The organism is Acidovorax sp. (assembly GCF_046339755.1).
In the GTDB taxonomy this organism is placed as follows: Bacteria; Pseudomonadota; Gammaproteobacteria; order Burkholderiales; family Burkholderiaceae_C; genus Acidovorax.
The window spans coordinates 1-46,492 of the sequence record NZ_JBKDTZ010000012.1; the positions used below are offsets into that span (position 1 = coordinate 1).

At 62.7% G+C, this 46,492-nt stretch carries 42 protein-coding genes and 3 pseudogenes; 19 read left to right on the forward strand and 26 right to left on the reverse strand.

Features of this window, described 5'->3' with window-relative positions; genetic code table 11:
* Positions 1-133: 133 nt before the first annotated feature.
* Positions 134-340, reverse strand: a pseudogene (locus ACK59X_RS00995) (MBL fold metallo-hydrolase); the annotation flags it as partial.
* A 124-nt stretch (positions 341-464) separates the two neighbouring features.
* Between ACK59X_RS00995 and ACK59X_RS01000 the strand changes: the two are divergent.
* The 4 genes from ACK59X_RS01000 to ACK59X_RS01015 are packed head-to-tail and all read left to right on the forward strand — an operon-like array spanning position 465 to position 2,373.
* Positions 465-806, forward strand: coding sequence for an ArsR/SmtB family transcription factor (locus tag ACK59X_RS01000; RefSeq protein WP_409954588.1), 342 nt, complete (start codon positions 465-467; stop codon positions 804-806).
* Positions 796-1,239 (forward strand): YeeE/YedE family protein, encoded by a 444-nt coding sequence (locus tag ACK59X_RS01005; protein ID WP_409954589.1) that lies wholly within the window; start codon positions 796-798, stop codon positions 1,237-1,239. The genes ACK59X_RS01000 and ACK59X_RS01005 overlap by 11 nt, the downstream gene beginning before the upstream one ends.
* Before the next feature lie 18 nt (positions 1,240-1,257).
* Positions 1,258-1,704 carry a DUF6691 family protein gene (locus tag ACK59X_RS01010; protein WP_409954590.1) on the forward strand — a complete coding sequence of 149 codons (447 nt, stop codon included), beginning with the start codon at positions 1,258-1,260 and terminating at the stop codon, positions 1,702-1,704.
* A gap of 15 nt (positions 1,705-1,719) precedes the next feature.
* Positions 1,720-2,373: a DUF599 domain-containing protein gene (locus tag ACK59X_RS01015; protein ID WP_409954591.1), complete on the forward strand. Its 654-nt coding sequence runs from the start codon at positions 1,720-1,722 to the stop codon at positions 2,371-2,373.
* Positions 2,374-2,783: 410 nt separating this feature from the next.
* Here ACK59X_RS01015 and ACK59X_RS01020 read toward each other — a convergent pair whose 3' ends face one another.
* Positions 2,784-3,398, reverse strand: coding sequence for a cation transporter (locus ACK59X_RS01020; protein ID WP_409954592.1), 615 nt, complete (start codon positions 3,396-3,398; stop codon positions 2,784-2,786).
* A 33-nt stretch (positions 3,399-3,431) separates the two neighbouring features.
* Entirely contained in the window at positions 3,432-5,603 is a 2,172-nt protein-coding gene (locus ACK59X_RS01025; RefSeq protein WP_409954593.1) for a protein-disulfide reductase DsbD family protein, read from the reverse strand.
* A gap of 212 nt (positions 5,604-5,815) precedes the next feature.
* Between ACK59X_RS01025 and ACK59X_RS01030 the strand changes: the two genes are divergently transcribed.
* On the forward strand, positions 5,816-7,051 hold the full coding sequence (locus ACK59X_RS01030; protein WP_409954594.1) for a sterol desaturase family protein: 1,236 nt from the start codon (positions 5,816-5,818) through the stop codon (positions 7,049-7,051).
* Positions 7,048-7,896, forward strand: coding sequence for an ammonia-dependent NAD(+) synthetase (gene nadE, locus ACK59X_RS01035; RefSeq protein ID WP_409954617.1), 849 nt, complete (start codon positions 7,048-7,050; stop codon positions 7,894-7,896). The genes ACK59X_RS01030 and nadE overlap by 4 nt, the downstream gene beginning before the upstream one ends.
* 2 nt (positions 7,897-7,898) lie before the next feature.
* Here the strand turns inward: nadE and cadR (ACK59X_RS01040) are convergent, their stop codons facing one another.
* Positions 7,899-8,297, reverse strand: a complete 399-nt coding sequence (gene cadR, locus ACK59X_RS01040; protein ID WP_116005329.1) for a Cd(II)/Pb(II)-responsive transcriptional regulator — start codon at positions 8,295-8,297, stop codon at positions 7,899-7,901.
* Positions 8,298-8,391: 94 nt separating this feature from the next.
* Here cadR (ACK59X_RS01040) and ACK59X_RS01045 point away from each other — a divergent pair.
* From ACK59X_RS01045 to ACK59X_RS01065, 5 genes and pseudogenes are all read left to right on the forward strand, one after another.
* Positions 8,392-11,304 (forward strand): annotated as a pseudogene (locus ACK59X_RS01045) (heavy metal translocating P-type ATPase).
* 6 nt (positions 11,305-11,310) lie between these two features.
* Positions 11,311-11,934, forward strand: coding sequence for a phosphatase PAP2 family protein (locus ACK59X_RS01050; protein WP_409954595.1), 624 nt, complete (start codon positions 11,311-11,313; stop codon positions 11,932-11,934).
* A gap of 175 nt (positions 11,935-12,109) precedes the next feature.
* A complete protein-coding gene (gene lspA / locus ACK59X_RS01055) occupies positions 12,110-12,607 on the forward strand; it encodes a signal peptidase II (RefSeq protein ID WP_116005326.1) in 498 nt (165 codons plus the stop codon).
* A gap of 223 nt (positions 12,608-12,830) precedes the next feature.
* Positions 12,831-13,202: a hypothetical protein gene (locus ACK59X_RS01060; RefSeq protein ID WP_409954596.1), complete on the forward strand. Its 372-nt coding sequence runs from the start codon at positions 12,831-12,833 to the stop codon at positions 13,200-13,202.
* Positions 13,203-13,300: 98 nt separating this feature from the next.
* Positions 13,301-13,828, forward strand: a complete 528-nt coding sequence (locus ACK59X_RS01065; protein ID WP_409954597.1) for a DUF4148 domain-containing protein — start codon at positions 13,301-13,303, stop codon at positions 13,826-13,828.
* Between the two features lie 139 nt (positions 13,829-13,967).
* Here the strand turns inward: ACK59X_RS01065 and ACK59X_RS01070 are convergent, their stop codons facing one another.
* The 8 genes from ACK59X_RS01070 to ACK59X_RS01105 form a co-directional block, all read right to left on the reverse strand.
* Complete coding sequence (locus ACK59X_RS01070) at positions 13,968-14,282, reverse strand: hypothetical protein (RefSeq protein WP_116701318.1); 315 nt, start codon at positions 14,280-14,282, stop codon at positions 13,968-13,970.
* Positions 14,283-14,362: 80 nt separating this feature from the next.
* Complete coding sequence (locus ACK59X_RS01075; protein ID WP_116005322.1) at positions 14,363-15,295, reverse strand: cation diffusion facilitator family transporter; 933 nt, start codon at positions 15,293-15,295, stop codon at positions 14,363-14,365.
* Positions 15,296-15,724: 429 nt separating this feature from the next.
* Positions 15,725-16,105: a hypothetical protein gene (locus ACK59X_RS01080; RefSeq protein WP_116005321.1), complete on the reverse strand. Its 381-nt coding sequence runs from the start codon at positions 16,103-16,105 to the stop codon at positions 15,725-15,727.
* Between the two features lie 60 nt (positions 16,106-16,165).
* A complete protein-coding gene (locus ACK59X_RS01085; protein ID WP_409954598.1) occupies positions 16,166-19,351 on the reverse strand; it encodes a CusA/CzcA family heavy metal efflux RND transporter in 3,186 nt (1,061 codons plus the stop codon).
* Between the two features lie 15 nt (positions 19,352-19,366).
* Positions 19,367-20,977, reverse strand: coding sequence for an efflux RND transporter periplasmic adaptor subunit (locus tag ACK59X_RS01090; protein ID WP_184856135.1), 1,611 nt, complete (start codon positions 20,975-20,977; stop codon positions 19,367-19,369).
* Between the two features lie 2 nt (positions 20,978-20,979).
* Complete coding sequence (locus ACK59X_RS01095) at positions 20,980-22,335, reverse strand: TolC family protein (RefSeq protein ID WP_409954599.1); 1,356 nt, start codon at positions 22,333-22,335, stop codon at positions 20,980-20,982.
* Positions 22,336-22,492: 157 nt separating this feature from the next.
* A complete protein-coding gene (gene czcI / locus ACK59X_RS01100; RefSeq protein ID WP_184856137.1) occupies positions 22,493-22,852 on the reverse strand; it encodes a cation efflux protein, CzcI family in 360 nt (119 codons plus the stop codon).
* 42 nt (positions 22,853-22,894) lie between these two features.
* A complete protein-coding gene (locus ACK59X_RS01105) occupies positions 22,895-23,233 on the reverse strand; it encodes a DUF4148 domain-containing protein (RefSeq protein WP_184856138.1) in 339 nt (112 codons plus the stop codon).
* Positions 23,234-23,389: 156 nt separating this feature from the next.
* Between ACK59X_RS01105 and ACK59X_RS01110 the strand changes: the two genes are divergently transcribed.
* Together ACK59X_RS01110 and ACK59X_RS01115 are read left to right on the forward strand one after the other, a co-directional pair.
* Positions 23,390-24,076, forward strand: coding sequence for a heavy metal response regulator transcription factor (locus ACK59X_RS01110; RefSeq protein ID WP_409954600.1), 687 nt, complete (start codon positions 23,390-23,392; stop codon positions 24,074-24,076).
* Complete coding sequence (locus tag ACK59X_RS01115; protein ID WP_409954601.1) at positions 24,073-25,410, forward strand: heavy metal sensor histidine kinase; 1,338 nt, start codon at positions 24,073-24,075, stop codon at positions 25,408-25,410. The genes ACK59X_RS01110 and ACK59X_RS01115 overlap by 4 nt, the downstream gene beginning before the upstream one ends.
* Positions 25,411-25,413: 3 nt before the next feature.
* Here ACK59X_RS01115 and cadR (ACK59X_RS01120) read toward each other — a convergent pair.
* Positions 25,414-25,905, reverse strand: a pseudogene (gene cadR, locus ACK59X_RS01120) (Cd(II)/Pb(II)-responsive transcriptional regulator).
* Between the two features lie 97 nt (positions 25,906-26,002).
* Here cadR (ACK59X_RS01120) and ACK59X_RS01125 point away from each other — a divergent pair.
* The gene (locus ACK59X_RS01125) at positions 26,003-28,519 is read left to right on the forward strand and encodes a heavy metal translocating P-type ATPase (protein WP_409954602.1); all 2,517 of its coding nucleotides are present in this window, start codon (positions 26,003-26,005) and stop codon (positions 28,517-28,519) included.
* A 23-nt stretch (positions 28,520-28,542) separates the two neighbouring features.
* Here the strand turns inward: ACK59X_RS01125 and ACK59X_RS01130 are convergent, their stop codons facing one another.
* Entirely contained in the window at positions 28,543-29,199 is a 657-nt protein-coding gene (locus tag ACK59X_RS01130; RefSeq protein WP_409954603.1) for a DsbA family protein, read from the reverse strand.
* Entirely contained in the window at positions 29,196-29,612 is a 417-nt protein-coding gene (locus ACK59X_RS01135) for a disulfide bond formation protein B (protein ID WP_184856143.1), read from the reverse strand. The genes ACK59X_RS01130 and ACK59X_RS01135 overlap by 4 nt, the downstream gene beginning before the upstream one ends.
* 796 nt (positions 29,613-30,408) lie before the next feature.
* Here ACK59X_RS01135 and ACK59X_RS01140 point away from each other — a divergent pair.
* The 3 genes from ACK59X_RS01140 (at position 30,409) to ACK59X_RS01150 (ending at position 31,718) form a co-directional block, all read left to right on the forward strand.
* Positions 30,409-30,750, forward strand: coding sequence for a DUF4148 domain-containing protein (locus tag ACK59X_RS01140; RefSeq protein ID WP_409954604.1), 342 nt, complete (start codon positions 30,409-30,411; stop codon positions 30,748-30,750).
* Between the two features lie 158 nt (positions 30,751-30,908).
* Positions 30,909-31,178: a flagellar biosynthesis protein FliQ gene (fliQ, locus tag ACK59X_RS01145; RefSeq protein ID WP_184856145.1), complete on the forward strand. Its 270-nt coding sequence runs from the start codon at positions 30,909-30,911 to the stop codon at positions 31,176-31,178.
* Positions 31,179-31,226: 48 nt separating this feature from the next.
* On the forward strand, positions 31,227-31,718 hold the full coding sequence (locus tag ACK59X_RS01150) for an IS5 family transposase (protein WP_184856146.1): 492 nt from the start codon (positions 31,227-31,229) through the stop codon (positions 31,716-31,718).
* A gap of 81 nt (positions 31,719-31,799) precedes the next feature.
* Here ACK59X_RS01150 and ACK59X_RS01155 read toward each other — a convergent pair whose 3' ends face one another.
* From ACK59X_RS01155 to ACK59X_RS01190, 8 genes are all read right to left on the reverse strand, one after another.
* Positions 31,800-34,949 carry an efflux RND transporter permease subunit gene (locus ACK59X_RS01155; RefSeq protein WP_409954605.1) on the reverse strand — a complete coding sequence of 1,050 codons (3,150 nt, stop codon included), beginning with the start codon at positions 34,947-34,949 and terminating at the stop codon, positions 31,800-31,802.
* The gene (locus ACK59X_RS01160) at positions 34,946-36,466 is read right to left on the reverse strand and encodes an efflux RND transporter periplasmic adaptor subunit (protein WP_409954606.1); all 1,521 of its coding nucleotides are present in this window, start codon (positions 36,464-36,466) and stop codon (positions 34,946-34,948) included. The genes ACK59X_RS01155 and ACK59X_RS01160 overlap by 4 nt, the downstream gene beginning before the upstream one ends.
* Before the next feature lie 12 nt (positions 36,467-36,478).
* A complete protein-coding gene (locus tag ACK59X_RS01165) occupies positions 36,479-37,795 on the reverse strand; it encodes a TolC family protein (RefSeq protein WP_409954607.1) in 1,317 nt (438 codons plus the stop codon).
* Between the two features lie 76 nt (positions 37,796-37,871).
* On the reverse strand, positions 37,872-38,327 hold the full coding sequence (locus tag ACK59X_RS01170; RefSeq protein WP_409954608.1) for a hypothetical protein: 456 nt from the start codon (positions 38,325-38,327) through the stop codon (positions 37,872-37,874).
* 66 nt (positions 38,328-38,393) lie between these two features.
* On the reverse strand, positions 38,394-40,646 hold the full coding sequence (locus ACK59X_RS01175; protein WP_409954618.1) for a heavy metal translocating P-type ATPase: 2,253 nt from the start codon (positions 40,644-40,646) through the stop codon (positions 38,394-38,396).
* Positions 40,647-40,817: 171 nt separating this feature from the next.
* A complete protein-coding gene (locus tag ACK59X_RS01180) occupies positions 40,818-41,060 on the reverse strand; it encodes a DUF2933 domain-containing protein (RefSeq protein WP_409954609.1) in 243 nt (80 codons plus the stop codon).
* Positions 41,061-41,280: 220 nt separating this feature from the next.
* Positions 41,281-41,697, reverse strand: a complete 417-nt coding sequence (locus tag ACK59X_RS01185; protein ID WP_409954610.1) for a DUF305 domain-containing protein — start codon at positions 41,695-41,697, stop codon at positions 41,281-41,283.
* A gap of 30 nt (positions 41,698-41,727) precedes the next feature.
* Complete coding sequence (locus tag ACK59X_RS01190) at positions 41,728-42,144, reverse strand: four-helix bundle copper-binding protein (protein WP_409954611.1); 417 nt, start codon at positions 42,142-42,144, stop codon at positions 41,728-41,730.
* Positions 42,145-42,522: 378 nt separating this feature from the next.
* Here ACK59X_RS01190 and ACK59X_RS01195 point away from each other — a divergent pair, with 378 nt between their 5' ends.
* Both ACK59X_RS01195 and ACK59X_RS01200 read left to right on the forward strand, forming a co-directional pair.
* Positions 42,523-42,894: a hypothetical protein gene (locus ACK59X_RS01195; RefSeq protein ID WP_409954612.1), complete on the forward strand. Its 372-nt coding sequence runs from the start codon at positions 42,523-42,525 to the stop codon at positions 42,892-42,894.
* 91 nt (positions 42,895-42,985) lie between these two features.
* On the forward strand, positions 42,986-43,510 hold the full coding sequence (locus tag ACK59X_RS01200) for a DUF4148 domain-containing protein (protein ID WP_409954613.1): 525 nt from the start codon (positions 42,986-42,988) through the stop codon (positions 43,508-43,510).
* 173 nt (positions 43,511-43,683) lie between these two features.
* On the opposite strand, the gene fliE is transcribed toward ACK59X_RS01200, so the two are convergent.
* The 3 genes from fliE to ACK59X_RS01215 all read right to left on the reverse strand — a co-directional run.
* Positions 43,684-43,992 carry a flagellar hook-basal body complex protein FliE gene (gene fliE, locus ACK59X_RS01205; protein WP_409954614.1) on the reverse strand — a complete coding sequence of 103 codons (309 nt, stop codon included), beginning with the start codon at positions 43,990-43,992 and terminating at the stop codon, positions 43,684-43,686.
* A gap of 190 nt (positions 43,993-44,182) precedes the next feature.
* A complete protein-coding gene (locus ACK59X_RS01210) occupies positions 44,183-45,445 on the reverse strand; it encodes a type II restriction endonuclease (protein WP_409954615.1) in 1,263 nt (420 codons plus the stop codon).
* On the reverse strand, positions 45,438-46,492 hold a 1,055-nt coding region (locus ACK59X_RS01215; RefSeq protein ID WP_409954616.1), incomplete at its 5' end, for a heavy metal sensor histidine kinase. The genes ACK59X_RS01215 and ACK59X_RS01210, both read right to left, overlap by 8 nt.

Below are 46,492 nucleotides of genomic sequence, written 5' to 3' on the forward strand. Positions count from 1 at the left end.
GACCACGGTTTGACGCCACGAATCGCAGATTTGAAAGTGAACAGGAAAGTCAATGAAATCAACGATCTACCAACACCACCTCCGCGCCAGTGCTAGCTTTTCGTACCGTCACTTATTGCACTGAAAACGAGGAGACCCCGAGTTGCTGCGCGCGCACGAAGTCGGCCACCTTGCCGGCCGAAGCGGTGCGCGTGCGGCCGGCCTTGGGGTCGTAGTCGAGCACCGGGTCGACGATGGCGCAATGCCCGCCCGGATGGTCAAACACCACGTAGGTCACCGTCCAGGTGGCGGGGTCGAAGAAGGCTTGAACCTGGGGTTGTGCGGTGGCTGGCGGTTGCATGGGGCGTGTCCTCGCGTCATCACTTAATATTCTTATAGTTTATTGACAGATATTTTGTCCGTCAATAAACTATCGACCAGGACATTGATCCACCTCACCGCAACCCGCAACCAATGGAGCCCCCATGCAGGCCGAAGCCACGACCCCCATGGACCTGGAAAGCCTGCGCCGCTCAGCGGATAGCGCTTGCCGGCTGATGAAGGCGCTCTCCAACCCCGACCGGCTGCTGCTGCTGTGCCAGCTCACCGAAGGAGAAAAGCGCGTGGGCGAGCTGGAGGCGCTGGTGGGCATCGCCCAGCCCACGCTGTCGCAGCAACTGGGCGTGCTGCGTGACGAAGGGCTGGTGACCACCCGCCGCGACGGCAAGCACATCTACTACCAGATCGCCAGCCCCCAGGCGCTGGCCGTCATGCAGACCCTGTTCGAACAATTCTGTGCACCCAAGGAGGCACCCCATGCAGTTTGACTGGAACCATTTCACCCCCTGGGCCGCGCTGGCAGGCGGCCTCATCCTGGGCCTAGCGGCTGCCGCCTTCGTGCTGCTGCATGGCCGCATCCTGGGCATCAGCGGCATCCTGGGCGGTCTACTGCACCCAAAGCAGGGAAAGGACGGCAAGGATGTTGCGTGGCGCGTCGCCTTCGTGCTGGGCATGCTGGCCGCCCCTCTGCTCTACCGCATGGCGGTGGGCGCGAGCGAAGTGCGAATCGACGCCACCTGGGGCATGGTGGTGCTGGCCGGGCTGCTGGTGGGCTTGGGCACGCGCTATGGCTCGGGCTGCACCAGCGGCCACGGGGTGTGCGGCCTGTCGCGCATGTCGCCGCGCTCGCTGGTGGCCACGCTGGCCTTCATGGGCGCGGGCTTTGCCACCGTCTACCTCATCCGCCACGTACTGGCCTGATTACAGAAGGACCGATCCATGAAGCTGCAACGCATTTCTGAATTCGGCATCGGCCTGGTCTTTGGTCTGGGCCTCATCATCTCGGGCATGACTGATCCGGCCAAGGTGCTCGGCTTTCTCGACCTGGCCGGCCTTTGGGACCCGTCGCTCGCCTTCGTGATGGGTGGTGCCATCCTGGTGGCCGTGTTCGCCTTCGCCGTGGCGCGCAAGCGCAGCACCAGCGTGCTGGGCGGTGCCATGCAGTTGCCCACCGCACGCCACATCGACCGGCGCCTGGTGCTGGGCAGCCTGCTGTTCGGTGTGGGCTGGGGCATGGCAGGCTTCTGCCCCGGGCCGGCCATCGTCTCGCTGGGCGCAGGCGAGCCTAAGGCCGTGGTGTTCGTGCTGGCCATGCTGGCGGGCATGGGCGCCTTTGAATGGCTGGAGACGCGCAAGCGGGCGCGCAGCGCACCCCAGGCGGCTTGAACGAGCGTGGACGCCGTGACCACCAGCCCCTGGCTCGCCGCCATTGCCACCCTGGGCACCATTGCCGCATACGAGGGCTGGCTGGTCTTGGCCCAGCCGCGCACCCCGGGGCGGCTGGCACGCACGGCCCACGCCTCGTTGCGTGAGGACTGGTTTGCCGCCGTTTCGGCGCAGCCAGGCTCCGAGATCCTGGCCGTGCAGACGCTGCGCAACTCGCTGATGTCGGCAACCATGACGGCGTCCACCGCGGTGCTGGGCCTCATGGGAGCGCTGTCGCTCACCGCCCCCACGCTGCACGCCACGCTGGGCGAGGCCTCCGCGGGCACGGCCGACTGGCCGCATGTCACGCCCCGGCTGGCCATGGAGCTGGTGCTGCTGTGCCTGTTGTTTGCGTCGCTCGTGGCATCGGTGATGGCCGTGCGCTATTACAACCATGCGGGCTTCATCGGCGGCATGCCTGTGGGCGCTCCCCAGCGCCAGCGCTGGGCCGCCGCCGGCAGCGCCTATGTGCGCAAGGCCGGCCTACTCTACAGCTGGGGCCTGCGGCAGCTGATGCTGCTGGTGCCGGTGGTGGCATTTTTGCTGCACCCGCTGGCGGGCGTGGCGGGGGCGCAGCTGGTGGTCATCGCTCTCATTCAGTTTGATCGATATACGATTGAGGACAAGTAGGCGCCTGTAGCCTCTGGGGTTGGTGACGATCCGAGTCCCTCGCACCTGGTAGTCCAGGCTGTTATGGATGTGTCCATGGATCCACGTGCTGGCTTTTCCCATCAGCGCTCCCAGGTCGCTGGAGTAGCAAGGTGACAGCGGGTGGCCTTCAAACTCCAGCGGGATGGATCGCGGATGCGGTGCATGGTGGGTGACTACCACCGTGTTTTCCGTATCGCCCAGGCCCAGTTGCTCCTTCAGCCACTGCCGGCTCGCATCGTGCCGGCGCGCAGCCATCGCCGGAGACAGTCGGTGTTTGCGTTGCTGCCAGTACATCTTGCGGCCAGTCCTAGGGGCGCTCTGGCTACCCTTGGTCGCCTTCGACACGGAAACAGGCGCTTCACCGTGTTAGTGCGCCAGGAAAGCCGTAACTACTGCTGCTCGGCTTCCGATGCTTCACGCAGTATTTCGCGCCCCCCGTTTGCTGCAATGGCAGCTACGACAACGCCCAGCAGCAAGTCCGGAATATTCGATCCCAGCCACATGACGAGCGCCCCGGAAAGCACAATGGCGCCGTTGACGATGGAGTCGTTGTTCGTGAAGATCGCCGACGCCTTGAAGTTCACGTCCTCACCGCGATGGCGGCCTAGCAGCCTCAAGCACACCAAATTCAAAGCCGCGTTCAGCGCAGCTATCGCCATCATTGCTGGCCCCACAGGTTCCTCCCCCCCAGCGAAGCGGCGAAGAACCTCCACCAACAACAGCACGGCGAGGCCAATGAGCAAGTAGCCCGATAAGCGCGCTGCGCGCACTTTGACCATGGCCGCCCGCCCGACGGCGTACAAGCTGACCGCATAGACCGACGCGTCGGCCAAGTTGTCCAGTCCGGCGCCCATCAGTGCGGTGGAGGCAGCCCATATGCCAAGACCGATGCCAGCGGCGGACTGCCCCAGGTTTATCATCAACACGGCCCGCAAGATTTTGCGATCGGCCGCGTTGGTCGCGTCCAAACCACCGAGTTCGTCGCCTTCGAGGTGTTCAGCCATGCTTGTCCCTTTAAAGTCCGCACATCTTGAAGTCTATAGTGGCTGGAGGGTCAAGCACTGGCGCCACATAGCTAGTGCGACACTCGCGGGACTTTCGGCGAGGACGCAAAGGGCAACATCTGAGAGCGCCGCACGCAGGTCGTACGCGCTCAATATCTCGGAGAGAACTAGCGCAGGGGCGTTGCTGGTGTAAAGCACGTACAGGGGTACGCCGCTGCGCCCGAGTTCGCCCAGCGAAGCTGTAATCGCCGGGTCGCGCAGCGTCCAGTCGGCGCGCAACAGTGCCACGTCCTTGGCTGCGAAGTCGGCCAGCGCCTCCGGGTTCTGCAGCACGGTCTTTTTGTTGTACTGGCATGTGACGCACCATGCCGCAGTGAAGTCGACAAACACCGGACGGCCGCTGGCCAGTAACTGCTCCACCCGGTCAGGCGCCCAAGTCTGCCAGGCGCCATCGTTCACTGCCGCGGCCTGCTGCGGTCGCACTGTGCCAATCTGGCCTGCGAGCAGCCAGGCGAATCCGGCCGTCCACGCGACGGCGATCAAACCAACGATCACGCGCGTGCGACCCGTCAAACTCAGGCTCCAGGCAAGCATGCTGGTGGCAACCAAGACTGCCAGCAGGGCGCTGGTCGCATCGATCCCGCTTTGCTGCCCCAACACCCATAACAGCCATACCACTGCCGCGAACATCGGGAAGGCCATCAGTTTGCGGAAGGCCAACATCCACTCACCGGGGCAAGGCAGCAATTTTGCAAAGGCCGGGATCCAGCTGGCGACAAGATACGGCAGCGCCATGCCGGCGCCGAGCATCGCAAAGAACAAGAGGGCTTGAACGGCGGGCAATCCAACAGCGAACCCCAGCGCGGCACCCATAAAAGGTGCCGTGCAGGGGGACGCCACCACAACTGCCAGCACGCCAGACAGATAGGCGTTCACCGCCGGATGGCGGCTGCGCAGCGAAGCTGACCGGGTCGGGATGAACTGGCGGACCTCGAACACGCCAGCCAAGTTCAGCCCGATCAGTGTGAACAACACGGCTAGCGCGGCGACCACGCCGGGTACCTGTAACGGGAACCCCCAGCCGAGCTGCTGTCCCGCTCCGCGCAGCGCGACGATGATCAGTCCCAGCGCCACAAACGACACCACGACCCCGGCAGAGTACGCCACTCCGTCGATGCGCCTGGCCCGCTGGTTCTCGGCATGCGTGAAGCCGACCATCTTCATCGCCAGGACCGGGAAGACGCAAGGCATCAGGTTCAGGATCAGCCCGCCGAAAAATGCGCCCAGCACGGCGGCCAGGAATGTCAGCCCGGCGTCCGACTCGGCCGCGGCCATGTTGCTGCGCAGCGCTTCTTGCAGGGCCGGCGAAACAGCGACCGGCGCGGCGGACGCAGGCCAAGCACCTTGCACCCTAGCGCCAATGCTCAAGCCCTCGTTTCCCTGTGTCAGCACGATCGGCATCACGTCGGGACTCTGGATGCGGTGCGGCGAAAGCGGAACCTGCGCGGTCCATGTCCCGCCGTCCCAAGCTTGACTCCATTGTGCGGAAGTTTCGATCACTTCCGGTGTCTCGGGAAAGAACTCCAATGATTTGCCCCGCAGGTGCGAGGGCAAACCGATGACACGACGGAGCAAGGTCTCTCCATCGACCGTGGCGGTAGCGTGCCCCTCCAACGCTTGGGGTTGGCTTGCCCAGCTCGCCTGGAAGACGGATCCATGAAGGGCCATCGCACTCTTGGCGGGAATCTCCAGCAAAAACTCACCTTCCTCAGGGATGCACTCCCTTCGGCACACCAACCATTGCGCCTTTAGCTTCACTTCAAGCGCGTTGCCCAGAAGCGAGGGCTTGAATTCCGACGAGATGTTCAAGGGTACCGGCAACAGCACGGCGTGCTCGTAGCCGTAGTTGATCAACGTGCCGACCGGATACTTGCGAGGGATTGGCCACCTGATCTCATCTGCCAGCACCCCTGCGGGTAGTTTCCATTCGAGCTTGGTAGGAAGTCCGGAGTCACCGGGGTTTTTCCAGTAGGAGTGCCACTCCGGCTGATGCGTGAGTTGCAGGCCGACCCAAACCGGCTTGCCCGGCTCCAGGCCCTCGGGTGCATGGGCCAGCAACTCGGCGCGCGTGCGCTCTGTCACCACTACGCTATTGCCGCCATGCTGCGCCGACGCCGTGCCGCCCCACAGAAGGGACAGCAGCATGAGGTAAGCAGCGAGGCTCGTAGGTGGCTTTAACATGTAGCGGCAATGCATTTGTAGAGCGCACGATGCACGCCATCGGACGGGACTATAGGTGCATAGTTGGCGCGGATCGGCGCCGGCCCGGGTCTGCCGGGGGTTTCTGATCGGGCTGCTTGACTCTACTGCAGCTAGAGGGTTTCCAATTCTTTCCTGACCCTTTGTGAGGAGAGATGATGAGTACGAAAGAAATCCACTTCCTGGCGGCGGTCATCCGGTATGGCAGCTATCCGTTGATCTTGGGCGCCACCGCGCTGGTGCTCTTCGGCGGGCTCGCTGGCGGCTGGCCGTATTTCCCCACGGTGCCGCTGACGGTGGCTGCCGCCCTCGCTTGCGTCGCGCTGCTGGAGCGGCGGCTGCCCTTTCACACGGCATGGGCTCGCGACCACCGGGACACCATTTGCGACGCGATCCACGCTGGGGTCAACCTCGTCGTGCTCCTCGCCGTCCACGGCGTTATTGCTGCGCTGGCGCCGCTGTGGTCAGCAGGCATGTGGTGGCCGGATCAGTGGCCGCTGTGGGCGCAAGCCGTTGCCGTCGGTGCAGTACTCGATTTCAGCCTTTACAGCATCCATTGGCTGAGCCACCGCGTAGCTTGGCTCTGGCGGTTTCACGCGATCCATCACAGCTCGGAACGCCTTTACTGGCTCAACGGCGAGCGCCGGCACCCCCTGCATGCGGGGATGATGGCTGCACCCGGCTTGCTCGCCGTGGTGGTGATGGGAGCACCAGCATTGGCTGTCGGAGCATGGCTCGGCCTGCTGGCCGTACACCTGGCCTTTCAGCACTCCAATTTGGACTATCGGGTCGGGGCGCTGCGCTTAGTGATCGGTGCCGCCGAGGTCCACCGCTGGCACCACAAACGAGGGTACGAGGACGCCCAAGTCAATTATGGCGAGTTCTGGATGCTCTGGGACCACCTCTTCGGCACATTCTTGCTCCCCAAGCACAAGTTGGGCGCAACTGAAGTGGGCCTGAAGGAAACGGACTTCCCGATGAATTACGGCGCTCAACTGGTCTACCCTTTTCGCGGCAGGCCAATTGCGCAAGGCACCTGCACTAGGGACTATGGGCTCGCCCGCGCCGCGTTCCTGCGTGAAAAGGCTCTCTCATCTACGCGCGAAGCAGCCGGCGACCGGCTCGCGGCATGGCGTGCGCTTGAGTTGGGCCATATCATTTCCCAGCCGTATCTTGGCCTGCACCTTCGTAGTCATGCAGCAATGCTCGGTCTGGCCTGGAGGACTCACTTTTGTTCGGAGGTACTGGCCCAAGTCGTTCGTCTCGCACTGGCGCCTTTGGGCCATGCCCTCGGCCAAACCCCACCGCAGAACGTCGGCACCGGGCGATTTGGCGTGATGGACTGTGGCACATGGCCAGCAGAGCTTGATCCCGTTACCTTCAAGCGTCGATAGGAGCGCCGGCCATGACGGAAGATCAAAATCGCATTGCTGCCGAACTGCGCATTGATCCGCGCTTCGATGTGTCTGCAGAGATCACCAGGCGCACGCAGTTCCTCATGGACTACGCGCGCCGCGCCGGCGCAGGATCTTTTGTGCTGGGGATTAGCGGGGGGGTGGACTCGAGCGTCGCCGGGCGCCTGTGCCAGCTCGCGGCGGAGCAGTTACGCTCCTCGGGGATGCCAGTCCGCTTCATCGCGATGCGGCTGCCATATGGTGTGCAGGCCGACCATGCAGACGCCCAGCGCGCGTTGACCTTCATCGATCCGGATGAGACGCTAGCGATAGATATCAAGCCGGCAGCTGACGCAATGCTCGCGCAGCTGAAGGTCGGAGGCCTAACATTCAATGACCAGTGGCAGGCAGATTTCGTACTCGGCAACATCAAGGCGCGCCAGCGCATGATCGCCCAGTACGCTGTTGCAGGCGCTACTGGCGGGCTGGTGGTCGGTACTGACCACGCCGCTGAAGCGGTGATGGGCTTCTTCACCAAGTTTGGCGACGGGGGGTTCGACCTGAGTCCGTTGGGCGGTCTCACAAAGCGTCGCGTTCGATCAATGGCCTTGGCACTTGGAGGAGACGAGAAGCTAGCGTACAAAGTTCCCACTGCCGATTTAGAAACCATGCGGCCACTTCGCTCCGATGAGGCAGTGCTGGGCGTTAGTTACGACGCGATTGACGACTTTCTGGAATGCAGGGAGATCGCCCCGGCCAGTGCTGAGGCTATCCTGCAAACCTACCGCCGCACGGCCCACAAACGGGCGCTACCTGCCGTCCCGGCTTACCAGCGCGCGGCTTGAGTTCAGGCTGGTTCGGCCAAGCCGTTGAGAATGCCGCACTCGCGCGCCGTGCGGGCGGTGCAACAGGAGCGCCGCAGATCCGTCAGCTCGCGCTCAAGCTCCCTCAACTCCTTGATCTTGGCCCGCACCTGGGCGATATGGGAGTCCACCAGCGAATTCACCTCACTGCAATCGAGCTCAGGCCGATCCCGAAAACTCAACAATTGCCGGATCTCCCCCAAAGTCATGTCCTTGGCACGGCAGCGGCGGATGAAAAGCAAGCGTCGCAAATGGGCATCGTCATACAACCTGAAATTGCCTTCGCTGCGCGCAGGCTCTAGCAGCAAGCCCTCGGATTCGTAAAAGCGCACCGTCTGCACCAGGCAGTCCGCCCTTTTGGCCAGTTCACCGATCCGTAGCATGGTTGTCCTCCGTAAAGCTTGACTCTATACCAACTAGAGATTTTTTAATTAAGGCATGCGGGGAAATCCTCTGCCAACGAACAGTGAACTATTTATGAACAATGATATTTCCAATTCATGTGGATGCTCGGGCGGCAGTGGCCAACCGGCGAACTGCGCCGGAGAACAAGCCAGCACTGAGAGCACTGTTTTCCATGTAAGCAACATGGACTGCCGCAACGAGGAAGCGCTGGTGCGGCGTACGTTGGAGGGCATGACCGGCGTCGAGCGGCTGGAATTCGATCTCCCACAGCGCAAGCTGACCGTTTCGCACAGGTTGGTCACGGTCGAGAATCTGGAGCAAGCGCTGCACTCCGTGGGAATGAAGGCTAAGGCTCTCCGAGATGCCTCGGTGCTGACCACCTACCGCATCGAAAACATGGACTGTCCGAACGAGGAGAAACTCATCCGCTCGCACCTGGGCACGGTTGAGGGGGTCCAGGACCTGGGTTTTAACTTGGCTGAACGCACCTTGTCGGTGAAGCACCTCGCCGAGGCACGCGCGCAAATGGAGCAGGTCCTGGATTCCATTGGCATGCGTGCGCAAGAAAAGCCCGCCAGTCTCGCGAGGCCGGCGGCAACCGAGCCAATGGTCGAGTCCTCGATACAAAAGCCACTGCCGACCGTCCCGATTTCGGAGACGCCTGCCGGAGAGCGCGTGACGTACCGGATTGAGAACATGGATTGCCCAACGGAGGAAGCGTTGATCCGCAACCGCCTGAGCAAGGAGCCAGGCGTGACTGCCCTGGACTTCAACCTGATGCAACGGGTGCTGGGTGTGCAGCATACGCTGACCTCCACGCAGTCGATCGAGAAGGCGCTCGTTTCCATAGGCATGAAGGCCGAGCGGCAGGACCTGCAAACAGTCACTACACGGCTGCGCATCGCCAAGATGGACTGCCCGACGGAGGAAAGCCTGATCCGCGGCAAGCTGCAAGGCCTGCCGGGTGTGCAAGGCCTGGATTTCAACCTGATGCAGCGTACGCTCACAGTCCAGCACTCGCCTGACGCGATCCAGCCAGCCATCGAAGCCATCGAGTCCCTGGGCATGGAAACCGAGGTGCAGAAGACCGACGAGCCGCGCGATCCCCTGGTTCCAGCGCACAAGACTAGCTGGTTGCCGATGGCCGTATCCGGCATTGCGGCAGTGCTCGCTGAAGGCGTCTACTGGGTCAACGATGGGAACCATTGGGCCGTGATCGTGCTGGCCCTGGTCTCGATCTTCACTGGCGGCCTAAGCACCTACAAGAAGGGGTGGATCGCCCTGAAAAACCACAACCTGAACATGAACGCCCTGATGTCAATTGCGGTCACGGGCGGCATGGTGATCGGCCACTGGCCCGAGGCGGCCATGGTCATGTTCCTCTTTGCGCTGGCCGAGGTAATCGAGGCAAAGTCGCTGGACCGCGCGCGCAATGCGATTCGCTGACTGATGGACCTGGCACCAGAGACAGCAATCGTGAGGCAGGCTGACGGCTCGTGGGCAGAACTGCCAGCCAAGCAGATCGCCAAGGGCACGGTGGTCCGGGTGCGTCCAGGCGAGCGCATTGCGCTGGATGGTCTCATCACCTCAGGCCGCTCGGCCATCAATCAGGCCCCCATCACGGGTGAGAGCCTCCCCGTCGAGAAGGCGGAAGGCGACCAGGTGTTCGCGGGCACCATCAACGAGACCGGCTCCTTCGAGTACCAAGTGACCGCTGGCGCAAGCGACTCGACGCTTGCGCGCATCATCCATGCGGTTGAGTCGGCGCAGGGCAGCCGCGCGCCCACGCAGCGCTTCGTCGACCAATTCGCGCGGATCTACACCCCGGCAGTGTTCGTGGTGGCCGTGCTTGTCGCGGTCGTTCCACCGCTAGGCTTTGGCGGCGAGTGGTTCGACTGGATCTACAAGGCGCTGGTGCTGCTGGTGATCGCGTGCCCCTGCGCGCTGGTGATCTCAACCCCCGTCACGATCGTCAGCGGTCTCGCCGCAGCCGCCAGGCGCGGCATCCTTATCAAGGGTGGCGTGTATCTGGAGGGCGGGCGCAAACTCAAGGCCTTGGCGCTGGACAAGACCGGCACGCTCACCCATGGCAAGCCCGAGCAGACCGACTTCCTGCCGCTGATCGGCGATGCCCAGCAGGTAGCCGCCTGGGCTGCTAGCCTTGCTACGCGTTCAGACCATCCGGTGTCCCAAGCCATTGCCCGCAAGGCAAACCGGGACGGCGTCTCGCTGCACGAAGTCGACGACTTCTCGGCCCTGCCGGGGCGCGGCGTGCGTGGACGCATTGACGGCCGAATGCTGCAGATGGGCAATCACCGTCTCGCAAATGAGCTCGGCCTCAGCGAGGTTGCTTTGCAATCGCAGCTTCAAGGCCTTGAGCGCCAAGGCAAGACAGCCATCCTGCTGATGAATGAGAGCACCGTGCTCGGCATCTTCGCTGTCGCCGACACGGTGAAGGAAACCAGCCGTGAAGCCGTGGCCGACCTGCAAGCGCTCGGCGTGCGCACGCTGATGCTAACCGGGGACAATCAGTACACAGCTGACGCCATCGCGGCCCAGGTCGGGATCTCTGAAGCCCGTGGCGACCAATTGCCCGAAGACAAGCTCAAGACCATCGAGAGCCTTATCGGCGGTGAGGGCCAAGTCGGGATGGTGGGCGACGGCATCAACGATTCGCCGGCGCTCGCGCGTTCCGACATTGGCTTCGCCATGGGTGCGGCCGGTACCGACACTGCCATAGAAACGGCAGACGTCGCTCTGATGGACGACGACCTGCGCAAGATCCCGACGTTCATCCGCCTGTCGCGCACGACCGCCTCGATACTGACGCAGAACATCGTGCTGGCGTTGGGCATCAAGGCGGTCTTCCTCGCGCTGACGTTCACGGGCCATGCAACGATGTGGATGGCAGTGTTCGCGGACATGGGAGCCAGCATGCTCGTCGTCTTCAACGGCCTGCGCCTGCTCAAACTCAAGACGGCCTGACGCCTCATGCTGGCGCCTGACGACTTGACGCAGTGGACAAGACACTGGCTGTATGAATGGGGCGGCGCCAACATGGATCTCTTCCTGTCCATCCAACGTGCCCTGCCAAACGACTGGATCTTGTTGCCCGAGATCTTGAGCGTAGTCGGCAGCTTCTGGGGCGCGCCGGGCGTAGTGGCACTGATGCTGGTTTGGCAGCGAATGCGTGGCCGGGAAGGATCAATTCCATTCGACGTGACGTTGTACAGATTTGCGCTTGGACTGGCGCTTGGATTCATTGGCGCAGCCATTTTCAAGGCGGTCTTCGCGCTGCCGCGTCCGTTCGTGCTCTTGGGCGATGCAGTCTACCGGGCCCACTCTGCACCTGACAGCCGATACACCATGCCCAGCGGCCACTCGGTCTACGCCGGGGTCCTAGCGGCAGCACTTTGGCCTGCGCTGGGCTTGGCGGGCAGGATTGGCTTGCTGTTGTTCGCAGCCGCAGTCGGGTGGTCGCGTATCGTACTGGGCGCGCATTTTCCGATGGACGTGATCGCAGGCCTTGTGTTGGGCGGGGCGTGCGCTGCGGCTGCGCACCCTTGGGCTCGGCGCTTGGCACGAAGTCTGCCGATCACAGGACCGAGATGGTAGATGACGCTTTTACTGGGCGCCGTCGGAGTCTGGCAGTGCTGCGCAAATGTGGCCGATCTGGTTCGCTTCGAACTTATCCTCCCTTTGGCGCTACCAGCACCAGCGAAGATAGCATCAGCCCCCCTCTCGCTCCTGCGATAGCTGTGCGTGAAGCCTTCAACCCAAGTTAACTTATATGAATCTCCCGCCGAAAAGAATGCAGTGGTATGCACTCGCAATCATTGTGTTTCTCGCCGATCAGGCTGCCAAGAGCTATATCGACGCGAGGACCCCATCAGGATGGTCGCATGAGGTCACTTCATTCTTCAATTTGGTTCATGTCCTCAATCCCGGCGCGGCGTTCAGTTTCCTCGCCGGCGCTGGTGGCTGGCAGCGGTGGTTCTTTCTCGCGATTGCCCTCGCGGTGTCAGCTTGGCTAGCGTTGCAGCTGTACAGCCCACTGCGGAAACTGGAAGGGCTTTCTTACAGTCTCATCCTTGGCGGCGCAGTGGGCAACGCATTCGACCGGGCGGTGCGGGGTCAAGTCATTGACTATCTGGACTTTCACCTGCGCGGATGGCACTGGCCTGCCTTCAATATCGCAGACATGGCCATCGTGGGGGGAGCAATGGCTCTGGTGCTTCTCTCGCTGATGAGCGGGGAACGTCCTGCCGCAGCGAAAGAGCCACGGTAAACCACGCGCGCCATGGATGGTTTATTCATGCTTGCCTCGGTCCCTCCACCAAGAAGGGGGCGCGAATCAAACCTCTCCCCAATTTTTTAAGTGTGTCCTTTCAAAACTGTAATGCTGCGGTCAGCGCCACGCGGGCGGCAGATTTCTAACCTTGTCTCCGTGGTGCAAAAAAGGTTGCATCTCCTGAATTCCCAAACGGGAGTTCAGTGCTCAAGGAGACCCCATGAAAGTTCGTTTCGCCCTCATCGCACTCGGCTTGGCGACCGCCGCTACGGCCTCCCTCGCTTCGACCGTGTATCACACCAGCCCTACCCAGGAAGAAGGTGTCACTTTCGTGCCATCCCACCTGGGCAACGCTGTCAGCCGAGAAGACGTACAAAAGAACGTGCTCGTTGCCCAGCAAGATGGCTCATTGCACTGGATCAGCCGTGGCTACCCCGCCACCTATCCGCTGGTCAAAGCGCCCGTGTCAACGAAGAGCCGGCAGCAAGTTCTCGATGAACTGCAAGCGGCTCAAAAGCGCCCCGCCACTGCGAATGGGGTGCGCGACCTGGGCGGCGAGATCGGCTGGGTCGAAGCCCACCAAGCTCCATGAGTTGCTGAGGGCCTTCGGGCCTGGCACACGCCGTTCATTCCACCCTGCCTATCCAAGGCACCATTTTTCGCTTCCAAGCATTGACCTCAAGGACCAATATGAAACTCAAGACCACCCTCATCATTTTCGCGCTGAGCGCAGCCCCTGCATTCGCTTTCGATGCCAGCCATGGTGTCCAGTCCAAGACCCGCGAGGAGGTCAAAGCCGAGCTATCGCAAGCCCTGCGCAGCGGCGACATCATGGCCGGCGGGGAAATCGGCGCCAAAGTCAGTGAGCTCAGCGCCGGTGGCTACCAGTTGAAGACCCCGGTGCTGGGCAAGACCCGGGACCAGGTGCGGGCGGAACTGGAGCAGGCCGTTCGCAGCGGTGACATGCTTGCCGCCGGGGAATCCGGATCACGGCTCAATGAACTGCAGCCCAACCTGTATCCGTCCAAGATGGCGCAAGCCGGCAAGACACGCGAGCAGGTCAAGGAGGAACTGGCAGAGGCCATCCACACCGGGGACCTGATGGCCGCTGGCGAGGACGGCCGCAAGCTCAATGAAATCTACCCTGGCCAATACCACCAGCACCACGCGGGCTCGACGGCCGCGCACTCGGGCCACTCCAATGGTCGCGATCTCTGAACATCAGATCCTGAGCCCAGTCGCGCTGGGCTGGCCCACCCTCACGCTCCTTGCTGGTGGGCCCCAGCGCCGTTCACTCGTGCACGCCGGGCGCGACCGGTTAGGTATCTGAATCGACCCACTGGAGCTGGCCTGCGCTCTAATTCATCTCGCGTTTGACGAGGGCCGCCGAGCAATCCCAAACCTTGACGTAGACCGGCTCTCCAGCAACCACGGCTACATCTGCAGGCAGACGCGCAACGGTCCAGCGCGACCGACCCACCTCTCTCCACTGGACAATGGCGAACCGCTCTTGCGCACGATCTAACTGATCGGTCTTGCACCGGCGCTTGTAGAACGCCAGGTCCTGAGCAGTGGCTTCAATCCTGCTGATTTTTCCCACGCGCCAACCCTCCGCCCACGGCAGCGAGTTTTCATACACGGGGGTGGCGCAGCCGGCGGCGAGCAAGGCCACGACACACAGCGCTGGCAGGCGCAACCTGTTTGCGCAGCCCTGTGCAAAGCAGGAACCGAGGGTGGTCGTCCGAGCGGGATTCACACGGGTGCTTTCCAGTGATCCGCACCAGCATTCGAAGCGCTGGCCGCAGCCGTACCGCAGGCTTGGGTTTCCAACTGGATGGTGGTGTGGGTGATCTCGAATTGCTTCGCCAGCATCTGGTTGACGGCGTGCAGCATGGTGGCAGGGTCTGCCGCTTGCGGGTTGTAGACGACGTGAGCGCTCAGACTGGTCTTGGCGCTGCTGACCGCCCAGACATGCAGCTCATGCACAGACGCCACCCCTGGCAGGTCCAGAAGCGCACGCTTGAGCTGAGGCAGATCGATGCCTTCGGGGACGCCTTCGAGCAGGATGTTGAGCGTCTCTTTCAGGAGGATCCAGGTGCGCGGCAGCACCCACAAGCCGATGGCCACGGCAATGACGGTGTCGACCCAGTTCCACCCTGTGAACAGAATGACCAGCGCTCCCACGATGACACCAATCGAGCCGAGCAGGTCGCTCCAGACTTCAAGGTAGGCTCCTTTGACATTGAGGCTGGAATCCTTGCCTGAGGACAGAAGGCGCATGCTCACGAGGTTGACGATCGTGCCCAGTACAGCGATCACCAGCACCCCTGTGGTCTGAACTGCCGGCGGGTTGCTCCAGCGTTGCCACGCCTCATAGAGGATGTACGCCGCAACACCGAACAGGAGCAAGGCATTGAACGCGGCGGCCAGGATCTCAAATCGGTGGTAGCCAAAGGTGCGCCGGTCGTCGACAGCCCGGCGCCCGACCCGAATGGCCGCCAGCGCAATGGCCAACGCCGCCACGTCGGTGAACATGTGTGCGGCATCGGACAGCAGAGCCAGGCTGTTGAGCATGACGCCACCAATGACCTCTGCCAGCATGAAGCCGCCGGTGAGCATCAGCGCGTAGCGCAATGCGTTTTCGTTTCCCGCCGCTGGCAAGGCGTGGTCGGAACCTTTTCCCATGGTCTGTCTCCTCAGATTCAGTCTGGTGATGTCATCGACCGCGTTCAGTCCGCGGTCCTCGTCCGGCCTTGGCGCTCAATGACGTCGCCGATGCCGAGGCTTGCCCGTGGTTCGGCACTTCAAGCGCGTTATTTGCCGGTCCCTCAGTCTCTTGGCCAGTCTCCGGCTGTACTTGGTTCGAACGTCCATCGGGGGATGACGCTTGAGCCACATGTGCCGCAGCCGCCAGAACACAAACACAGAGACCAACAAGCTGATCCAGATCCAGAACAGCTTGGCGAAAAGCCCACCCTGGGCCGCCTGCATTGACATGGATCGCTCCTGTTTGCCTCTAAGGGCAAGGACATGCACAGCGCCGAGGGGCGGTCCGGACCCGCCACTGCGGGGTCGTTCGCATGGACTTGAGCGATGCTTCGGGCGGCGTTGGTGTTACTTCAGCGTGAAGCGGACCGAGGCGACCGACTTGCCGGCCTTCGAGACGGCGACCACGGCTTTGGTACCAGCGGGGACCTTGAAGCTACCCGCGGCTTCCAACTTGCCCTCACCGGCTTGGAGTTGAACCTCCTGCTTCTCGCTGCCGGCCAGCAGGGTGACCTTGGCGGTCATCCCCGCCACGGCAACGGGTTTTCCGTGGTCGCGCATGTAGAGCTGCAGCTTGTCGGCACTGGCGACGAATTCGTACTCGACGTCCTTGGCTTCCGCCACAGCACCACCGTGCATCGGTTTGACGTCGTGGCCGTGGTTGTCAGCCGCGATGGCTGCGCCAGAGATCGATACCGTGAGGGCGAGAATGAGGTGGGAGAGTTTCATGGCAGTTCCTTTGGGGTTGGAGAAAAGGGAAGGTCCCGCGATCAGCGGGACCGTCTTCGACTACACAGGCTTCGGTGCGTCCGGGTGGGAGGGCTCGGCAGACACGTCCTCGGCTTCTTCATCGGTCCTGTGGGCCAGCCGGTAAAGAATCGGCAGCACGAGCAGCGTGAGCAGCGTGGATGAAAGAATTCCACCGATCACCACAGTGGCCAGAGGACGCTGGACTTCCGCGCCGGTGCCTGTGGCGATGGCCATGGGAATGAAGCCCAGCGAGGCCACCAGGGCGGTCATCAGTACCGGGCGTAACCGAGTCAGGGCGCCATCCCGGATCGCTTCATCCAGGCCGACGCCGCCTTCCCTCAGGCTGCGGATGTAGGAAATCATCACCAGTCCGTTGAGCACCGCCACCCCGGACAGCGCAATAAAGCCAACGGCTGCGGAGATGGACATCGGGATGTCCCGAAGCCACAGGGCCAGAATGCCCCCTGTCAATGCGAATGGGATGCCGGTGAAGACCAGCAGACCATCCTTGGCATTGCCGAACATCGCGAACAGCAGCACGAAGACCAGCAGCAAGGAGACCGGCACAACGATCTGCAGGCGCTTGGTAGCCGACTGCAGGTTCTCAAAGGTGCCACCCCAGCTCGTCCAGTAGCCGGTGGGGATCTTGATCTGCGCCAGACCTTGCTCCGCCTCTGCCACGAAGGAGCCCACATCGCGCCCGCGCACGTTCGTGCTCACGACGATGCGGCGCTTGCCGTTTTCTCGGCTGACCTGGTTGGGGCCGGGTGCCAGCTCGAACGTTGCGACCTCACCCAGCGGGATGAAGTTCGTCTTGGCTTCCGTTGCACCGGCAGAGCGCGGCAGCGGTATGGGTAGCCGCTTCATGCCTTCCAGGTCGTTGCGAAGCGTCTCAGGCAGGCGAACGAGGATATCGAACCGGCGGTCTCCCTCGAACATGGTGCCGGCCTCACGACCACCAATGGCTGTGGCCACGGTGTCCTGGATGTCGGCAACGTTCAACCCGTAGCGCGCTGCCTTCTGGCGGTCAATGTTCACCGTGAGCATCGGAAGGCCCGTCGTCTGCTCGACCTTCACCTCAGAGGAGCCCTGGATCTTTTGCAGCATGGCGGAGACTTCTCCCGCGGACTTGTTCAACACGTCCATGTCGTCACCGAAGATCTTTACGGCCACGTCGCTGCGCACCCCTGAGATCAGCTCGTTGAAGCGCAGCTGAATGGGCTGGGAGAACTCGTAGTTGTTGCCGGGGATCTTGCCAATGACTTCCTGGATCGCCGCGAGCAACTCATCACGGGTCTTTCGAGGCTCGGGCCATTCATCCATCGGCTTGAGCATGATGTACCCGTCTGAAATGTTCGGCGGCATGGGGTCCGAAGCAATCTCCGCAGTACCGGTTCTGGCGAAGATGCGCTCGATTTCGGGGAACTTCGCTTTCAGCGTCTTTTCGATCTGCTGCTGCATCGCCACCGACTGGGAAAGGCTGGTGCCCGGAATGCGCAGTGCCTGGATCGCGAAGTCGCCTTCATTGAGGTTGGGTACAAACTCGCTGCCCATGCGGGTCGCGATCAATCCGCACAGGACCACGGCAACCGCGGCAATGGTGAGAACCAGCGTTTTGGCGCCCATCACGCGATCAAGCATGGGGCCGTACAGGCGCTTGGCATGGCCCAGCAAAAAGTTCTCCTTCTCGCTGACCCGATTGCCGATGAAGAGGGCCACAGCTGCCGGGATGAAGGTCACCGACAGGATCATCGCGCCCACCAAAGCGGCAACCACCGTGAAGGCCATGGGGTGGAACATCTTCCCTTCCACGCCCGTCAGCGCGAAGATGGGCAGGTACACCACCATGATGATGAGCTGTCCGAACAGCAATGGGCGGCGTGACTCCTGAGATGCCAGGAACACTTCATGAAAGCGCTCGGCCCGCGTCAACGGCCGGCCGTGGTGCGCCTGCGCATGGGCGAGCCGCCGCACGCAGTTCTCCACGATCACCACAGCGCCGTCAATGATGATGCCGAAGTCCAGGGCCCCCAGGCTCATCAGGTTGGCACTCACCTTGTAGTGGACCATCCCGGTGAACGTGAAGAGCATCGACAAGGGGATGACCATTGCCGTGATGACTGCGGCCCGGATATTGCCCAGAAAGAGGAACAGGATCACGATCACCAGTACCGCGCCTTCCAGCAGGTTCTTCTTGACGGTATTGATGGCCTTGTCGACAAGCACGGTGCGGTCATAGACCGTCACCGCGTGCACGCCCTCTGGGAGGCTCTTGTTGACCTCCAGCATCTTCTTGTCCACTGCCTGCGAGACGGTCCGGCTGTTTTCTCCGATCAGCATGAACACCGTGCCAAGAACCACCTCGCGCCCGTTGTCGGTTGCGGCACCCGTTCGCAGTTCCCGGCCAATGCCCACCTCGGCCACGTCACGCACGCGCACAGGAACACCGTTGGCACTGCTGAGGATCACGTTGCCGATGTCCTCCAGCGACTTGACCTGTCCAGGGGCGCGAATCAGGTACTGCTCGCCGCGCTTTTCGATATAGCCCGCGCCCACATTGCCGTTGTTGCGGTCCAGTGCCGTGACGACGTCTTGCAGCGTCACGCCCAGCGAGGCCAGTCGTTCCGGGATGGGGGCGATCTGGTACTCCTTGGCAAAGCCGCCAATGGAGTTGATTTCGGTCACGCCAGGAACGTTTCGCAGCTGCGGCTTGATGATCCAGTCCTGGATCTCGCGCAGGTCGGTCGGGGTGTAGGGACTGCCATCGGGCTTCTTGGCCCCATCCTTGGTTTCGACGGTCCACAGATAGATCTCGCCCAAGCCGGTCGAGATGGGCCCCAGGGCTGGCGTGATGCCGGCGGGCAGCCGGTCTCTGGCTTCCTGGATGCGCTCATTGACCAACTGGCGCGCGAAATAGATGTCGGTTCCGTCTTTGAAGATGACGGTCACTTGCGACAGTCCGTACCGTGACAGCGACCTGGTCTGCTCCAGGTTCGGCAGGCCGGCCATGACTGTCTCGATGGGATACGTGACCCGCTGCTCGGTCTCCAGAGGCGAATAGCCGGCGGCCTGGGTGTTGATCTGAACCTGGACGTTGGTGATGTCGGGGACCGCGTCGATGGGCAGCTTCTGGTAGCTGAAGACGCCCAGCGCCGCCATGCCCAGGGCCGCCAGCAGCACCAGCCATCGCTGCTCGATCGAGAATCGGATGAGTTTTTCAAACATGTATGCGCTCCGGGATCAGTGCGTGTGTTCGGCAGATCCCTTGCCGAGTTCGGACTTCACGACGAAGCTGCCTGTCGAGGCGTAGGGCATGCCGGGCTTGAGGCCCGACAGGACCTCGATGCGCTTGCCATCGCTTCGACCCAGCTTCACAGGTTGGGCGATGAACCCACCGTTGACCTTGAGGAAGACCACGGGCTTTTCTCCGACGTTCTGGACTGCGTCGGCCGAGATGGTCACAGGCGCTGCCGTTTCTTCGGACACCACCTCGACGTTGACGAACAGGCCGGGGCGCCAGGCGCCCTTGGGGTTATCAAGAACGACGCGGGCCTTGGCGGTACGGGTCTGCTCACCGATCAACGCGCCCACGAAAGCGACAGTGCCCGTGGCGGAGGCATCGAAGGCGGTGGCCTTGATGGTGACCTTCTCGCCCAACCGCACCGACGGCAGATCCTTTGCAGGAACATTGATCTCAGCCCACACCTTGGAAAGGTCCGAGATGGTGAACACCGCCGCATCTTCCTTGACGGCCTCGCCAAGACTCAGGTGCTTTTCGATGACGATGCCGTCGAAGGGCGCGCGCAGTTCGATACGGTTCAGTCCGGACACGGACGAGGTGGACAGGCCCAGCGCACTGAGCTTCTGATTGGCGTTGGCGACAGCGACCTCCGCTTCGCTCAACGCCTGCCTGGCCTGCAGGTAGTCCTGTTCGGCAGAGACCTTTTGCTCCCACAGCTTCTTTTCCCGCTCGTAGGTGGTCTTGGCCAGCGCCAGGCGCTTTTGCGCCGTCTGCAGCTCGCTGCGCTGCTCCGAAGCAGTCGGGCTCGCGATGGCGGCAAGAATCTGCCCCTTTTTGACGACCTGGCCCAGGCTGGCGCTGACACTCTCCACCACACCCGCCAGACGGGGAACCACGTGCGAAGTCCGGTCCTCGTTCAGCCGGATCTCGCCGGGCAAAAGCAGCGCCGTCTTGATGTTGGCTGCCGAGGCGGAGTCCACCGTAATGGAGGCGGCCTTGATCTGGGCATCGGTCAGTTCGATCTTTCCCTCTTCCTTGCTCATCACGAACATGAAAGGTTCGGTGGCCGTCTGCGCAATGATCTCGATGTCGAACGCGTGGGGTTCGGCGACGATCTCGCGGCTGACCAAGCTGTCCTTTTCTGCGGCAAACGTCAGCTTCTGCTTTTCGTCGGTGGGGCGGGTCACTGTTGCCGTGACCGTTACCGTGTTCAGGGGGAGCGGCTTATCCTTGTCGGACAACCAGACCCGCAGCCGAGGCTCGCCACCATCTTCGGACAGCAACGCCTCCAGGCTGAAGTCGCCTTCCTTGAACACGGTACCGCCGTGGGGGCCCTTAGCCTGGCTCTTTTCATGGTGTTCGCCATCGGCGTGGCCTTTGTCGTCGTCGTGGCCTTTTTCACCGCCCTTGCCATGGTGCTCTCCATCACCGTGCCCCTTAGCCTCGGTATGGCTGCCATGGCCGTGGCCATCGCCCTCGGCAGCGACTGCTTTGGGCTTGCCGCCGCCCTGCAGGATGAAGGCTCCTGCCCCGACCCCTAGCGCGAGGACAACGGCAATAGCGATGAGATGCTTTTTGCTGATGGTGGATGTGCTGGTGTTCATGGTCATGCTCAGTTGTGCGTTGCGATCAAGCCGGAAACCGTGCTGGCCCCGAGCAGGCGGTCGACATCGGCCGCCGCGCGGTGTGCCTCGCCCAGGGCTTTGAGGTACTGGGATTTGGCGGTGAAGTAGGTGCGCTGGGCATCGAGCACCTCCAGGAAGTTGAACTTTCCGTTCTCGAAGCCAATGGTGGCCGCGTCGTAGGCCGACTTCGCGCCGGGCCGGACGTCCTGCTGCAGCGACTGGATCTCCGCAGTGATCGTCGAAAGGCGTTCGCGCGCCTGCGCCACTTCGCTGTGCAGGCGCACCGTGGCCCCTTGCAACTCGTCACGGGCCTTGTCCTCAAGTTTGAGCGCTTCCAGCAGGTTGCCCTGGTTGCGGTCAAACACAGGCAGAGGCACGGAGACACCAAACAGAAGGACGTTGCGTTGGGTCTCGTTGCTGCGCTGCATGCCGACGCTGACGGTGACATCGGGCACGCGCTTGCTTTGCTCCAGTTCAGTCAGGGCCTGGCGCCGATCAACCTCGATTCGTGCAAGGACAACGCCTGGCGAAGAAGAAATCAAGGGCTGAAGATCGGCGAGGGGTGGTACCGCTGGAAGGTTTTCGGCTTTGCCCTCAAGGACGGTGAACGGCGCATTGATCTGTCCCAACAGCGCAAACAAGCGAGACAGTGCATTGCGTTGTTCGCTGGCTGCCTGGGCGAGCTCGACGCGAACGCCGGCTTCCGCAACGCGGGCCTTGGACTCTTCCACAGGTGACACCTTGCCAGCGGCTACGCGCTTGGCCACGGTATCCGTCGACGACTTGGCCAATGCGACGCTGTCTTTGGCGAGTGCCAATCGCTCCTGCGCCGTCAGGACATCGAAGTAGGCTGCGGCCACATTGGCCCGCACGGTCCCCTTCAGCTCAGCGAGCTGGGCCGCCGCCTGCTCGCGTGACTTTTCGGCCGCCTTGGTACGCGCTGCACGCTTTCCCCCCAATTCCACGGGAAGGTTGAGCTGCCAGCTTTGCGTACGTGTTTTGGACCGTGCGTCTTCCAGCGAATAGGCAAGCTCGGGATTGGGGCGTGAGCGCCCTTGAAGAATCTGCCCCTCTGTTGCCTCCAACTGGCGCGTAGCGGCAGCCACCTCTGGATTCCCTTCCAGGGCCAACTCGATGGCCTTGGCCAGCGACAGGGGCCCAGCGGGAGACACCGCGACAGTCTGGGGTTCCTGTGCTCCAACGACTGGACCTTGCGACGTGCCCTGAGAAAAGGCCCCGCCCGAGAAGGTCAGCAATATGGCCGCGGCACCTGCCGCGAGCCTGAATTTAGTGCGGCCGCGCCATGCGTGCGGCTTTCCTTGAAGGTAAATACCCTTGAACATCCGATTCTCCAGTGATTTCAAAACACGAGGGAATCGGCGGGGTGGCAACCGTGCAGCTGCCTGGCAAATCGTCAGTCAATGCAGCCGCGAAAAGCGCAACTGCATCCGCCAGGAGGCGGACACGAAGGACTGAAAGAAGGAGAGATGCCCCCGCCGATCAGGCGAGGACGGGCCACTGTGGGCGGTCGGGGGGGGTGGGCGTTACAGCCGCCAAGCGCTCACCTGAGGGTGAGTCCACACGGCTGTCATGGCAGATGCGATGTTTTGCACAAGACCAGTTGAGGGCCCCGATGCCGGCACCATGGCAAACCGAGCAGTCGACATCGGACATGTCTGCGCCTTGGCCGGTCTTGTCGGCTTGGGCGATCCCGCTTTTGGCTTCGTGCTTGTGTTCGTGATGCCCCAGATGCTGCGCCTGGGCGGTCGAGTTCTCGTGCATGCAATAAGCAGCCACCGCGGACCAGCTGAACTGGAACGGGAGCAATGCAAGCATAAAAACGACGATCAGGCGGCGCATTTTTTGAGTCTAGCACGCGGTCCAGAAAACTTCGTGTGACTATCAGCCGCCCGAGCCGTACAGTTCCTGGATGCGCTGTTTTTCAGCGGCTGACATGTTCAGGTATTCCTGCTGCACCTGCTCACGCGTCTTGGAGCCGCCCGTTGCCTTGACAGGCAGTGCACCACCCCGTGACAGGATCGCCAGCGTACCGTCCTTGCGCGCGACGTCGACCGACCGGAGCACGTCGCCACGGGACATGTTGCTTTGCACGTGGTCGGGATGGGTGGTCATTCCCACTTCACCGCCGGCGGGATGGTAGAGCGCCGAAGCAGATGCCAGGCCTGGGGCCGCAATGGCAAGGGCAATCAGGGAGAGTGCGAGGGGTTTGCGAACGGTCATGGTGTGGTCCCTTGATTCGGATGAGCCAGCGGCGACTTGCCCGGGCTATGCCTTTCGACACGGTGGGACTGTAGAAATCGGCGCGCGACAAGGCGCCAACAGCCAGATGACAAATTCGTAATCTACGAACAGGCGGCATTCTTCGAGAATGGCACCATGAAAATTCTGCTCATCGAAGACGAAGTCAAGCTGGCCGAGTACCTGCGCAAGGGCCTCGGAGAGGTCGGCTATGTGGTGGACGTCGCCCACAACGGCGTGGACGGCCTGCACATGGCCCTTGAAGGCGGCCACGATCTGCTGGTGTTGGACGCGATGCTCCCAGGGATCGACGGCTTCAGCCTGCTGACGGCCTTTCGCAAGACCAGGCAGACCCCCGTCTTGATGCTCACAGCCAGGGTCAGTGTCGAGGATCGGGTGCTCGGACTTCAGACGGGTGCCGATGACTATCTGGTCAAGCCCTTTGCGTTTTCCGAGTTGAGCGCCCGCATCCAGGTTCTGCTCAGGCGTAGCCACGGAGCACGGGACACGGCAGAGCCCACGCAACTGCGTTTGGCCGACCTGGAGGTCGACCTGGTGCGGCGCAAGGCGTCACGAGGCGGTCAGCGCTTGGAGTTGACTGCCAAAGAGTTCCTGCTGCTGACCCTTTTTCTGAGAAGGAAGGGAGAAGTGCTGTCTCGCACGGAGATCGCCGAGCAGGTCTGGGACATGAACTTCGACAGCGATACCAACGTGGTGGAGGTCGCCATACGGCGCCTGCGTACCAAGATCGATGTGCCCTTTGACACCGCGCTTCTGCACACCATCCGAGGTATGGGGTACGTCATGGAAGAGCGCAACGGATGAAGGCTCTGGTCCAACATCGCTCATTGCGCCAGCGGTTGTCGTGGTGGCTGGCACTTCAGAGCTTTGCCGGGCTCGGGCTGGTCTGTCTGGCCGTCTACCTGGTGACCGAATTCAACTTCCGAGATCGACAGGAGGAAACGCTGGCGCAAAAGGAAAACGTCATCCGGCACTTGCTGGCGGACGACAAGGAGCACGGGGATTCGGAAGACCTTGCTCACAAGCTCGATGATTTCCTGGTGGGGCACGGAGATCTTTCGCTTGAAGTAGCGCAGGCCGATGGGGCCGTCCTCTACGCCCATACCCGCAACCAGAATGAGAAGACGGTCTGGCGCCAGCGGCAGTTCGAAGTGGCGCAGTCTGCAGGCCAGACACCCTCAAAGAGTCTGCGCGTCCAGCTGTCGCTGGACATCCAGACCGACAACCAGTTGCTGCACCGGCTTGCAGTCACATTGCTGGTGGCAGCCATTGGCGGGGCCGTCGTGGTTTCGCTAGGCGGCTTCTCCCTGGTCAACCTGGGCTTGGCGCCCGTTCGAAGACTGGCCAGCCAGACGCGCGCCGTTTCGGCGGACAACCTCCACCAGCGGCTCGATGGCGCGGAGCAGCCCCTTGAACTCGTGCCGCTGATCGACCAGTTCAATGCACTCCTGGCTCGCATTGAAAAGGCCTACTCCCCGAGGGAGGGCGTCAAGGCGGACGTGGAGCACGCGTGGTGCACGCCTTTGGCCACGCTGATTTCCACCCAAGAGGTGGCGCTGCGGCGCCCCGAGCAGGCGGATATTCGCGAGGTGCTGGCGTCCAATCTGGAGGAGCTGCATCGCCTGACCGGTATCGTCAACGATATGCTGTTCCTGTCCCAGGCGGATCGAGGCGTGGGAGCGCGTCGCGCGCCCGTGGCAAGCCTGGCATCGGTGGCGGCCGACGTGCTGGACTACCACGAGGCGGCGCTGGCCGAGGCGGGTCTCACCGCGAAAGTGGTCGGCGATGCGCATGGCACCTTCGACGTGCCGTTGTTGCGCCGGGCTTTGTCCAACCTGCTGGGAAACGCCACCCGCTACGCGAGCACTGGCTCCATCGTCCAGATCAACCTGAGAACTGTTGACGAGGACCGCGTGCTGATCAGTGTCACCAATTACGGCAACACCATCGATCCCGAAATACTTCCCCAGCTGTTTGACCGGTTCTTCCGGGCAGATCCTGCTCGCAGCCATGGGCAGAGCAACCATGGCCTGGGCCTGGCCATCGTGGGCGCGATTGCCCGCATGCACCAGGGCAAGCCGGTGGCCAGGTCAGAGAATGGGGTGACAAGTGTCGGGATAGAAATTCGCGCTCACTGAAAATCAGCGTCGTTTGTTGGCCCGCTGCCTCGGAGCCACGCCAATATCATGATGAGCACCTGGCGGGTGGGCTTCGCTGGGCTGCATGTGATTGTGTTGAAGTGCCGCATTGGCCAAGCCGCCCAAGATGCCGCACTCACTGGCGAGATGGCCTGGTGAGCACTGTTGTTGCAAGCTGCGCAATTCCGACTCCAGTGCCTGGAGTTCCCGGATGCGAGAAACCACGTGCCCGATGTGCTCCCGAAGAAGCGCGTCCACTGCGCCGCAGTTTTCATCCGGAGCGTCCTTGAAATGCAACAGCACCCGGATCTCATCGAGCGTCATGTCCAGGCAGCGGCAATGGCGGATGAAGGCCAGGCGCTCGACGTGGCTGCTGTCGTAGACCCTGTAGTTGCTTTCTGTGCGCATCGCGATCGGCAGCAGGTTCTCGCGCTAGTAGTAGCGGATGGTCTCTGTCTGCGTGCCTGTGGCCTTGGCAAGTTCGCCGATTTTCATGAAGCGTCCTCTGCAAAATCTGGTTTACGTAGGACAATGCGGCGACATCTGGGAAGTCGCTTGACTTTAAGGTCACTACAGGGTTTCCAATTAGGCCATGAAACCAGAAACCAGCACTTCCTCCAGCGTTGTTGACACCTGCTGCTCCTCGGGCTGCTCGAGTACCGTTGCCTCGGCTCCTGCCGCCGCAAGCAGCCCAGGCCAGGGCACGCTGTTCCGAATCGCCACTATGGACTGCAGCGCCGAGGAGTCGGAGATCCGGCGGGCGCTGGAACCTCTGGAGGGAATCAGGTCCTTGGGTTTTCAGCTCGGCGCGCGCACGCTGAAGATCGATGCGGACGATCGCGCCTTGCCCCTGGCGCTGGATGCTATCCGCAAGGCGGGCTTCGATCCACAGCCGGTCGCCACTGCGGCAAGCACCCAGGGTGGCCAGGGCCGGGTGTTTCGCATTGCGACCATGGACTGCAGTGCCGAGGAGGCGGAGATTCGCCGGGCGCTGGAGCCTCTGGATGGAATCCGCTCTCTGGGTTTTCAGCTCGGCGCACGGACGCTCAAGATCGACGCAGAGGAAAGCACCTACCCGTTGGCACTCGACGCCATCCGGAAAGCGGGCTTCGATCCGCAGCCTGTGGCCGGTTCTGACGGCGGACAGGCGGGTGCATCAGCCGACGACCACGACCAAGGACATGGTTTTGCAGGCGGCATTTCCCGGTTGGTGGCTGCGCTGGTGTTCGCGACTGGGGCTGAGGTCCTTTCCTTCTTTGCACCCGACCAGATGGCCTGGAAGGTGGCCGGCATGGCCATCGCCGCCGTGGCCATCTGGCTGGCGGGTATCGACACCTACAAAAAAGGCATTGCGGCACTGCTGCGCGGCAAGCTCAACATCAATGCGCTGATGTCGGTGGCCGTCACGGGCGCATTCCTCATCGGTCAGTGGCCTGAGGCTGCCATGGTGATGGCCCTGTACGCGATTGCTGAACTCATCGAGGCCAAAGCCGTGGACCGGGCCCGCAACGCCATCAAGGGCTTGCTGGAACTGGCCCCAGAAGAGGCACTGGTTCTGGGAGCAAATGGGTCGTGGTCTGCTACACCGGTGGCTTCGGTGGCCATTGGAGCAACCGTGCGCATCAAGCCAGGCGAACGGGTGCCGCTGGACGGCAAGGTGACCAAGGGCAACGGGGCCATCAACCAGGCGCCGGTGACTGGCGAGAGCATTCCCGTGGACAAGGCGCCTGGCGACCAGGTGTTCGCGGGGACCATCAACGAGACTGGTGAACTGGAGTTTGAGGTTACTGCCTTGTCCAGCAACACCACCCTGGCCAGGATCATCCAGGCCGTGGAGCAGGCGCAGGGCACGCGTGCACCGACGCAGCGCTTCGTCGACCGCTTCGCCTCGATCTACACCCCTGCTGTCTTCGCCATTGCCGTGGCGGTAGCGGTGCTGACCCCTTTCCTGATGGGCCTGACTTGGCTGGAGGCGCTATATAAGGCCTTGGTGCTGCTAGTGATCGCCTGTCCGTGTGCTCTGGTCATTTCCACGCCCGTCACAGTGGTCAGCGGATTGGCCGCGGGAGCGCGCCGCGGGATCCTGATCAAGGGCGGAACCTACCTGGAAGACGCCCGGCTCCTGAAAGCCGTTGCGCTGGACAAGACGGGCACCATCACCGAGGGCAAACCCAAGCTGGTGAAGTGGCAGGTATGGGGCGCTGGCGATGAGGGCGCTATCCAGCAGATGGCCGCCAGCCTGGCGGCCCGTTCCGATCACCCCGTTTCCAAGGCGATTGTTCAGGGACTGGAGGCACAAGGCCCCGAGGCTGAGAACTTCAAGGCCTTGCCCGGGCGCGGTGTCGAGGGCGTGGTCAATGGTGCGCGCCTGGTGCTGGGCAATCACCGGCTTATTCACGAGCAGGGGTTGTGCGGACCGGACCTGGAGGCGGAGCTGGCCATCCACGAAAAGCAAGGCCGCACGGTCACCCTCCTGGCAGACGACTCGCGGGTTCTGGCGCTCTTCGCGGTAGCGGACACCATCCGCGAGACCTCAAAGCAGGCCATCGTCGATCTCAAGGCACTGGGAGTGACCTCGGTGATGCTGACCGGCGACAACACGGCCACTGCAAAGGCCATCGCAGCACAGGCCGGCATTGATGATGCCCGCGGGGATCTGCTGCCCGAAGCCAAGCTTGATGCCATCAAGGAGATGCAAAAGCGCTATGGCGCCACCGGTATGACCGGCGATGGCATCAATGACGCGCCGGCGCTGGCGCAGGCCGACATCGGCTTTGCCATGGGCGGTGCGGGGACTGACACGGCGATGGAAGCGGCCGACGTGGTCATCATGAACGATGACCTGCAGCGCGTCGCCGAGACCGTGCGCCTGTCCAAGCGCACCCATGCCGTTCTCTGGCAGAACATCACCTTGGCGCTGGGTATCAAGAGCGTTTTTCTGGTGATGGCGGTGGTGGGCACTGCGACCATGTGGATGGCCGTTTTTGCGGACATGGGGGCCAGCTTGCTGGTCGTGGGCAATGGACTGCGCCTGCTTCGCGGCACGCGGGTCGAGCCTGCCGCGAAGGCCCAGCCTGCGCAGCCCAAGGAGCATGCCCATTCCCACTAGCGATTGCCCGGGACGCACGATGCCTATTTGCCCGCCTTGGAGACCTCCTGGGCTACCAGCTCAGCCAGTTGCTTGGCGCCAAAGCTGGGCAACGGCCGCCCATTCACAAAGAAGGTCGGGGTCTTGTCGACCTTGAGGGCAGTCAGGTCCTGCACATCCTGCTGCAGCATCGCTTCCAGCGTGGGCGATGCTATGTCGGCCCGAGCTCTCGCCATGTCCAGACCTGCCTGCTCGGCCGCACTGTAGGCCAATGCCAGATTGGGACTTCCATGGTCTGCCCACTGTGGCTGTGCCGCCAGCAGGGACTCCAAGACCACGAGGTACCTGTCCTGCAGCCGCGCGGACTCCAGCAGCTTGACCACCTCGCCCGAGCCCTGGTGGAACGGTGCATACCGGATGACCAACCGTACCTGGGAGGGATACCGCTGCATGAGATCTTTCACGACCGGATAGAAAGCGCGGCAGGTCTCACATGCGGGATCGAAGAATTCGACAATGGTCACGGGCGCCTCTCGGGGGCCGATGACTGGCGAATGCATGCGCACCAGCCGCTCAGACTGCCCGGCGGCATGCTGCTCTTGGTTGCTGGTCACATGGCTCTGGTAGAGACTCGCACCGACCGCGAAGGCTGCAAGTGCGACGCCCAGCACGAGGGCGATGATGTATTTGCGGTGGATCATTTGGCTGTTTTGCGCAGATAAAGACAGAGTGAAACGGCGATGACAATGAACGCCGCCAAGGAAAGCCAGGGCAGTTCAATGCCATAGAAAAAGTCGAGCTTCTGATCGGCGCAGGACACGCCTACAGCGCATGGAACCCATGCCCTGGGAACCAGGCCTGCAGCCAGAAGGCTGTGGTAGCCCGCTACGGCCGCGCCTGCAAGCGCCAGGGGCAAGGCATAGACCGCTCCCCGGCGGTCCTCGCTGTAAAAGGCCATGCCCAGCACCATTACCAAGGGGAACATGGCGATGCGCTGGTACCAGCACATCACGCAGGGGGCCATGCCCATCACCTCGCCGAGGAACAGCGCGCCGCCTGTTGCTACAACGGCGGTCAACCAGGCGGCCAGAAGTAGCAATGAGGTATGTTTCATCGGTGCCTCCATTGCATCCTCAGGAGAGTGCAGCAAGGGGGTGTCGCAGCACTACTTGCGGTGGTTTGCGGGCCAGGCGGCCCAATGGCTATGAACATGAAGAGATCCCGAAGGCATGCGTCGAGGCCGGCACACAGGTGCCGGCACGCTTGGCAGGGATCGCCGTGGATTGCTGGGCGATACCCTGGTCAGGCCAGGGCGTGCCACTGAGGACGTTCGGGACGGTTGGCAGGCACTGCGGACCAGCGCGCTCTGATAGAAATGCCAAAGTGCTCCTGCCCGACGGCCGCGCAAACGCCGCGCCGCGCGGGCAGCGCCTCTGGACCCTGGGCGTGGCATGTGCCGCACTCCACTTCGATAGCGGCAGTGCCCATTCGAGCTGACTCCCGAGCCAACTGCTCGTCGGCCGCAGCCAGGCCCATTTGGTGGTGTTCGCACAAGTGCCGTGCTGTCATGAGCGAAACCCCATACTCCGGCGCGCTGTCGTGCGGCCCCACTACAGCCCAGACCAGTTGCAGCGGCAAAAGCACAAGCAAAAGAACAAGCAGTCGGGAGCGCATCCAGAAAATTGTACTGGCGTCTCGACCGCAGTCCGCGCGCGCGCAAGCGTGCAAGCGCGCCGGCCGTGCGGGCCACACGGCACGCCCGAGTGGGCGCTATGAACATAACAAACTTGTAATCCTGTGGTGCGCAAGCTGTCGGCATGCGGTCAGCAAACTGTCACACGTGGCCCGACTGCTGGCCCTACAGCGGCGCAGATGACGGGGCACGTTCATTCAAACCCAAGGAGATACACATGACAGTCCGCACTTTCCTGACCGCCTTGTCGCTGGCCGCGGTCGCTGCCCCGGCCCTGGCCAGCAGCGTGATCCACCCCGCGAGCACCGAGATGGGATACACGACGCATCCCGAACACGCGCAGGCGGGCAAGTCGCGCGATCAGGTCCTGGCAGAGATGGAACAGTCCAAGAAAGACGGGCTGTGGCAATACCATCGGTTTGGCGCTCCCGTCCTAGTGAAGGGCAAGGCTGCGACACGGGACGAGGTGCTGGCGGACCTTGAGCGGTCACAAAAGCATCCGAGCTGGGCACTGCGACGTGTGGGAGCACCTGTCGCTGACGTTCCCACGCTCAAGTAAAGCAATCCTGGATCTACCGTACATTTTCGCGCATGGGCTGAGCAACGATCTCGGGCGGCGACGATGAAAACTCCCCCGACAAGCTTCTCCTGGCGGGTCGCTCATTGGTCGAGCGCCGCTATGGGGGTGTGGGTCAGGCCGTTCATATCCGATAGTCTATGAGTTCCCAGCACGTTCTTACTGCCGCTCAAAATGCGCTTTATATGCTCCTGATGGTGGCTGCGCCCATCATTTCGGTTGTGTTGATCGCTGGGCTCATCGTGAGCATCCTGCAGGCCGCAACTCAAGTTAACGAACCGACCCTCTCTTTCATTCCTAAACTTATAGCAGCTCTGGTCGCACTGATCATCGCAGGGCCTTGGCTTTTGGCTACGCTTGTTGACTATCTGCAGGGCGTCCTCAGCTCGATTCCCAGCATGGTTCGATAAGAGACAGGGCTTGCGCTGCATACGCTGGAGACCAGCGAGCAGCCGGACATGGAATATGCGATGGTGGATGCCACGATTGTGAAAGTGCATCGGCATGGCCAGGGGGCAAAAGGGGGGGCTTCGGACCAGGCTATTGGTCGCTCGCGAGGAGGCCTGACTACGAAGATCCTGGCTCTGACCGATGCGTTGGGCAATCTGGTGAAGATCATCCTGATGCCAGGGCAGCGCAACGACATCACGGGAGTGAAAGAGTTGATTGCCAACGTGCGCTTCGAGTCGCTGCTGGGCGACAAAGCCTTCGATGCCAACTGGCTGATCGAGGAGTTGGGCAGACGCGGAGCACAGGTGTTGATCTCACAGATGCCGCATCGGCGATCTCCTTTGGAGATTGATCGTGAGGTCTACAAGTGGCGTCACTTGATCGAGAACTTCTTCGGCAAGCTCAAGGAGTTCAAACGCATCGCACTGCGCAGCGACAAGACGGACACCAGCTTCGCAGCCGAGATCCATCTTGCGGCGGCTGTTATCAACTCCCGTTGATTCTCAACAGCCCCTAGGGTGTGCGCTCTGCCCCTCGAGAGCGAAGAGAGGGGGATCGGTCGGTAGTTGTCGATGCCAGGATTACGAAGGCGCGCGGTCCAAATGTTTGCCGATCTTTGGCCTGCGCATGAGCACGTAGGCAGCGGGAATCACAAACAGGGACAACAATGGCGCGGTCACCATTCCGCCCAGCATGGGGGCCGCGATGCGGCTCATGACCTCCGAACCTGTTCCGCTACTCCACACGATAGGAACCAGGCCTGCCAGGATCACTGCCACGGTCATGGCTTTGGGCCGCACGCGTAGTACGGCGCCTTCCCGGATGGCGTCCAGCAACTCCTCAAGCGTAGGCTGCCGACCATCCGGGCACCTCTCGGCCAGTGCCTGCTTGAGGTAAATGAGCATGACCACACCGAACTCCGCAGCAACCCCTGCCAGCGCGATGAAACCGACCCCCGTCGCGATCGACAGGTTGTAGTTCATCACGTACAGGAACCAGATGCCTCCTGTGAGCGCAAACGGCAGCGTGGCCATGATCAGGGCCGCCTCGCCAAGGCGGGAGAAAGTCAGGTACAACAGCACGAAGATGATCAGCAGGGTCGCGGGCACCACCACTTTCAGGCGCGCGTTCGCCCGCTCCAAGTATTCGAACTGGCCCGAGTACGTGATGCTGACCCCGGGTTCAAGTTTGACCTGGCGGCCCACCGCTTCCCGCAGGTCATTTGCCACCGAGGCCAGATCTCGCCCCCGCACATCTACATACACCCAGCCCGACGGGCGCGCGTTCTCACTCTTGAGCATGGGAGGGCCATCGGTGATGGACACCGTGGCCACGCTGCCCAAGGTGACCTGCTGCCCTGCGGGCGTGGAGAAAGGCAACTGGGCCAGCCGCTCGGGTGAATCCCGCCATTCACGCGGGTAGCGCAAACTGATGGGGAACCGGGCCAGCCCTTCGACGGTCTCGGAGATGTTTTCCCCCCCGATGGCCCCTGAGACTACGGCCTGGACGTCGGACACATTCAGGCCATACCTTCCTGCCGCTGCGCGGTTGATGCGCACGTCCACATAGCGGCCTCCCGTCAGGCGCTCCGCGAGCGCGGATGACACGCCAGGAATCCCCTTGGCCACTTGCTCGACCTGGGCTGCGAGCCCATCGATCACGCGCAGGTCACTTCCAGTCACTTTGACACCGATCGGGCTCTTGATGCCCGTGGCCAGCATGTCGATGCGGTTGCGGATGGGGGGGATCCAAATGTTGGACAGGCCAGGGATTTTGACGGCCTTGTCCAACTCCTCGATGAGGCCTTCGGGCGTCATGCCTAGGCGCCACTGGTCCCTGGGTTTGAGCTTCACCGTGGTCTCGAACATCTCCAGGGGTGCGGGGTCGGTTGCTGTCTCCGCACGTCCCGCTTTGCCAAACACCCGTTCGACCTCGGGTACCGTCTTGATCATGCGATTGCTCAGCTGCAGCAACTCGGTTGCCCGCTGGGCCGACAAGCCCGGCAGCGCCGAAGGCATGTACAGAAGATCCCCCTCGTCCAGGCGCGGCAAGAACTCGCCGCCCAGCCGGGACAACGGCCAGATCGTGGTTGCCAGTGCCAGGACGGCGATGACGAGGGTCGATTTGGGGCGGGAGAGCACCCATTCGAGGCACGGCCGGTACACGGCGATCAGCGCCCGCGTGATGGGGTTCTTCTGCTCGTCGGGGATGCGTCCCCGTATCCAGTAGCCCATAAGCACGGGAATCAAGGTGACGGAAAGGCCCGCCGCCGCGGCCATGGCATAGGTCTTGGTGAAGGCCAGCGGCCCGAACAGGCGCCCCTCCTGCGCTTCGAGGGTGAAGACCGGTACGAAGGACAAGGTGATGATCAGCAGCGAGAAGAACAGCGCGGGCCCGACCTCTTCAGCTGCTTGCGCGATGACCTGCCATCGCTCCTGCCCGACCAATGCCTGGTCCGGATGGGCGTGCTGCCAGGCCTCCAGCTTCTTGTGGGCGTTCTCGATCATCACCACTGCGGCGTCCACCATGGCACCGATGGCGATCGCGATCCCGCCCAGGGACATGATGTTGGCGTTGATGCCCTGATAGTGCATGACCAGGAAAGCCGTCATGACTCCCAGCGGCAGCGAGATGATGGCCACCAGCGCAGATCGCAGGTGCCACAGGAAAACGACGCAGACCAGCGCGACCACGGCAAACTCCTCCAGCAGCTTGACCGTGAGGTTCTGGATGGCCCGCTCAATGAGTGCACTGCGGTCGTACGTGGTGACGATCTCCACCCCCTCGGGCAGGCTGCTTTGCAGTTGAGCCAGCTTGGCTTTGACGGCCGCGATGGTCTCTTGGGCGTTCTTGCCAGAGCGCAAGATGACCACCCCTCCTGCGACCTCGCCTTCACCGTCGAGCTCCGCGATGCCGCGCCGCATTTCCGGGCCTGTCTGGACGGTGGCGACATCTCCCAGGCGTACCGTGATTCCGCCGCGCGCCGCCAGGGGCACGGCACGAAAGTCGTCAAGGGTCTTGAGGTAGCCATTGGCGCGAACCATGTAATCCGCACCGGCCAGTTCCAGCACCGATCCTCCGGTTTCCTGGTTCGCATTCATGACCGCTTCGCGCACTTGTCCTTGGCTGATCCCGTAGGAGGCGAGCTTGATGGGGTCGAGCAAGACTTGGTACTGCTTGACCATTCCACCCACCGAAGCCACTTCGGCGACGTTGGGCAAGCTCTTGAGTTCGAACTTCAGGAACCAGTCCTGCAGGGCGCGCAGTTGGGCCAGGTCATTCTTGCCAGTGCGATCCACCAGCGCGTACTGGTAGATCCAGCCCACACCCGTCGCGTCCGGTCCCAGGGCCGACTTGGCCGTGGCCGGTAACCGGCCCTGGACCTGGTTCATGTACTCCAGCACCCTCGAACGCGCCCAGTAGAGATCGGTTCCGTCCTCGAACAGGATGTACACGAACGAGTCCCCGAAGAACGAAAACCCGCGCACCGTCTTCGCCCCAGGCACGGACAGCATCGTGGTCGACAGCGGGTAGGTCACCTGGTTTTCAACAATCTGTGGTGCCTGGCCGGGATAGCTGGTGCGGATGATGACCTGGACGTCCGAGAGGTCTGGCAGCGCATCCACGGGGGTCATGCGCACAGCCCACCCGCCCCAGGCCGTGAGCATCAATGTGGCCAGGAGAACCAAAAAGCGGTTCGCAACCGACCAGCGAATCAGTCGCGCGATCATGGCTTGATCCTTTCCACCGCGGTGATGACATAGTCTTCGCCCTGTTTCGAGAAAGTGAAGCGCACCTGCTGCTTGGGCAGCAGGCCCATCGCCAACTGAGGCTTTTCCAGCTTGAAGCCCATCGTCATGGCAGGCCATTTCAGACCCGGAACGGCATCGTGGGCAAGCGTCAGCACATTGGGTGCCACTTCCAGAACCTCGCCTCGAACCGTGAAGCTGCCTGCCGCGGGCGGAGCGGTTCCTTGTGCCGCAGTTGTTTGGGGAGCGGTTTCGCGCGCACCAGTGTCTGTCTGGGGGGGAATCACGCCCCTGAGGCTGGCCTCGGAATCGATCAGGAACTGCGCGGAAGCAACCACCTGTTGTCCCGCGATCAGTCCGCCTTGCACGACCAGGCGGTCACCGATTTCGGCGCCGAGTTGCACTTGGACGGGGTGGTATTTTCCCGGGCCATCGACCACGTAGACCAGCGCCCGCTTGCCGGTTCGGATCACGGCCTCGCTGGGCACAAGCAGCGCAGGCTGCTTGCGGCCGGCCAGGACGATCTGCCCGGACATGCCGGCTTTGAGGCGCTGGCCGGGATTGGAAAGCTCCAGGCGCACGCGCACCGTTCGGGTGTCGCGGTTGGCTTCGGGAAGGATGCTCACGACACGGGCCGTGAGAGTTTCACCGGGGAACGCGGCCAGACGAACCTGTGCATCCTGTCCCAACTGCAAGGGCCCGCTTTGCGCCTCGGGAACAGCGGCCTCGATCCAGACACTGGCCAGCCCGTTCACGCGCACCAGGCTGGCACCCGCAGAAACGGTCATTCCCTGGCGCACCATGAGCTCCGCCACCAAGCCCCCCTGCGGAAAGGTCACGACGTAGCGGCCCTGGGGTTCGCCCGTGCGTTCTACCTGGGCTACGAGCGCAGCCGGCATGCCCAGCAACGCCAGTCGCTGGCGCGCGGCCGCCGTCAGCGTGTCGTCCTTGAGGGCCCGGACCTCGAGGAATTCGCGCTGAGCAGCGACCCATTCGGGCAGCAGCAGGTCGGCCAGCGGCGCGCCTGCGGCTACCACGTCGCCCGGCGCCCTGGCGTACACCCGCTCCACAAACCCGGCCGAGCGGGCCTGGACGATACTCACATCCCGGTCATTGAGCTGCACCGTGCCCAGCGCATCCACGTCGGCGCCTATGTCACGTTGCTCCACCACGGCGGTGCGAAGGCCAAGGGCCTGCACTGCCTGTGCGGACACATTCAGCCCACTGCCTTGCTGCATGTCTTCCTCGGCGTACTTCGGGACCAAGGCCATGTCCATGAAGGGCGACTTGCCCGGCTTGTCGAACTTCTGTGTCGGCACCATGGGGTCGTACCAGTACAGGACCTTGCGGTCGGCTTTCGCGGCTCCTGTCTCTGCCGTGGAGACACCAGTCCCGATGCCACCGGAGATTCGCCATTGGGCCAGGCCCCATCCCAGCGCGATGCCTGCGCAGAGCAACGCCACCGCCACAGCGGTCTTCTTGAAACCAGAATTTGTCATGTCGTTCTCCGCTCAGTCGGCGATCAGGCTGTTCAGCCGGGCAGTCACTGCATCGCGCTGCGCCTGCAGGTCGATCAAGCGCCATTGCACTTCCAGCACTTGTGCGCGGGAGCCCAGCACTGCACTGAGGTCGCCCTTGGCGGCCTGGTATTCGGCAAGCGCGAGCTGGGCACGTCCCTGCGCCAGACCAATGCCGGCGGACTGCAGGCGCTCGATCTGGCTTTGCAGCGCAGCCAGCTCGGCGGCGCTGTCGTCCAGCTCCTGCAAGCGCCTGCGGGTCACGTCTTCTTGCTCTGCCTCAAGGCGCTGCAGCTCCAGTAGCTTGGCCTCGATCTGGGGCCCCTGACGCCGCTCTTGTTGCCACGGAAGATCAAACGTCACCTGGAAAGACACCATGTCGCCCCACTGGCGCGCACGGCGGCTGTAGGCGACCTCCCAAGACCAGTCGCCGCGCGCTTGCGCCTGCGCCTCGAGCGACTCGGCCGCGGCCATGGCCTGCATGGCGGGATACTGGGCGAGCTCGGCGTGGCGCTGCACCTGCGTGCGCAGTTCTTCCACAGGGCGATTGAGCGGACCCGGCGTGCCTTCCAAGGCTTCATCCGAACGGGAGCCCACCCAGCGCCGCAGCATCGCGCGGGCCTTTGCGCGATCCCTGCGCAGGTTATCTCGCCGATCCGACAGAGCAAGCGCCTCTTGCCGGGCCGCCAGCAGGTCACCCGCCTGGGCGGTGCCTCCTGCGATGCGCGAGGGAAGAGTGTCCTGCAGGCGCTGGTTCTCCGCCAGCAAGGCCGTGAGCACTTGATCGCGCTGCTCGATGGCCTGGGCAAGGATCCAGGCTTGGCTCAGTTCCTGTCGTATCTGCACCCGCTGAACCGCCAAAGTGGCTCGTTCGCGCTCTACCTTGGCCTGGGCACTGGCGATCTGCGCATCGCGCTTGGCCCGGTTGGGGACTTCCTGCATCAACGCCAGGCGCTGCATGGTCATGGATTCGCGCGTGAGGCTTCCGCGGTCCATGCCGGTGATGGGAAAGTTTTCGATACCCACCGACAGTTTGGGGTCGGGGAGCGTTCCGGCCGCCTTCTGGCTGCTGCCGGCTGCGTCAATCTGCAGCCGCTGGGCTGCGATGCGGGGACTTTGTTGCTCCGCCAGCTCCAGCGCTTCGGTAAAGCCCAGGGCATAGATGGGGGTGCTGACGGCACCTGCGGTTGCCAGCAAGGCTCCCAGCGCGCCAAGGCGCAGGGAGCTTAGGTGGCACGCCTGGGTGCGCTGCGGGACGCGTGAAGACGCGGCCTTGCGCCCGCACGGGGCGCCGGTAAAGACATTTGACATGATGGTCCTCGAAAATGAATGGGCACGAAGTCAGACTTGCGCACACGCTGCAGCGCAGCGTGCACGCCGTGCACGATCAATTCCGAAAGACCTGGTGTGTCAGATAGAGGGGTGGGGATCCCGCTCGGCTATCGAACTCTGCGTAGAGAGCCCGGGGGTCGGCGCGTTGCAATTCGTCCAGCACCGCGGGCAGCACATAGGCAACCCAGATGGCGTGCGCCGCGATGGCCTGCAGATCAAGACTGTGCAGCGAAGGCGTCGACTGGTTGTCACCTTCGCAATGCGCCCGACATAGCTGCGGATCCTGCTCGTCCATGGTCGTCGCCATGGCATGGCACTCCGGCATGGACGCCATCGGGACCGCTTCCTCCATGGCCATGCCCGCCTTTTGCATCGCCGATGCATGGACTGCAGAGTCAAGCCTCGGGCAGGCATAGGCAGCCAGGGCGAATTGCATGAGAAGCAACGCCGCGACTAGGAGGCTGGCAATCCAGCGTCCTTGGCGCGACACGATGCTTCTGACATTTGTCATGGTGCGATGGTACCCAAGTCGGAGGGGAGCGGCATGATGCAGATCAGTTTCTGCTCGGGCTACTGTCTACCCCTTGCGCAAACGCAATGCATTGGCGATCACGGATGCAGAACTCAGGCTCATGGCCAGGGCGGCGATCATCGGCGACAGAAGCCAGCCGGTGAATGGATACAGGAGGCCGGCGGCGATCGGAATGCCCAGGGCGTTGTATAGGAAGGCGAACATCAGGTTCTGCTTCATATTGCCCACTGTCGCCTCGGACAGCTCGCGCGCCGTGGAAATCCCGCGCAAATCACCCTTGACCAGGGTGACCTGGGCGCTGTTCATGGCCACGTCGGTGCCCGTGCCCATCGCAATGCCTACATCGGCCTTGGCCAGCGCGGGCGCATCGTTGATGCCGTCTCCGGCCATGGCAACCACGCGGCCCTCTGCCTGCAGCCGGGACACCAGGGCCAGCTTGTCCGCAGGCTTGACCTCACCGTGAACCTCGTCGATGCCCAGCTTGGCACCCACTGCCTTGGCGGTGGTCATGCCATCGCCCGTAGCCATCACGATGCGCAGGCCAGCCGCGTGCAAGGTGGCCAAGGCCTCCGGGGTGCTTTCCTTGACCGCGTCCGAGACCGCCAGCAGGCCTTGCAGTTGACCATCGGCTGCCAGGTACATCACGCTCGCACCCGTGGCACGCAAAGCCTCGGCCTGGGCGAGGAGCGGCTTTGCGGAAACCCCCACTTGCTCCATCAGGACGGTGTTACCGAGGGCCAACTGGCGGCCTCCCACCCGGCCGCGCACTCCGATGCCTGATCCGGATTCGAAGTCCTCGGGCTTATCGAGCGCCAGGCCCTTGGCGCGGGCCGCCTGCACGATGGCGTCCGCGAGGGGGTGTTCGCTACCCTGGTCCAGGCTGGCCGCCAGGCGCAGCACTTCATCCTCGGACAGGCCGGGCATGGCCACCACCCGCTCGAACGATGGCTTGCCCTCGGTCAGCGTGCCGGTCTTGTCCACGATCAGCGTGTCCACCTTGCGCAGGTTCTCGATGGCCGCAGCGTCCCGGAACAGTACACCGCTGGTCGCGCCGCGGCCCGTTGCCACCATGATGGACATGGGCGTTGCCAGGCCCAGGGCACAAGGGCACGCAATGATCAGCACGGCCACCGCATTGACCAGCCCATAGACCCAACGTGGTTCTGGCCCGAAAAGACCCCATGCAAACAGGGTTAGAAGCGCGATTCCGACGACGGCCATGACGAAGTACCCCGCCACCTGGTCCGCCATGCGCTGCATCGGCGCCCTCGAGCGCTGCGCCTGCGAGACCATCTGCACGATCTGGGACAGCATGGTAGCTGAGCCCACGCGCTCGGATCGGATGATCAGCGCACCATTGGTGTTGAGCGTGGCGCCAATCACCGAGTCCCCCGGCCCCTTGACGATGGGAACCGGCTCGCCCGTGAGCATGGCCTCGTCCACGGCGCTGCTGCCCTCGACCACCACCCCATCCACTGGCACCTTCTCGCCCGGGCGCACGCGCAGCAGATCGCCCACGTGCACGTGGGACAGGGGCACGTCGCTTTCCTGCCCATCGGCGCCGATGCGGCGCGCGGTCTTGGGCGCCAGGCCCAGCAGCGACTTGATCGCTGCGGAAGTCTGGGAGCGGGCCTTGAGCTCCAGCATCTGGCCGAGCAGCGTCAGCGAGATGATGACGGCCGCTGCTTCAAAGTACACCGATACGCGCCCCATGGCCTGGAACGACGCCGGAAACACGCCGGGCGCCACGGTGGCCACCACGCTGTACACGAAGGCCGCGCCGGTGCCCAGGCTGATCAGCGTCCACATGTTGGGACTGCGATTGGCAACCGATTGGGCTCCACGCAGGAAGAACGGCCATCCGGCCCACAGGACGATGGGTACGGTCAGGACCAACTCGATCCAGCTCTGGGTGGCCATCTCGAACCACTGCAAGCGGTGGCCCGCCATGGCCAAAACGGTGACGACCGCGGTGAGCGGCAGGGTCCACCAGAAACGGCGGCGGAAATCCACCAGTTCGGCGTTCTCGCCTTCATCCAGCGTCGGGAGCATCGGCTCCAGTGTCATGCCGCACTTGGGGCAGTTCCCAGGGTGGTCCTGCTGAACCTCAGGGTGCATCGGGCATGTATAGGTGGTGCCCGGCTGGACCGGCTCTGGCTCGGGAGGAGCCAGTGCGTCGCGCCCCGGCACGTACTTCTCTGGTGCCTCGACAAACTTTGTGCGGCACTTGGCGCTGCAAAAGTAGTAGTGGTGTCCTTCGTGCTCCGCTGAATGAAGGGACTGCCTCGTGACATCCATGCCGCACACGGGGTCCTTGAGACCAGTCGGCGTTTGGGAGGCATGCTCGTCGTGGCCCCCATGGTGCGCATGCCCCTCGTGCGCTTGGTGCCCATCATGGGCTTGGTGGTCGTGCGGTGTTGCTGTTGACATGTATGGAACTCCTTTTGCTGATCTGAGCCGTGCGCACTGTCAACGGTCGCTCGGACCACTGCCGCGTGGTCCGGGGGGGCCGTGAAATAGGTGCATCACTGGACATGCGAGCAAGAGCAGATAGGGCCAGTACCCGGCCAGGTGCTCCCAGTGCTCCCGCGAAAGGAAGAACACCCCTATCAGCGCGAGCATGATCGCTGCGCCGACAACTCTGTTGCCGCTTCGCCAAGCGCCGATTCCAGACGGCTGCACGATCCCGTTGGTTGACTGTTGATGGTTCATCGTGATCTCCAGGAGGCTGTCTGCTTGCGGACAGGCCTTGCGGTGACGATAGGGCCTGACACGGTGGTAATGTCAAGCCTGAACCACGGCAACTCCTGATCTGTCGCAAATCTGCATTGGCGTTGGGCCGACGCTCCCTTGCATGGCGTCCATGCGCCGCGGCCCCTGCACCTGAAGCGCATCCAGGTACAGGGGCCGTTGGAGTGGCATGGCCGGTAGCCTACTTGGCGGCGGCAGCGGGCGCTTTTCCGCTTCGAGCCAAGAATGCGTCGAGGACTGCGATCTCTTTCTTCTGGGCCGAGATAATCTCCTTGGCCATCTTCAACAGCTGCGGATCCTTGCCATCGCGCAACTGGCCTTGCGCCATGTCGATTGCGCCCTGGTGATGGATGCGCATCATCTGCGCGAAGTCCACATCGGGGTTTCCGGTCATCGCCAAGGAGGACATCTTCTCGTTGTTCTCCTTCATCATGGACTTCATGTCCATCTTGCCGGCGGGCATGGACGCATCCATGCCGGAGCCCTTCATGCCAGCGTGCGGTGCTTGCTGTGCCTGCGCGATCACGGGGCACAGCAAGGCGCTGACCACCAATGCTGAGGCGGGGATTGCTTTCAGGACGGGGGAGGAATTGGTCATAGCGTTTCTCCAGGCGGGAACTGTGGTGGTTCAGTGGGCGCTGGCCATGGAGCGACACTCCTTGGCGCAGTTGTGGCACGCCGCAGCGCAGGCCTTGCAGTGCTCCGCTTCGTGCTTGGCGCACTCATCGCCGCAGGCTTGGCAAATCTCGGCGCACAACGCACAGATGGCCTTGGCGTGGTCGCTGTTGCGGGCCATTGCGCCCGCAGCGAAACTGCACACGGCCGCGCAGTCCGCATCCAGAGCGATGCAGCGCGCCATCATCTTCACATCGTCTTCCTGCAAGCACGCGGCATGGCACTGGTTGCAGGCCGTGGCGCACGACAGGCAAGCTTGGATACAGCTTTGGTAAGGGGTTTGGGTGTGGTTCATTGAAAGCTCCTTGGTTTCGTTCGATTGGTAGGGTCCGTGTGAAATCCTGCGCAACTCGCTGCCAGGAACAGTCATCTTTTGCTGCGCGCAGCGGCCGGCACTGTAGGCGGGGACCGATGATTGGCACGTGAGCGAGGTGTTTTGCGTCTGATTTCGCACCAGGATTACCGAGAGATTTCAACGATGTAATCGGAGCGTCAGATTGGAGGGAAACAGCGGCAATTGGCGCTCACAAACGGAGTGCATTGCTCTTGCGCGGTGAGTTCAAGCCTCACTTGCGCGCCCTCATGCGAGAAAGCCGTAAGTGCGAGCGAGGCGTCTGCCGATGCATTTCAAAAGCGTAATCGGGAGGTCAGCCCTGTGTGGGGGTGAAATTTCTAGACTTCTCTCCGTGGTGCACAAAACGCCACCTGGATGGACCATATCGGGCATCCGGCGCCACAGGAGACCATCATGAAAATCCGTACCGCCGTCCTCGTCGCCAGCCTCGCTGTATCCGCCACGGCATCCTTCGCCACTTCCGTTTACCACGCCAGCCCAAGCCAGGAGGAAGGTGTGAGCTTCGCTCCCGACCACCTGGGCAATGCGGTGAGCCGCCAGGCAGTCGAAAACACCGTGCTGGCGGCACAGAAGGACGGCTCGCTCTATTGGATCAGCCGCGGCTATCCAGCCACCTATCCGCTGGTCAAAGGTCCTCAGCTGACGAAGACCCGCCAGCAAGTCCTCGACGAGCTGCAGGCCGCCAAGCGCAATCCCGTGAGCAGCGACGGTGTGCGCGACATGGGCGGCGAGGCAGGCTGGGTCGACGCCCGCCAGCTTCCCTGACCGTACATCCGCAAAAAACACTGCGCGGGGCCGCACATGCACGTCCCGCAGCAGTGCCCTCATCACTCATTCATCCAACCAGGAAACCATCATGAAACTGAAGTCCACTCTCATCGTTCTCTCCCTCATTGCCGCCCCCGCGTTCGCTTCGGACCAAGCCGTCAGCAAGACGCGCGAGCAGGTACAGGCTGAGCTGGTGCAGGCCATGCGCAGCGGCGACATGCTCGCCTCGGGCGAGTCCGGCCTGACGCTCAAGCAGCTCAACCCGCATTCCTACCCTGTGACCGAGTCCGCGTCGGGCGCCAAGACCCGCGAGCAGGTGCAGGCAGAGTTGGTACAGGCGATCCGCACCGGCGACATCATGGCCGGCGGTGAGTCGGGTGCCAAGCTCAACGAGCTGGAGCCTTCCCGTTACCCTGCAGTCGCCTCCGCACCTTCCTTGACCCGCGACCAGGTCAAGAACGAATTGGCGCGCGCCATCAGCCAAGGGGAGCTCGTGGCGGTGGGTGAGGACGGGCGCAAGCTCAACGAGATCTATCCAGATCGCTACCATGCAGCGCATCACCCAGCCGTCGCGGGCAACACGCAGGAACCCGCCGAGCAAAGCCGGTTCTAAGTCGGCTTGCTGCCTCTGACAAGGCGCTCACCGCCACGCGGCAATGCTGCGCGGTGAACGCTTCAAGCTTGAAAAGCCATCAAGGCACCTGCCGGTCAGTGGCTGACCCGCAGGTGACTTTCTTTTTTTGCTGCTCATGCCACGTCGGCGCGTTCCCCTTCGCTCGCTGGACATCACACCTGCATGTTCATCACATCCGTGTAGGCCTGGACGACGCGGTTGCGGGTCTGCAGCGTGGCCTGGAACGCGATGTTGGACTTGACGCCTGCGAGCATGGTTTCTTCCAGGCCCACGGTGGGGTTTCCAAAGGTCACCTCACGGTTCAAACGGCCTGACTCGCTCTGCATCCTGGTCGTGGTGGTCAGCGCCTGTTTCATGGCGTCCAGAAAGCCGCCATCCTGGACGTCCGGTGCTTTGGGCGCGGGCTTGCCAAGCGAAGCGACAGGCAGCAACGCATCCAATGGCTTTGTGGCGACGATCATGGCGAGGCTTTCAAAAGTTCGATGTCTGCGCTGTCGAGCAATCTCTCGGCGAGCACTTTCTACGCGAAGCAAAATGGTAGATCCCTACACGCGAGCTGTAGCCCGCATGACACAAAGCTCTACCTGCCAATCCCTCGCGTTGGGATTACAGAAATCTCATCTCGTCGACAGCGCAGCCGTTCGCGCGGTCTTACAGCCGCTGCGAAATCTCCAGCAGCGGCTTGATGCTGGAGCCGAAGCGGCTCATCGAGGCGTGGTTCAGCTCGAGCTGGCTGTACGGCAGGTAGCGGATCCCCAGTTCCGACACGCGGGAGAACGCGGGCCTCTTGAGCTGTTCAGCCACCTTGTCTCGGCGGTTGTCCGGGGCCACCAGAAACAGCGCGCACTTGTCAGCGACTGGCGTGCCAAGGGCGAGGTCCAGCATCCGCACGATCCCCGAATAGATGGAGGTCGTGTGCTCGACTTCAAAAGCAGCCGCAACCTGCGAAGTCTGCGGATCAAGCCAAACGACGTCGATCAGCCGCACTGACTCCAATCCTGCGTCCGCAGTCGCCGGCAACTGCGTCAGGCACCCGTCCCCCAAGAATCCAGCGCCATGCACACGTCCTCGGTCGTTGGATGCGATCCACACATCAAACCCCAAAGCCTTGCCAAGGTCGCGCAGCGACGCTTGAACTCCAGTGTGGGTTGCATCGCTCTCAGCAGCCTGGGACAACTCTTTGTGCAAGGCCGTGGATTCCAGCCGGACGCGCTGGAGATCTTCCCGCCACAGGGCTGCTGCCGCCGCATCCATTGCCGCCGGGGGCGCGGCATACCTGCCGCTGCCGATGTCGAACATGAGGCCTGCAATCGCGCCAAGATCGTTGGACAGCTGCCGGCGGTACTGCTCGTTCACGCGCAGCAGGCCCTCCCGCATCGAGAGATAGTGGTCCCAGCGCCCGAGTCTGACCCGCCCGCCGGTGACCGCATTGAAGCCGTTGACGATGGCGGTGTTGAACGGGGTCACCAGCGTCGGGTGGATGAAGTACAACAGATTGGCGACGGCGGGGCCCAGACCTTTGATGCCGATCGCGTCGATGCGCTGGATGGCCGACACCACGTCCTCGGCGCAGCCACACTGGTCGCAGGCGTGGAGCAGATCGGCGAACGCACGCTGGTTGCTGGCGTTTTCGTAGATGTCGGGGATCCGTAGCTTGGGCTTCCACAGAAATGCGTGGTCAGCGCCTTTGAAGATCTGGCGCTGCTCAGCGACGGATCCCACGATGGTTTCCAGGGAGGAGCCACGATAGGCATTGCCGAAGGTCCCGTCGCGGATGTCCTGCACGACCTGCGCGATGCCACGCCGTATCGACCGGAAGTTCTTGACCCGCTGGTCCCACAGAAACCAGGTGTTGTACGTGCTGCTCGGATCCGCCTTCCAGCAGTCGATGAGGGTGCCAAGGGAGTCATTCATCTGTTGTCTGGTGCCTGCCGATGCTGTGTGTGCTTGGGAAGAACATGGAAAAGCATGTCCTGCCGCTCTGCGAACTCACTGATATGCGGCCCCGGTGCGCCTGAACGATGGCCTGGGTGATGGACAGGCCAAGGCCTGCACCGTCGGAGTCGAGTTGCTTGCGCGACTTGTCGGCCCTGAAGAACCGGTCAAACAAGCGAGGGATCATCTGCGCATCAATGGTGGGGCCAGGGTTGATGACGTCCACCGTGGTTCCGTGAACGTCTCCTGATATCTCAACGACCACGCTTTCTCCTGCAGGGGTGTATCTCACCGCATTGGACAGAAGGTTGCTCAGGGCCCGCCGCAGCATCAACCGATCGCCGGAAATCTCTGCAGCGCCCAGGAGCTTGAGCTGCACCTGCTTCTCTTCGGCCAGCGCCTCGTAGAAATCGAACAGGGCTTGCACCTCGGCATGCACCTCGATCCTCTCGGTGCTGGGCAGGATCAGGCCATGATCGGCTTTGGCCAGGAACAGCATGTCCGCCACCATCCGAGCGAGGCGCTGGTACTCCTCTGCGTTGGAGGCCAGGATGTCCCGGTACTGGTCTGCGCTGCGCGACTGGCCGAGCGTGACCTGGGTCTGGGTCATGAGATTGTTGATGGGCGTGCGCAGCTCGTGGGCCAGATCCGAGGAGAATTCCGAGAGGCGGTCGAAATCTTCCTTTAACCGGCGCAGCATTTCATTCAAGGTCGTGGCCAGGTCGGCCATCTCGATGGGAAATTCCTGGCTGGGCATGCGCTCGTCGAGTCGCTTGGCCGTGATGGCCATGGCGCGCGATCGCATGGCACGCAAGGGAGCCAGACCGTTCCTTGCTGCCCACCAACCCAGCACGCCTGCCACCAGGGTGGCCAGTGCCACATACACCGCGAGCACCCGGATCAAGTCGTGCATGAAATGCTTGTGGTGGGCGATGTCCAGAGCACCACTCACCTGCAGCGGCAAAGCGCCTCCCCCTGGAGCGGACGACACCTCGTACATCCCTCGGACTGCGCGGGTTCCGGCGT

Excerpts from the sequence above, each read along its gene's own strand:
- ACK59X_RS01000 (WP_409954588.1), top strand. The coding sequence starts at position 465 with ATGCAGGCCGAAGCCACGACCCCCATGGACCTGGAAAGCCTGCGCCGC.
- ACK59X_RS01005 (WP_409954589.1), top strand. The coding sequence starts at position 796 with ATGCAGTTTGACTGGAACCATTTCACCCCCTGGGCCGCGCTGGCAGGC.
- ACK59X_RS01010 (WP_409954590.1), top strand. The coding sequence starts at position 1,258 with ATGAAGCTGCAACGCATTTCTGAATTCGGCATCGGCCTGGTCTTTGGT.
- ACK59X_RS01020 (WP_409954592.1), bottom strand. The coding sequence starts at position 3,398 with ATGGCTGAACACCTCGAAGGCGACGAACTCGGTGGTTTGGACGCGACC.
- ACK59X_RS01025 (WP_409954593.1), bottom strand. The coding sequence starts at position 5,603 with ATGCTGCTGTCCCTTCTGTGGGGCGGCACGGCGTCGGCGCAGCATGGC.
- ACK59X_RS01030 (WP_409954594.1), top strand. The coding sequence starts at position 5,816 with ATGAGTACGAAAGAAATCCACTTCCTGGCGGCGGTCATCCGGTATGGC.
- cadR (WP_116005329.1), bottom strand. The coding sequence starts at position 8,297 with ATGCTACGGATCGGTGAACTGGCCAAAAGGGCGGACTGCCTGGTGCAG.
- ACK59X_RS01050 (WP_409954595.1), top strand. The coding sequence starts at position 11,311 with ATGCTGGCGCCTGACGACTTGACGCAGTGGACAAGACACTGGCTGTAT.
- lspA (WP_116005326.1), top strand. The coding sequence starts at position 12,110 with ATGAATCTCCCGCCGAAAAGAATGCAGTGGTATGCACTCGCAATCATT.
- ACK59X_RS01060 (WP_409954596.1), top strand. The coding sequence starts at position 12,831 with ATGAAAGTTCGTTTCGCCCTCATCGCACTCGGCTTGGCGACCGCCGCT.
- ACK59X_RS01065 (WP_409954597.1), top strand. The coding sequence starts at position 13,301 with ATGAAACTCAAGACCACCCTCATCATTTTCGCGCTGAGCGCAGCCCCT.
- ACK59X_RS01075 (WP_116005322.1), bottom strand. The coding sequence starts at position 15,295 with ATGGGAAAAGGTTCCGACCACGCCTTGCCAGCGGCGGGAAACGAAAAC.
- ACK59X_RS01080 (WP_116005321.1), bottom strand. The coding sequence starts at position 16,105 with ATGAAACTCTCCCACCTCATTCTCGCCCTCACGGTATCGATCTCTGGC.
- ACK59X_RS01085 (WP_409954598.1), bottom strand. The coding sequence starts at position 19,351 with ATGTTTGAAAAACTCATCCGATTCTCGATCGAGCAGCGATGGCTGGTG.
- ACK59X_RS01090 (WP_184856135.1), bottom strand. The coding sequence starts at position 20,977 with ATGACCATGAACACCAGCACATCCACCATCAGCAAAAAGCATCTCATC.
- ACK59X_RS01095 (WP_409954599.1), bottom strand. The coding sequence starts at position 22,335 with ATGTTCAAGGGTATTTACCTTCAAGGAAAGCCGCACGCATGGCGCGGC.
- czcI (WP_184856137.1), bottom strand. The coding sequence starts at position 22,852 with ATGCGCCGCCTGATCGTCGTTTTTATGCTTGCATTGCTCCCGTTCCAG.
- ACK59X_RS01105 (WP_184856138.1), bottom strand. The coding sequence starts at position 23,233 with ATGACCGTTCGCAAACCCCTCGCACTCTCCCTGATTGCCCTTGCCATT.
- ACK59X_RS01110 (WP_409954600.1), top strand. The coding sequence starts at position 23,390 with ATGAAAATTCTGCTCATCGAAGACGAAGTCAAGCTGGCCGAGTACCTG.
- ACK59X_RS01115 (WP_409954601.1), top strand. The coding sequence starts at position 24,073 with ATGAAGGCTCTGGTCCAACATCGCTCATTGCGCCAGCGGTTGTCGTGG.
- ACK59X_RS01125 (WP_409954602.1), top strand. The coding sequence starts at position 26,003 with ATGAAACCAGAAACCAGCACTTCCTCCAGCGTTGTTGACACCTGCTGC.
- ACK59X_RS01130 (WP_409954603.1), bottom strand. The coding sequence starts at position 29,199 with ATGATCCACCGCAAATACATCATCGCCCTCGTGCTGGGCGTCGCACTT.
- ACK59X_RS01135 (WP_184856143.1), bottom strand. The coding sequence starts at position 29,612 with ATGAAACATACCTCATTGCTACTTCTGGCCGCCTGGTTGACCGCCGTT.
- ACK59X_RS01140 (WP_409954604.1), top strand. The coding sequence starts at position 30,409 with ATGACAGTCCGCACTTTCCTGACCGCCTTGTCGCTGGCCGCGGTCGCT.
- fliQ (WP_184856145.1), top strand. The coding sequence starts at position 30,909 with ATGAGTTCCCAGCACGTTCTTACTGCCGCTCAAAATGCGCTTTATATG.
- ACK59X_RS01150 (WP_184856146.1), top strand. The coding sequence starts at position 31,227 with ATGGAATATGCGATGGTGGATGCCACGATTGTGAAAGTGCATCGGCAT.
- ACK59X_RS01155 (WP_409954605.1), bottom strand. The coding sequence starts at position 34,949 with ATGATCGCGCGACTGATTCGCTGGTCGGTTGCGAACCGCTTTTTGGTT.
- ACK59X_RS01160 (WP_409954606.1), bottom strand. The coding sequence starts at position 36,466 with ATGACAAATTCTGGTTTCAAGAAGACCGCTGTGGCGGTGGCGTTGCTC.
- ACK59X_RS01165 (WP_409954607.1), bottom strand. The coding sequence starts at position 37,795 with ATGTCAAATGTCTTTACCGGCGCCCCGTGCGGGCGCAAGGCCGCGTCT.
- ACK59X_RS01170 (WP_409954608.1), bottom strand. The coding sequence starts at position 38,327 with ATGACAAATGTCAGAAGCATCGTGTCGCGCCAAGGACGCTGGATTGCC.
- ACK59X_RS01175 (WP_409954618.1), bottom strand. The coding sequence starts at position 40,646 with ATGGATGTCACGAGGCAGTCCCTTCATTCAGCGGAGCACGAAGGACAC.
- ACK59X_RS01180 (WP_409954609.1), bottom strand. The coding sequence starts at position 41,060 with ATGAACCATCAACAGTCAACCAACGGGATCGTGCAGCCGTCTGGAATC.
- ACK59X_RS01185 (WP_409954610.1), bottom strand. The coding sequence starts at position 41,697 with ATGACCAATTCCTCCCCCGTCCTGAAAGCAATCCCCGCCTCAGCATTG.
- ACK59X_RS01190 (WP_409954611.1), bottom strand. The coding sequence starts at position 42,144 with ATGACTGTTCCTGGCAGCGAGTTGCGCAGGATTTCACACGGACCCTAC.
- ACK59X_RS01195 (WP_409954612.1), top strand. The coding sequence starts at position 42,523 with ATGAAAATCCGTACCGCCGTCCTCGTCGCCAGCCTCGCTGTATCCGCC.
- ACK59X_RS01200 (WP_409954613.1), top strand. The coding sequence starts at position 42,986 with ATGAAACTGAAGTCCACTCTCATCGTTCTCTCCCTCATTGCCGCCCCC.
- fliE (WP_409954614.1), bottom strand. The coding sequence starts at position 43,992 with ATGATCGTCGCCACAAAGCCATTGGATGCGTTGCTGCCTGTCGCTTCG.
- ACK59X_RS01210 (WP_409954615.1), bottom strand. The coding sequence starts at position 45,445 with ATGAATGACTCCCTTGGCACCCTCATCGACTGCTGGAAGGCGGATCCG.